Annotated in this window: 53 protein-coding genes and 2 tRNA genes (1 of these 55 running past the window's edge); 26 read left to right on the plus strand and 29 right to left on the minus strand. The window is 37.8% G+C overall.

Annotation, left to right across the window (positions count from 1 at the left end; translation table 11 throughout):
• Window positions 1–183: 183 nt before the first annotated feature.
• The 5 genes from PX700_RS09010 to PX700_RS09030 form a co-directional block, all read right to left on the minus strand.
• On the minus strand, window positions 184–585 hold the full coding sequence (locus tag PX700_RS09010; protein ID WP_024599672.1) for a hypothetical protein: 402 nt from the start codon (window positions 583–585) through the stop codon (window positions 184–186).
• Between the two features lie 10 nt (window positions 586–595).
• Complete coding sequence (locus PX700_RS09015; protein WP_479520523.1) at window positions 596–1129, minus strand: hypothetical protein; 534 nt, start codon at window positions 1127–1129, stop codon at window positions 596–598.
• A gap of 109 nt (window positions 1130–1238) precedes the next feature.
• Window positions 1239–2615 (minus strand): class II fumarate hydratase, encoded by a 1377-nt coding sequence (locus PX700_RS09020; RefSeq protein WP_479520524.1) that lies wholly within the window; start codon window positions 2613–2615, stop codon window positions 1239–1241.
• A gap of 11 nt (window positions 2616–2626) precedes the next feature.
• Window positions 2627–2992 carry a hypothetical protein gene (locus tag PX700_RS09025; RefSeq protein WP_231609258.1) on the minus strand — a complete coding sequence of 122 codons (366 nt, stop codon included), beginning with the start codon at window positions 2990–2992 and terminating at the stop codon, window positions 2627–2629.
• A 101-nt stretch (window positions 2993–3093) separates the two neighbouring features.
• A complete protein-coding gene (locus tag PX700_RS09030) occupies window positions 3094–3279 on the minus strand; it encodes a hypothetical protein (protein ID WP_010554833.1) in 186 nt (61 codons plus the stop codon).
• Window positions 3280–3479: 200 nt separating this feature from the next.
• Here PX700_RS09030 and PX700_RS09035 point away from each other — a divergent pair, with 200 nt between their 5' ends.
• Complete coding sequence (locus tag PX700_RS09035) at window positions 3480–4070, plus strand: DUF938 domain-containing protein (protein ID WP_024599676.1); 591 nt, start codon at window positions 3480–3482, stop codon at window positions 4068–4070.
• On the opposite strand, the gene PX700_RS09040 is transcribed toward PX700_RS09035, so the two are convergent.
• The 4 genes from PX700_RS09040 to PX700_RS09055 all read right to left on the minus strand — a co-directional run bounded on the left by PX700_RS09040 (window position 4047) and on the right by PX700_RS09055 (window position 9831).
• The gene (locus PX700_RS09040; protein ID WP_479520525.1) at window positions 4047–5186 is read right to left on the minus strand and encodes a GNAT family N-acetyltransferase; all 1140 of its coding nucleotides are present in this window, start codon (window positions 5184–5186) and stop codon (window positions 4047–4049) included. The two genes, PX700_RS09035 and PX700_RS09040, sit on opposite strands and share 24 nt — an antisense overlap.
• A gap of 6 nt (window positions 5187–5192) precedes the next feature.
• The gene (locus PX700_RS09045) at window positions 5193–6593 is read right to left on the minus strand and encodes an alpha/beta hydrolase (protein ID WP_479520526.1); all 1401 of its coding nucleotides are present in this window, start codon (window positions 6591–6593) and stop codon (window positions 5193–5195) included.
• Window positions 6586–9303, minus strand: coding sequence for an ATP-binding protein (locus tag PX700_RS09050; RefSeq protein WP_479520527.1), 2718 nt, complete (start codon window positions 9301–9303; stop codon window positions 6586–6588). The genes PX700_RS09045 and PX700_RS09050 overlap by 8 nt, the downstream gene beginning before the upstream one ends.
• A gap of 72 nt (window positions 9304–9375) precedes the next feature.
• The gene (locus PX700_RS09055; RefSeq protein ID WP_479520528.1) at window positions 9376–9831 is read right to left on the minus strand and encodes an Lrp/AsnC family transcriptional regulator; all 456 of its coding nucleotides are present in this window, start codon (window positions 9829–9831) and stop codon (window positions 9376–9378) included.
• Between the two features lie 136 nt (window positions 9832–9967).
• Between PX700_RS09055 and PX700_RS09060 the strand changes: the two genes are divergently transcribed.
• Both PX700_RS09060 and PX700_RS09065 read left to right on the plus strand, forming a co-directional pair.
• On the plus strand, window positions 9968–11137 hold the full coding sequence (locus tag PX700_RS09060) for a PrnB family protein (RefSeq protein ID WP_479520529.1): 1170 nt from the start codon (window positions 9968–9970) through the stop codon (window positions 11135–11137).
• A 1-nt stretch (window position 11138) separates the two neighbouring features.
• Window positions 11139–12263 carry an aminotransferase class V-fold PLP-dependent enzyme gene (locus PX700_RS09065; protein ID WP_479520530.1) on the plus strand — a complete coding sequence of 375 codons (1125 nt, stop codon included), beginning with the start codon at window positions 11139–11141 and terminating at the stop codon, window positions 12261–12263.
• Here the strand turns inward: PX700_RS09065 and PX700_RS09070 are convergent.
• The 4 genes from PX700_RS09070 to PX700_RS09085 form a co-directional block, all read right to left on the minus strand.
• On the minus strand, window positions 12247–12735 hold the full coding sequence (locus tag PX700_RS09070) for an RNA-binding protein (protein ID WP_415638446.1): 489 nt from the start codon (window positions 12733–12735) through the stop codon (window positions 12247–12249). The genes PX700_RS09065 and PX700_RS09070 overlap by 17 nt on opposite strands.
• Window positions 12736–13369: 634 nt before the next feature.
• A tRNA-Ser gene (locus tag PX700_RS09075) sits at window positions 13370–13462 on the minus strand.
• Window positions 13463–13514: 52 nt separating this feature from the next.
• A tRNA-Ser gene (locus PX700_RS09080) sits at window positions 13515–13605 on the minus strand.
• A 220-nt stretch (window positions 13606–13825) separates the two neighbouring features.
• Window positions 13826–13966 (minus strand): hypothetical protein, encoded by a 141-nt coding sequence (locus tag PX700_RS09085; RefSeq protein ID WP_004335040.1) that lies wholly within the window; start codon window positions 13964–13966, stop codon window positions 13826–13828.
• 326 nt (window positions 13967–14292) lie between these two features.
• Here PX700_RS09085 and PX700_RS09090 point away from each other — a divergent pair, with 326 nt between their 5' ends.
• A complete protein-coding gene (locus PX700_RS09090) occupies window positions 14293–15162 on the plus strand; it encodes a diacylglycerol/lipid kinase family protein (RefSeq protein ID WP_479520531.1) in 870 nt (289 codons plus the stop codon).
• 36 nt (window positions 15163–15198) lie between these two features.
• Here PX700_RS09090 and PX700_RS09095 read toward each other — a convergent pair whose 3' ends face one another.
• Complete coding sequence (locus PX700_RS09095; RefSeq protein ID WP_479520532.1) at window positions 15199–16128, minus strand: DMT family transporter; 930 nt, start codon at window positions 16126–16128, stop codon at window positions 15199–15201.
• Window positions 16129–16230: 102 nt separating this feature from the next.
• Here PX700_RS09095 and PX700_RS09100 point away from each other — a divergent pair, with 102 nt between their 5' ends.
• The gene (locus tag PX700_RS09100; protein ID WP_479520533.1) at window positions 16231–17673 is read left to right on the plus strand and encodes an aminotransferase-like domain-containing protein; all 1443 of its coding nucleotides are present in this window, start codon (window positions 16231–16233) and stop codon (window positions 17671–17673) included.
• A gap of 76 nt (window positions 17674–17749) precedes the next feature.
• Here the strand turns inward: PX700_RS09100 and PX700_RS09105 are convergent, their stop codons facing one another.
• Complete coding sequence (locus PX700_RS09105) at window positions 17750–18544, minus strand: YggN family protein (RefSeq protein WP_479520534.1); 795 nt, start codon at window positions 18542–18544, stop codon at window positions 17750–17752.
• A gap of 388 nt (window positions 18545–18932) precedes the next feature.
• Here PX700_RS09105 and PX700_RS09110 point away from each other — a divergent pair, with 388 nt between their 5' ends.
• Window positions 18933–19118: a PA3496 family putative envelope integrity protein gene (locus PX700_RS09110; protein WP_007579801.1), complete on the plus strand. Its 186-nt coding sequence runs from the start codon at window positions 18933–18935 to the stop codon at window positions 19116–19118.
• 117 nt (window positions 19119–19235) lie between these two features.
• Here the strand turns inward: PX700_RS09110 and PX700_RS09115 are convergent, their stop codons facing one another.
• The 3 genes from PX700_RS09115 to PX700_RS09125 form a co-directional block, all read right to left on the minus strand.
• Window positions 19236–19733 carry a glutathione peroxidase gene (locus tag PX700_RS09115; RefSeq protein ID WP_415638450.1) on the minus strand — a complete coding sequence of 166 codons (498 nt, stop codon included), beginning with the start codon at window positions 19731–19733 and terminating at the stop codon, window positions 19236–19238.
• A 72-nt stretch (window positions 19734–19805) separates the two neighbouring features.
• Window positions 19806–20105, minus strand: coding sequence for an AzlD domain-containing protein (locus PX700_RS09120; protein ID WP_004335020.1), 300 nt, complete (start codon window positions 20103–20105; stop codon window positions 19806–19808).
• Window positions 20102–20806, minus strand: a complete 705-nt coding sequence (locus PX700_RS09125; RefSeq protein ID WP_479520535.1) for an AzlC family ABC transporter permease — start codon at window positions 20804–20806, stop codon at window positions 20102–20104. The genes PX700_RS09120 and PX700_RS09125 overlap by 4 nt, the downstream gene beginning before the upstream one ends.
• Window positions 20807–20913: 107 nt before the next feature.
• On the opposite strand from PX700_RS09125, the gene PX700_RS09130 reads away from it, so the two are divergent.
• The 4 genes from PX700_RS09130 to PX700_RS09145 all read left to right on the plus strand — a co-directional run bounded on the left by PX700_RS09130 (window position 20914) and on the right by PX700_RS09145 (window position 25020).
• Window positions 20914–21570, plus strand: a complete 657-nt coding sequence (locus tag PX700_RS09130; RefSeq protein ID WP_479520536.1) for a cytochrome b/b6 domain-containing protein — start codon at window positions 20914–20916, stop codon at window positions 21568–21570.
• Window positions 21571–21780: 210 nt separating this feature from the next.
• A complete protein-coding gene (locus PX700_RS09135; RefSeq protein WP_479520537.1) occupies window positions 21781–22344 on the plus strand; it encodes a chitin-binding protein in 564 nt (187 codons plus the stop codon).
• A 141-nt stretch (window positions 22345–22485) separates the two neighbouring features.
• Window positions 22486–24561: a S9 family peptidase gene (locus tag PX700_RS09140; RefSeq protein ID WP_479520538.1), complete on the plus strand. Its 2076-nt coding sequence runs from the start codon at window positions 22486–22488 to the stop codon at window positions 24559–24561.
• Window positions 24562–24621: 60 nt separating this feature from the next.
• Entirely contained in the window at window positions 24622–25020 is a 399-nt protein-coding gene (locus PX700_RS09145) for a hypothetical protein (RefSeq protein WP_415638455.1), read from the plus strand.
• A gap of 22 nt (window positions 25021–25042) precedes the next feature.
• On the opposite strand, the gene PX700_RS09150 is transcribed toward PX700_RS09145, so the two are convergent.
• Window positions 25043–25795, minus strand: a complete 753-nt coding sequence (locus PX700_RS09150; protein WP_479520539.1) for a LytR/AlgR family response regulator transcription factor — start codon at window positions 25793–25795, stop codon at window positions 25043–25045.
• A gap of 238 nt (window positions 25796–26033) precedes the next feature.
• On the opposite strand from PX700_RS09150, the gene PX700_RS09155 reads away from it, so the two are divergent.
• On the plus strand, window positions 26034–28976 hold the full coding sequence (locus PX700_RS09155) for a TonB-dependent receptor domain-containing protein (protein ID WP_479520540.1): 2943 nt from the start codon (window positions 26034–26036) through the stop codon (window positions 28974–28976).
• Between the two features lie 296 nt (window positions 28977–29272).
• Here PX700_RS09155 and PX700_RS09160 read toward each other — a convergent pair whose 3' ends face one another.
• Window positions 29273–29746, minus strand: a complete 474-nt coding sequence (locus PX700_RS09160; RefSeq protein ID WP_479520541.1) for a Dps family protein — start codon at window positions 29744–29746, stop codon at window positions 29273–29275.
• Window positions 29747–30080: 334 nt separating this feature from the next.
• On the opposite strand from PX700_RS09160, the gene PX700_RS09165 reads away from it, so the two are divergent.
• The gene (locus PX700_RS09165; protein WP_166421115.1) at window positions 30081–30290 is read left to right on the plus strand and encodes a hypothetical protein; all 210 of its coding nucleotides are present in this window, start codon (window positions 30081–30083) and stop codon (window positions 30288–30290) included.
• On the opposite strand, the gene PX700_RS09170 is transcribed toward PX700_RS09165, so the two are convergent.
• On the minus strand, window positions 30287–30892 hold the full coding sequence (locus PX700_RS09170; RefSeq protein ID WP_479520542.1) for an alpha/beta fold hydrolase: 606 nt from the start codon (window positions 30890–30892) through the stop codon (window positions 30287–30289). The genes PX700_RS09165 and PX700_RS09170 overlap by 4 nt on opposite strands.
• A 183-nt stretch (window positions 30893–31075) precedes the next feature.
• Complete coding sequence (locus PX700_RS09175) at window positions 31076–31612, minus strand: YaeQ family protein (RefSeq protein WP_166421113.1); 537 nt, start codon at window positions 31610–31612, stop codon at window positions 31076–31078.
• A gap of 311 nt (window positions 31613–31923) precedes the next feature.
• On the opposite strand from PX700_RS09175, the gene PX700_RS09180 reads away from it, so the two are divergent.
• The gene (locus tag PX700_RS09180; protein WP_479520543.1) at window positions 31924–33102 is read left to right on the plus strand and encodes a tyrosine-type recombinase/integrase; all 1179 of its coding nucleotides are present in this window, start codon (window positions 31924–31926) and stop codon (window positions 33100–33102) included.
• Between the two features lies 1 nt (window position 33103).
• Here the strand turns inward: PX700_RS09180 and PX700_RS09185 are convergent, their stop codons facing one another.
• On the minus strand, window positions 33104–33544 hold the full coding sequence (locus PX700_RS09185) for a hypothetical protein (RefSeq protein ID WP_197108509.1): 441 nt from the start codon (window positions 33542–33544) through the stop codon (window positions 33104–33106).
• Window positions 33545–33764: 220 nt separating this feature from the next.
• Here PX700_RS09185 and PX700_RS09190 point away from each other — a divergent pair, with 220 nt between their 5' ends.
• The gene (locus tag PX700_RS09190) at window positions 33765–35078 is read left to right on the plus strand and encodes a hypothetical protein (RefSeq protein WP_479520544.1); all 1314 of its coding nucleotides are present in this window, start codon (window positions 33765–33767) and stop codon (window positions 35076–35078) included.
• A gap of 214 nt (window positions 35079–35292) precedes the next feature.
• The gene (locus PX700_RS09195; RefSeq protein ID WP_479520545.1) at window positions 35293–35913 is read left to right on the plus strand and encodes an inovirus Gp2 family protein; all 621 of its coding nucleotides are present in this window, start codon (window positions 35293–35295) and stop codon (window positions 35911–35913) included.
• Between the two features lie 142 nt (window positions 35914–36055).
• Here PX700_RS09195 and radC read toward each other — a convergent pair whose 3' ends face one another.
• Entirely contained in the window at window positions 36056–36550 is a 495-nt protein-coding gene (radC, locus tag PX700_RS09200; protein ID WP_479520546.1) for a RadC family protein, read from the minus strand.
• A gap of 135 nt (window positions 36551–36685) precedes the next feature.
• Between radC and PX700_RS09205 the strand changes: the two genes are divergently transcribed.
• The 8 genes from PX700_RS09205 to PX700_RS09240 all read left to right on the plus strand — a co-directional run bounded on the left by PX700_RS09205 (window position 36686) and on the right by PX700_RS09240 (window position 46008).
• On the plus strand, window positions 36686–36865 hold the full coding sequence (locus PX700_RS09205) for an AlpA family transcriptional regulator (protein WP_479520547.1): 180 nt from the start codon (window positions 36686–36688) through the stop codon (window positions 36863–36865).
• Entirely contained in the window at window positions 36865–38127 is a 1263-nt protein-coding gene (locus tag PX700_RS09210) for a class I SAM-dependent methyltransferase (RefSeq protein ID WP_479520548.1), read from the plus strand. The genes PX700_RS09205 and PX700_RS09210 overlap by 1 nt, the downstream gene beginning before the upstream one ends.
• Window positions 38128–38323: 196 nt before the next feature.
• Entirely contained in the window at window positions 38324–39307 is a 984-nt protein-coding gene (locus PX700_RS09215; protein WP_479520549.1) for a response regulator transcription factor, read from the plus strand.
• Window positions 39308–39396: 89 nt separating this feature from the next.
• Window positions 39397–40296, plus strand: a complete 900-nt coding sequence (locus PX700_RS09220) for a helix-turn-helix domain-containing protein (RefSeq protein WP_479520550.1) — start codon at window positions 39397–39399, stop codon at window positions 40294–40296.
• A gap of 68 nt (window positions 40297–40364) precedes the next feature.
• The gene (locus PX700_RS09225; RefSeq protein WP_479520551.1) at window positions 40365–41867 is read left to right on the plus strand and encodes a hypothetical protein; all 1503 of its coding nucleotides are present in this window, start codon (window positions 40365–40367) and stop codon (window positions 41865–41867) included.
• 219 nt (window positions 41868–42086) lie between these two features.
• The gene (locus PX700_RS09230) at window positions 42087–43049 is read left to right on the plus strand and encodes a hypothetical protein (RefSeq protein WP_479520552.1); all 963 of its coding nucleotides are present in this window, start codon (window positions 42087–42089) and stop codon (window positions 43047–43049) included.
• A gap of 91 nt (window positions 43050–43140) precedes the next feature.
• Window positions 43141–44739, plus strand: a complete 1599-nt coding sequence (locus tag PX700_RS09235; protein WP_479520553.1) for a DNA cytosine methyltransferase — start codon at window positions 43141–43143, stop codon at window positions 44737–44739.
• A 117-nt stretch (window positions 44740–44856) separates the two neighbouring features.
• Entirely contained in the window at window positions 44857–46008 is a 1152-nt protein-coding gene (locus tag PX700_RS09240) for a DNA cytosine methyltransferase (RefSeq protein WP_479520641.1), read from the plus strand.
• Here PX700_RS09240 and PX700_RS09245 read toward each other — a convergent pair.
• The 5 genes from PX700_RS09245 to PX700_RS09265 form a co-directional block, all read right to left on the minus strand.
• The gene (locus PX700_RS09245; protein ID WP_479520554.1) at window positions 46001–47884 is read right to left on the minus strand and encodes a response regulator receiver domain; all 1884 of its coding nucleotides are present in this window, start codon (window positions 47882–47884) and stop codon (window positions 46001–46003) included. The genes PX700_RS09240 and PX700_RS09245 overlap by 8 nt on opposite strands.
• Window positions 47881–50907, minus strand: coding sequence for an ATP-binding protein (locus PX700_RS09250; RefSeq protein ID WP_479520555.1), 3027 nt, complete (start codon window positions 50905–50907; stop codon window positions 47881–47883). The genes PX700_RS09245 and PX700_RS09250 overlap by 4 nt, the downstream gene beginning before the upstream one ends.
• 113 nt (window positions 50908–51020) lie before the next feature.
• On the minus strand, window positions 51021–51359 hold the full coding sequence (locus PX700_RS09255) for a hypothetical protein (protein ID WP_479520556.1): 339 nt from the start codon (window positions 51357–51359) through the stop codon (window positions 51021–51023).
• 65 nt (window positions 51360–51424) lie between these two features.
• Window positions 51425–51907: a PIN domain-containing protein gene (locus PX700_RS09260; protein WP_008127170.1), complete on the minus strand. Its 483-nt coding sequence runs from the start codon at window positions 51905–51907 to the stop codon at window positions 51425–51427.
• On the minus strand, window positions 51888–52961 hold the full coding sequence (locus PX700_RS09265; RefSeq protein WP_479520557.1) for a helix-turn-helix domain-containing protein: 1074 nt from the start codon (window positions 52959–52961) through the stop codon (window positions 51888–51890). The genes PX700_RS09260 and PX700_RS09265 overlap by 20 nt, the downstream gene beginning before the upstream one ends.
• A 254-nt stretch (window positions 52962–53215) precedes the next feature.
• Between PX700_RS09265 and ylqF the strand changes: the two genes are divergently transcribed.
• The 3 genes from ylqF to fusA form a co-directional block, all read left to right on the plus strand.
• Window positions 53216–54169 carry a ribosome biogenesis GTPase YlqF gene (gene ylqF, locus PX700_RS09270; protein WP_415638467.1) on the plus strand — a complete coding sequence of 318 codons (954 nt, stop codon included), beginning with the start codon at window positions 53216–53218 and terminating at the stop codon, window positions 54167–54169.
• A 777-nt stretch (window positions 54170–54946) separates the two neighbouring features.
• Window positions 54947–55672 (plus strand): response regulator, encoded by a 726-nt coding sequence (locus tag PX700_RS09275; protein ID WP_479520558.1) that lies wholly within the window; start codon window positions 54947–54949, stop codon window positions 55670–55672.
• A 205-nt stretch (window positions 55673–55877) separates the two neighbouring features.
• Window positions 55878–57671: the 5' portion of an elongation factor G gene (fusA, locus tag PX700_RS09280; protein WP_479520559.1), read on the plus strand. Its footprint extends 291 nt past the window's final position; 1794 of the gene's 2085 nt are visible here — the first part of the coding sequence; the start codon lies at window positions 55878–55880; the stop codon falls past the right edge of the window.

The following is a 57671-nucleotide window of genomic DNA, read 5'->3' on the forward strand; positions in this document are numbered from 1 at the left end:
AATTATTTTTGCGTTGTTTGGTACTGCGGCGAGTTATTTTGTACGCTTTATTTATGCGTATTGGGTACTTAAAACAATGCCCATGAAATACATTATTAAAGCGGGTATTTGCGTGGTATTGGTGGTAGTAATTTCAGCGTTAATTCCATATTTAAGTTAACGCTGAAGTTAAGGTGGCCGTTTTTATTTTATATCAAACGACTGGCACTGCTGATTAATACACAGCGATTGCACTTCAAGTACAGGAGAACAATCAGTTAAGCCTTGTGCTTTATTTTGTATGCTTTCTTGTTTTGTTATTTGTTGAGCAAGCTGTTCTGCTTCTTCTTGAGAGGTGTTTAGCGTTGAATAAACAGCATATTTACTCGGTCCGCCACAAGCACGTGCGCCGACTTCAAGGACTTTGCACTGAAAGCTAGCGGTGCAGCTATTATTACTCACCATGTTATTCAGATCATAGTTCAAGTCAGACAAGTTTTTACTTTGCTCATTTGACGTCACAGTGCTAGCACAACCACTTAGTAATAAAATGCTGCTAGCAATGCTTATAATTGACAGTTTAACTGTTGATGGTAAACAACTCATAACGTTATCCTTAAAATGCACTTACCGCTGAGCCTTCAAGTTTAACACATTTATTTTCAACACACTGCGTGCTTGGCGTTGTTAAATGCTGACAAATGCTCATCATTCCTTTTTGTGAATTATAACTACTTTCAAGCTTAGTAATTTTGTCGCTAAGGGCTGTTACTTGATCTTCAGACGCAGTGTTTGTTGAATATACGACAAAGCTGCTTGGCCCACCACATGCGCGACTGCCTACTGCACTTATTCTGCATTGGGTGCTGGTATCACATTGCTTATCTGTAATTAGTGTATTTAATTCGGTTTTAGCTGCTTTTATATCGTCTATTGAAACGTTTTTTAAATCAGCTTTTGGTATTTTTTCAGCAACTACGTTCTTTTTAGTATTTTCTTGTAATTGAGTGTTTTCTTTTAGCTTTTGTAGCTCTTGCTTTGGTGCTTCAGCTTCTGAGGTGATTGTTACTTGCTGCGTTTCAGTGGGTGCTTTATCTAAGCATGCAGTTAAACACAGTGGTAAAAGTATGGCTAACAATGGGGTACGCATAACAAACCTTGATAGTGATGAAATATTCATCACTATCATACACGGTGCATTTTTTACGGCAATAAAAACTATATTATCAAGTAATTAAAGGCACTAAAAAATTATTCTGTTAAAGTCCGCCCTGCGTTAGTTTGGTAGGGTTGAGTAATTTTTCGAGTTCTTCGCGCGGTAGATCAGTTTCTTGTTCGGCTACATCAATAATAGGGCGGGCTTCTTTATAAGCCTGCTTTGCTATTTTTGCTGCTTTTTCATAACCGATCACCGGATTAAGCGCCGTTACCAAAATTGGATTTTTAGCGAGCGCTTTATCTATATTAGGCTGATTTACCTTAAAGCTGGCAATGGCTTTATCGCCCAATGCCTGCGCGCTATTGGCAAGTAATTCTATGCTTTGTAAAATATTATACGCAATGACTGGCAGCATAACGTTTAGCTCAAAATTACCCGCCTGGCCGGCTACCGTAATAGTGGCGTCGTTACCTATTACTTGTGCACTTACCATTGCGGCTGCTTCAGGTATAACAGGATTTACTTTGCCAGGCATAATAGATGAACCTGGTTGAAGCGCTTCAAGCTCTATTTCACCTAAACCTGCAAGTGGGCCTGAGTTCATCCAGCGTAAGTCGTTTGCTATTTTCATTTGTGCGACAGCGAGTACTTTTAATTGCCCTGAAAGCGCGACGATGGCGTCTTGTGAGCCTATGTTATAAAAAAAGTTACTACTAGGCGTAAATCTAATGCCTACATTGGCACTCAGGTTTTCTGTAAATTTTGCTGCAAATTTAGGGTCTGCATTTATTCCTGTTCCAACGGCTGTACCGCCTTGTGCGAGCTCGCATACACGCTCTAAGCTATGTCTAATTCCTGTAGCGGCATGGTTAACTTGTGACTGCCATGCACTTAGAGTTTGATCAAAAGTTACAGGCATTGCATCCATTAAATGCGTACGGCCCGTTTTAACTATATGGCCTACTTCAGCTTTTTTCTTTTCCAGGCTTTGCGATAAGTTTTCAAGCGAAGGAAGTAATTCATACACTACGTTTATTGCACTACTGAGTGCGATAGCAGTAGGAACTACATCGTTAGAACTTTGTCCCATGTTTACATCATCATTAGGGTGAATGCTTTCACTGCCTATCCGGCTAGCAAGCGTTGCAATAACTTCATTGGCATTCATATTTGAGCTTGTGCCCGAACCGGTTTGAAAAATATCAACGGGGAAATGCTCAATGTGCTCGCCATCAATAATACTTTGGCAAGCTTGCTCAATAGCATTGGCTTTAGCTTTGCTTAAATGCCCAAGCTCATAGTTACTTTGTGCTGCGGCTTGTTTTATATAAGCCAGTGCAGTTATAAATTGCTTCGGCATAGGTAAGCCACTAATGGCAAAATTATTAACCGCTCGCTGTGTTTGCGCTTGATAGAGTGCATCAGTAGGTACTTTTAGCTCGCCCATGCTGTCTGATTCTGTTCTAGAGTTGCTCATAAGTGTGCTCCTTAAAAAGGGTTGAATTCGTGACTAAGAATACGAGCTTCACGCTCAAGTATTAAAAATTGTGCAGTATTGTTATGCACTTTATAAAACCGTTTTAGTGCTAATAAAGGTTTGTATAACTGCTCTAAACATTGTTTACGAATAGCATTATGTATAAGAGGGTCGCACATTTTGTTCATAATTTCATGGTGTGTGCGTCGAAGGTAAAACTCTTGAAGCAAGGGATTACGTTGTTGCTCAAATTTTTTGGCGACGTTAAGGGCGGTTTCTATGTAATCGGCAACGAGCATGGGTGCATGTAGGCCTGGTCTTAAGCAATGGCAAGAGAGTTCTTGATGGTAACGATGCTGGGCATAATTTGAAGACATAAAAAAACCGACTCAAGTTAACGATAATGGTTATCATTACATTTAATCGGTTTCAGTGTAAACAGTTATTATAAAAATTATTTGCGATACTAATTTGAGTTTTAATTGTAGCCAAGAATAAATATCTGATCTGTTTCATGTTTGGTCATCGCCTGTTGATTGTGTTTAGGGTGCGAAAGTAAATCGATTACTGTAGCTCTCATATCAACGGCGTAACTATGATCGTCGGTGGTTTTTTCGGTTATAGCAATAGCTGCGTCTACAGCTGTATAAGGGGGTATATGCATAATTTTATCCTTTGAAATTTAATATAAGTTAAACCCTTTAGTGGGTTAGCTATATAAAAGCATATTACGTACCAATCATAATGAACCAGTTCAACCGTATGATAGTTATAGTGTTTAAAAATTATATTTTTTTCATCACGACAAAATAAGCTAAATTTGCTTTACTGTTGTGCATTAATCTACAATTTTGGTGCACAGTAATGACAAAGCCATTTTCACAAGCCTGTGAAAACAATAAAACCCCTATTTTAGAGCAATTAAGAGTTGTATTAAAAAACACTAAAACAGTACTCGAAGTTGGCTCAGGAACCGGCCAGCATAGTGTTTTTTTTGCAGAGCAATTACCACATTTACAGTGGCATACAAGTGATCGCGCTATAAACCACGAAGGGATTAACTTATGGCACCGCGAAGCTAATTTAACTAATTTACATGCACCACTTGAGCTTGATTTAAATAATGAATGGCCAGTAGATAAGGTTGACGCTATTTATACTGCAAACACATTTCATATTGTAAGTTGGCAATTAGTTGAACGTTTTTTTGACGGTGTTAAACGTCACTTAAATAGCGACGGTATGTTGTGTATTTATGGGCCATTCAAATACAAAGGTGAATTTACCAGCCCAAGTAATGATGACTTTAGTGCTTTTTTAACAGAGCGCGATCCGTTAAGTGGAATAAGAGATTTTGAAGCAGTTGAACAACTAGCTAAGCAAGCAAGGCTTACGCTTATTAGCGATACAGCCATGCCTGCAAATAATCAGTTACTCGTTTTTAAACGGCAGTAATGAGCTACATTGCTCTTTATATATATCAATATGGCCGCGTTCACGCTTTAAGTAGTCGCTTATTGCATTACTAAAGTCGCCATCAACAATATGGTGAGCAGAGTAGGTAAGTACGGGTTCAAATCCGCGTGCTATTTTGTGCTCACCTTGTGCACCCGAATGAAAACAGTTGAGTTTATGCTTTATTGCAAACTCAATACCTTGGTAATAACACAATTCAAAGTGCAGCGAATCTACTTCTTCACTTGCTCCCCAGTAGCGCCCATAAAGCGTATTTTTACCTACTAAACTAAGTGTTGCAGCAATCACGTTATCGTCTCTTTTGGCCAGCATAATAACTAGAGTATTAGCCATTAAGGCGTGTAAAAGCGTAAAAAACTCCATATTTAAATAGCCCAAATGACCAGATCGCTTTAAGTAGGTACGCTGATAAAACTCACAAAACAATTGCATTATCTCGGGCGTAATTTGCGTTCCTTGCAGCCATTCAATATCAATGTTCTGTTGCGCTATTTTAGCTCGCTCTTTTTTAAGTGACTTACGTTTTCGTGAGCTAAGCACCTGCAAAAAGTCGTCAAAGGATTCATAACCTTTATTAAACCACTGAAATTGCACACCTACTCTTAACATGGCGTGTTGCTCAGTTAATGAGGTGGCTTGGGCTTGGTCGCAAAAATTAACATGCCACCCCGACCACCTTTGCTCAGCACTGTGTAAGCTAAGTTGCTCTGTAATGTACTGATACACCGTATTTGGGTTAGCGTGCTCGATAGCAATACGCTTGCCTTCAATAGGGCTAAAGGGAATGCCAGATAGCCATTTTGGGTAGTACTCTAAACCATGTTTTTCGTATGCCTCAGCCCATGCCCAGTCAAATACATACTCGCCGTATGAATGACTTTTTAAATACCCGGGTGCAAGTGCAACGAGCGTATCATCTTCAAAAATAGCGAGGTGATGGGGCTGCCAACCGCTTTTTTGTGTTACGCATTGGCTTTGTTCAAGGGCATATAAAAAAGTATGTTGAGTAAATGGTTCATCACCAAATAAACGTTGCCACTGCGCCTGATCAATCTCATTAATACTGCTAAACCATTGGTGCGAAAACGTTCCCATGACTACTTACCTTGTAGTTGTTCTAAGCTGTTCTACGTTTTTAATAAACGTACTAATTTGCATTTTAAGCTCGGTAAAATGAGGATTATAAGTTAAGCGCTGTAAAGCCGGATAGTGTTTTAAGTTGGCGCTTGTACGCTCTCCTAGTTGTGGTTTTTTAGTTGTTTTACATGTTTCATACAGGGACTCATCGTTAATAAAGCTGCCACAATTGCGATAAGTGGCGTTAATTCCATAATGTGGATTTTGCGGTGAGTTAACAACAGCAATATGCGACATACCATGAACCTTTTTACATTGAGGTGTTGTGCATTGCGGATTATTTACTGTGTAGTCACTCGCAAAGTCTGGCGGTAAAATATTGGTGCTTCCATAAAGTACTAAAGTATCGAGTGGCTTATATTTTACTGAATTATCTTTGTGTAATGTACTCAATAACTTTAGCGTGGCACGCGTGTCTATCGTGGTATCAATATCACTAAGTACACTAAAAATAGGTAATTTAAGTGCAGGGCGTTTGTTTAAGCTACTTACACTTGCAAGTGACATTGCATCGTACGAAGCGGCAGCTGCGTTTAGAGGAAATGATTCATACTTAGCAAAGTCTACATCGGCATCTTTATCAATCCAATTAACAAAGGGTATGGCATCAATCCACTTTGCTATCCAGCCGTACTTATTATGTGGCTCAGAGCCGGGCGAATAAAGCATAAGCGCTTTAATTTTAGAGGATACAGTGTGTTTGGTTGCGTAATCAATAAGTAACGCTGCACCGGTAGAGTAACCTGCGAGTATCACCTCATCAAAGTCTTGTACGGAGCGTTCAATACCGTATTTTATTGCTTGTTGCCATTGGCTAACGTCTACATTGAGTAACGCACTTGCGGCGCTTCCATGTCCTGGTAATAAAATAGTACGCACAGTATAGCCTTGCTGATAATACACTTGTGCTAAATCGTGATACGTAAAGGGGGAGTCAGTTAGTCCGTGGATTAATAGCGCAACTTTATTGCTGTTTGGATGCGTAAGCTCAAAAGGGGCAATAATATCTGCAATAGTAGGGTCAGGTTTTCGCGTACCTTGTGTTACTAATTGCTGATACGTTTGTGTAATAACAGGGCATGGCATATTTGCACGTGGATTGGCTTTATTTATATGTTTATATGCAAAATCTAAGTAATCGTTAAATGGCAAAAGGGCGTGGTAATTAAAGCGCTGGTGGTTGTGCTCATTTTCAAAGCGTAATAAGCCTTGTTGCTTACTTTTTGTTATAAATTTAAAGTCGCTCGCCTGCGATATACAGTTTTGAGCGACGGTAATATGCGAAAAAATACTTAAAACAAAACCAAAAGCTACTCTTAAAACTATTCTTAAAACTATTCTTAAAATTAAATCACTATTATTCATTAACTACTGCATATTGGGCAAGACACTCAGTTAGCTTAATGAGTTCAAGCGGTTTTGCAAGATGTTGGTTAAATCCAACGGCTTGTGCATGTGCTTTATCCTCTGGCATAACGTCGGCAGTTAAAGCAATAATCGGGAGTTCTTGTTCGGTTTTAAACTGGCGGATTAGGGCCGTTGCCCTATAGCCATCCATTACAGGCATTTGGCAATCCATAAGCACTAAGTCAAAATGCTGCTTTTTAACTATATCAACGGCCAGTTCGCCATTTTCTACTATATACGGCACAATCCCCAGCGAGCCAAGCATCGCTTTAATAACCATTTGATTCACTGGGTTGTCTTCTGCGACCAAAATGTCTAGCGAAGTAATATTAGTATTATCAAATGTAATAACATGTTCTTTTTTAGGCTCTGTTGTTTCTAATTGCATTGAAAATGTAAACGTAGAGCCTTTATCTATTTCACTTTCAAGTGCTATTTCTCCCCCCATTAATTGGCTTAGCTCTTTTGCTATTGTTAAGCCCAGCCCTGTACCACCAAATTGCCTAGAGGTAGAGCTATCAGCTTGGGTAAATGCATTAAATAATTTTTTATGTTGGCTTGGCTTTATACCTATTCCGGTATCCCTAATGGTTATAACAAGCTGTACTTTATTGGCGGCAGTAAACTCTGTTTCTATGTTTAAAGTAACGCTGCCTTGGCTTGTAAATTTAATCGCGTTACTACATAAATTAAGTAATATCTGCTCAATTCGCATCGGATCACCAATAAACCAGGTATCTAAAGGTAGCTTTGAGTTAACTTGCCATTTAATACCTTTGTTAACAGCACTTTGTTCAAACATATTGTTTATGCGTGTTATTAAGGCACCTAGGTCGAATGCAATAGATTCAATAACTAACTTTTGGGATTCTATTTTTGATATATCAAGAATGTCATTAATTAAGTTTAATAAACTTTTAGATGATGAGTTTATTTTATCTAAATAGCCAATGAGTGTACTTGCAGTGTCTGTTTCGCGAGCAAGTGAAGAAAAACCAATAACGGCATTGAGCGGTGTTCGTATTTCGTGGCTCATATTAGCTAAAAATTGGCTTTTAGCTTGATTAGCTAAATCGGACTGCTGTTTTGCTTGTGCGAGTGAGTGTGTACGCTCTGCAACTTGACGTGTAAGCGCTATTTGTTGCTGATTAAACAGTAGTAAAACCATTAAAATTAAAGAACATACGGCAACTTGAAGTATGAGTAATAATAAAGTTAGCTGACTGTTATGTTGTGTTAAAAAGCTTTCTTTAAGGGATAGTTTTACAATCCATTTTTGCCCTGCAAAGTCCACGTCAAACGACATTAAACGGCTGCCTTTGGCTTGCTGAACATCTTGAGAGTAATTACTATAAAACGGCGGTGTGTTTGTATCTTCATATATACCAATCGAAAACATATCAGACTGCTGTTTAGTAATAGCTTGTTCAATAATACTTCGTACTAAAAATACACCTGTGGCATAGCCTTTAATTGTTTCTTTATCGTTACTTTGAGAATACACAGGAGCAAATAATAAATAAGCTGGCTTAGGCTGTTTGGTCTGTACTAGTTGAATTATCTTAGTCCCTACGGGCATATATTTTATAGCAGGGTTAAGCAGGGAATTTTTTCGATCAGGGTTTGAAAATACATTAAAGCCAATAGCTTTTTGATTACCATTAAAAGGAGCTATGTATTTTACTATAACAAGGGGATCGCTAATTTCAAGAGGCTCACCTACTACATCAACATCTAAATGGTAAATGTTTGATATCTCTTGAGCAAAGACGTCTCGTTGATCTTGAGGTATTTTTGCATTCCACGATAAAGCGTGAATAAACGCATGCTGGGTTAGTAATTGGCTAGCATAAGAATAAAAATCTTGTTGGCTTAATGTTGAAGATGATTGAACCTGACTTGCTAGGCTCTGCACTGCAATAATACTGCGATTTGTATATCTATAAAGGCTATTTTCTATAACGTGTACTTCACGTTCGGCGATTTTAATTGTGCTTATACGGTTTTCTTGATCGTATAGCTGTGTTGTAACCGCAACCGACACAAATAAAATAGAACATACTGCAATTGTTGGAAACGCCGATATATTATGTTGGTTAGACTTTTGTGGTAATAAAGAAAGTAAAAACGGAGTTGCAATTATTACTCCTAATGTATCGCCAAGCCACCAGTAAATAACATTCTTCCAATGATTATCAATACTGTAAACTGAGTTAAATTGACTAAGAGCGAACACGCCAAAGTTAGCCGAAATTAAACTGACTAATATGGCTATGACGAGAATAAAGTAAATTATGTTTTTACGCTTTTTAAAGCGTAGTGGGTGGCCAAGCCAAAATTTTAGTAAAGCAGCGCCCACCATTGCCTGTATAACCACACCAAAGGCGATATACATTGCCTCGTTAAATGAGTTACCGACAAGGACTAGCTCATGAGCTGAACTATCAAAAATATTTAAATTAAATGCAATTGCAGCTACAAATAAAGGCGGGATAAAGCGCCACCACCAAATATAACAACCGACCAGAGCAATACCAGCAGGTAACCAAACTGGAATTATTTGTGAATTAAAAGCAAGTTTAGTGAGTGCTATACCCATTAAAAAATATGCTAAAGCAAACATGATGTAAAAAATAATGGAATGATTTTTAGAGTTAAAATTTTTCACATAAGGTCCAAGCAATTATTATTATCGTTTTGAAATATCATTATAGCTAACAGTAAGTTATTTTGGTTATTTTTATAATGGTAACTGTTTTTTGCTAAATGACTGCTTTAACACGACTGTTGATTCTATATTTGCAATACAACTTAAACTACCTAGTTGATGTTTTACAAATGTTTCGTAGCTCTCAAGATCATGTGCAATGATTTTTAATAAATAATCATAGCTTCCTGATATTACACAACACTCTAATACATGTGGTAATTTTTCTACATGTTGCTCAAATTGCTCTGCAGCACTTACCGAGTTTTGGCTTAATCGCACAAACGCATATACCAACACATTAAGGTTAAGTGTTTTAGGATTTATGGCGGCGTGGTAGCCGGTAATAATGTTTTCTTGCTCTAACTTTTTTATACGTCTTAGGCAGGGGGTATCTGACAGGTTAATGCTGCTGGCTAAATCTGAAACCGACATACGAGCTTGGCTTTGTAGTGCGATAAGTAATTGCTGATCTTTTTTATCTAACATAGTTGTCGGCTTTTATTAATTATTTTTATATTTGTAGTGATTATTGCTAAGTATTACAGTTTTTACTAATTTTTTTGGCGTTTTACCCTCATTGAACTCTGTTAGCATTTAACTATAAAAATAATAGAGCACAACAATGAACACACATACCGCTATTTTTGATCACTGGATTCGAACCGAGTTTGTCACTTTAAACAGTGAATTAGAGCAGCTTTATTGGCAGCAAACAGATAAAGCAAATGTAGAAGGAATAGGCGAGGCCTTAAAGCAACAATTAGAAAAAGAAGGCAACGTATTAATTAGCAATTTATTAGCCGAGGGAAACACAGATCAAGGCTTTGATAGCGCTTTTGACTTACTCGGTAACGTAGGATTGTTTATGGCAGCATGCCGTCGCCATGAAATTACCGAACCAAGCAGAGAAACCACCTCCCCACTAATAGAAGCCTCAGCGCTTGCTATGCATATAGGCGCATCTATTGGCGTAACCCCTCGTTTTGCTACCGCCCACTTAACTACTCATAACAAAGCACTTAACGGTACCTATAAGCGCTTTACTAATTTACCTGATGAAAAGCTATTTATAGATTACAACACCCAAGGTATTTTGGCCTATAAACGCGCAAGTGATGCTTTACTAAAAATATTGCCGTTAGGTATTTCACATCCTTTATGCGGTGAGTTACTAAAAGTAGCTAAACAGGCGCTTATAGATGTTATTGATTCAAATAATGCACTTTATACTGAGCTCGATACAGATCGCTTTTTTAACTGTGTTCGCCCTTACTATAAGCCGTATCGTGTAGGTAAAGAGGTTTACAGAGGCGCCAATGCTGGTGACTTTGCAGGTATTAACGTGATTGATATGTTACTAGGGCTTTGTAGTGCAAATGAGCCTAGTTACTCGCAAATGCTGGTGGATAAGTTTTTATATATGATGCCAGAGGATCAACAAATCCTGCGAGAAGCCATGCGTATGCAAAGCTTTATGGATGACTTTTTACAAGCAGAGCAATATAAAAATACAAATTGGTTTAAAAGCCACGCAAAGCTATTTATCCAAGTGTGCAAATTACATGGCGACACCGCAGTCGGTCATCATAATCAACTAGTCGAAAAGTTTATTGCACAGCCCTCAAAAAATATGCAACAGCAGCATATGAGCAAGGTAACAGCAAGTGGTCCGCCGCTTCATGTATTACTTGATTCGCTCGAAAAATTAAGAGATAGGCGAGCCAGTGCAAAACGCGACGATATAAAAACACGTTTTGATGATCTAAATACACTTAAAGAATGGGTTAAATAGCATGCTTCAAAATGATTTTTGTATGGCCGATGGCTGTTATTTATTAAACCACTCGGTAGGGCGTCCTCTTAAAAATACGCAGCAATATTTAGCCCAGCATTACTTCCTTCCATGGGAGAGATCAAATAAAGAGCCTTGGCAGCAATGGCTGCCCGCAGTTGAGCAGTTTACTACTGTACTTGGTAAGTTATTTAATGCGCCTAGTTCGCAGTTTTGTCCTCAAGCTAATTTATCAAGTGGCTTAACAAAGTTGCTTATGTCGCACCCTCGGTTACAACAAAAAAATTGTAAAGTGCTTATGGCGCAAAGTGATTTTCCGAGCATGGGCTTTGCAATGCAAAAAGCATTACCAAAGTGCGCGCAAATCATGTTTATACCTGAGCACGAAGATTTAAGTGATATTAGTGTTTGGCAGCGTTATATAACCGCCGATATCGATTTAGTTTTTATAAGCCACGTATATTCAAATACAGGAGTGCAGGCACCTGTATACGATATTGTAGCTATAAGTAAATTAACCAAGAGTTTATCGATAGTTGACGTTGCTCAGTCTGCGGGTGTTATACCGCTTGATTTAAGCGTACTCGATGCTGACTTTATGATTGGCTCGAGCGTTAAATGGTTATGTGGTGGTCCAGGCGCAGCATATTTGTGGGTTAACAAACACCAAATAGCATATTGTGAACCTAAAGATGTGGGTTGGTTTTCGCATCAAAACCCATTTGAGTTCGATATTAATCATTTTGAATATAACGCCAGTGCGCTCAAATTTTGGGGGGGCACTCCTTCTGTAGCGCCTTATATTATTGCCGCCAATAGCATTGCTTACTTTGCAGAGCTAACTGCTCACAAGGTAAGGGAGCATAATTTAGCTATGCTTACGCTTATTCATGAGCAACTAAGCGAATATGTTGTATCACCTATGAGTAGTGATAAATGCAGCGGGACTGTTATTTTGTTTTTTGCCGGGCTGCAAGAATATGTACTTACAGGGCTTGATAAAGCGAAAGTTAGTGTAGATGCTCGTAAATTTGGAATACGAGTATCGCCACATATTTATAATACCCGAGAAGACGTTGAGCAGTTTATATCGATAGTAAAACAAGCGCTTAAGGATTTTGGCTAAGCTGCTGCTTTCTTTGTTTTAATGACTCTATTTTTTGCTGCGTTTGATTAATTGATGCGTCGTAAGCTTGCTTTAACGAATTTGTTTTAGTTGCGATAGCATCAGCAATAGACGAAGCGCCTAAACGATTGGCTTTATCTTGAGTCATGTAATCTATCTGTTGTTTTTTAGCTGCATATTCTTTTTGGCTTTGTTCAATAGATAGCTCAAGGCGCTTTATTTCACGCTCTATTTGTTGAACTTCTAAGTAATCATCCACAGAGGAGTCGGTAATACCTTTACCGGGTGTAGAGCTTTTGTATGCTTCAATTACGTTTATATCTTTTAAAGTAATAATTTGTGCATCTTTAGCGCAAGGCGTTTGGCTAAAGGTAGGAACGCCCTTAATGACACATTTATACACAGTTGTACTTTGTGCCAAGGTAAAAAATGGTGTTGCCGCGCAAACTGATAGCAATATGAACCGGATCATAGCTAAACCTAAAGTGGCTAAAGTTGTGTTAATAATGCCCTAAGTTATTACTAGGCACAATTTGTTTAGTTGTTATAAAGTTTAGGCACAAAAAAACCACAATTAAGTGGTTTATTATATATGGGGTCTATTTAACGTTAAGAAAATTATGCTAGAACTAGGCAAAAATTTTTGTATCTAGTTGTTCTAAATAAAAAATTTTTAACGACGTTATAGTGAAATTTAATTCGTTAAATTGATCAAAGATTTATGCAGGTTGGTATAAGTATGGTCCAGAGGGGGATAGACTTGCTTACATCCATGTAATCAATCGCTGCGCGACGCTTGCAGCGGCCCAAAATGTTCCAGACATTTTGTCGAACCCTGTCGAGGGTTCTCACCCTCCCAATTTAGTATCGGTGTTAAAATTTAGGCACAAAAAAACCACAATTAAGTGGTTTAAATTAAGTATGGTGGAGAGGGAGGGATAGACTTGCTTACATCCATGTAATCAATCGCTGCGCGACGCTTGCAGCGGCCCAAAATGTTCCAGACATTTTGTCGAACCCTGTCGAGGGTTCTCACCCTCCCAATTTAGTATCGGTGTTAAATTTTAGGTACAAAAAAACCACAATTAAGTGGTTTAAATTAAGTATGGTGGAGAGGGAGGGATTCGAACCCTCGATAGAGCTACAAACTCTATACTCCCTTAGCAGGGGAGCTCCTTCGGCCACTCGGACACCTCTCCAACGCATAACCGTTTGTATTGATGGAAGTAAAAAAAGCCACCAATTAAAATATGGTGGAGAGATAGGGATTTGAACCCTAGATGGGCTATAAACCCATGCCGGTTTTCAAGACCGGTGCATTCGACCACTCTGCCATCTCTCCGTGACGCAGAATAATACTTAGGTGATACCGCTGTGTAAATAGCAAAATGACTGTTTGCCTAAAAAATGTACGTAAATGAGGTTTTTTTTGTAAATAAGGGGAAATTAAGGCAATTTTTAATAAAATAAATAGGTTGCAGCAAACAAAGGGGAGCTAAATAAGTGACTTCATTTAGTGGTTAGGTGTTTGCTGCACCGCAAAAATAATCATGGTCGAGTGATTATTTATATTGAGCTGCGCCGCTAAGTGCTAGTCTTTTACCAATTGTGTTAAGTTTAGCTAACATTCTTGCTTTACGGTTAGTTGGTTTAACGGCTACTTGAGCTGCTGCAGTTTGATTTAATGTGTTAATTGGTTTCATTATTTTGCTCCGGGTTGTATATGTTGAAATCGCGTGCATTTTGCACGTTGTTTGATTAAAAATACAACGATAAAAATTGAGTCTGAGGGATTAGATAAACTAATCCGATTTCATTTTGTTAACGTGCGATTCAGTAAGCTGTATTATTGTTTTTGCATATGTATTTACGTGTAAATAGGCTTTTCCTGCTTTAATACTGGGGTTCTTTGTTTTTATATTTAGTTGTATGCATTTTGCATGGTATTTTTTGAATAGTTATTCAGATTAAAAAAATTCAATTAAACGCCTATTGTTTTGTCCTTAAACAGATTCATGGATACAAAAGCTTGTCACTACTGATAATTATTAAACCAAGCATTAAAAAACAGAGTAAAAAATCACTAATGTGGCTTAAAAACACCTGTAAAAAACGTAGTTTCTCTTATTGTATATTTACTACAACAGGAAACTTTGAGAATGACTGTGCTCAAATAAGCTTATTACTGAGTAAATTTACCAAAGCAATCGTACTAGGTGGAGACGGCACATTAAACTTAGCGGTTAATGCATTAATAGGGAGCAATTGTTCGTTAGCGTTGTTGCCCTGCGGCACAGGTAACGATTTCTCTAGGGGATTTGGCTGCAAAGAATATGATTGGCGAAAAGCATTATTTAATACACCGACAGCAATTGATGTAGGAAAAATTAATAGCCGCTATTTTATTAATATTGCAGGAGTAGGGCTTGATGCCCATGTAGTTAAAGTAATTGAGGCTAAAGCTAGTTTTTCATCTTTTGATTACAGTTGGATGAGCGTAAAAGAGCTATTTTACTATCAAGCTCAGCAGTTACACGGCACGTTTAATAATGATGCTAGGCAGTATCAAAATTTAATTACCGTATTTGCTAATCATAAATTTTTTGGTGGTGGTTTAGAAATAGCGCCAAATGCTGATTTAACAGATGGAAAGCTTGAGTGTTATCAAATGCGATCGGGTGGGCTTTTTTATAATGTAATAAGTTTTATTAAATTATTTTTTAAGCGCCATCAGCATATAAAAAATCTTACCTATAGCCGTTTAAGTAAAGCTTTCATAAATACTGAAGGGTTATTGATTGAAGCAGATGGTGAGTTGGTAGGCAAAACACCTGCGGTTATTAGTGTGCATGGACACGCTTTATTGTTTCATATGCCAATAAAAAAGCGCCTACAGTAAAGTAGGCGCTTTGTGTTAGTTGCGTTAATAACGCGTCTAACTGGGGATGGAGCCACTTTTAGCTATTGCTCTATTTGCTAAAAAGGCATTAATTCGTTTTGTTGGGGTAAGCACAATGGCATTACCTAATAGCACTAGGCTAAATCCTGCAAAGGTATTTGCGTGCCATTCAAACCCTTCAAAAAAGCTACTTAGCGTTACTGCCACTAATGGAAATAAAACAATAACGTAGCTGGCTTTTTCGGGGCCAATATTTTTTAGTAGTGCAAAGTAGCAACCAAAAGCGATTACGGTGCCAAATATTGATAAGTAAAGTAATGACAACCAGTAACTCGGTGGTGCGTTTACACTAAATTGCACGTCATTCATTAATACATATAGCGCTAAGCCCACGGCGCTATATAACATGCCCCATGCATTGCCTTGTAATACACCAATTTGTTTACGAGAATTTCGAACGCTTACCATATTTCCTAATGAAGCCACAAAGGTACCGCCAAGAGCAAGTAGTAACCCGACCAACGCACCATTACTTAAGTCGAACTGCTGTAACTGTGGCCAAAATAGGCATGTTATACCTAATACAGAGAGAACAGCACCTGTATAAACTCGCTTTGAGATTGGCTTACCAAAAAATAATCGGGTGTTAACTATGTTCATAACCAGCAGCATCGAAAAGGCAATGGAGCTCATGGCTGAGGTTAGGTAATTTTGTGCCCAGTAAAGCATTAAGTAATTTAAACCAAAGTTAAACAGAGCTAATAAAGCAAAAAAGCCATGATCGACTAATGAGAAACGCATGTCGGGTTTTTTGTACGCTACATACAACCACATTAAAAGCGCTGCAATAGCAAAGCGATAAAATAACGATAACTCGACTGCAATATCGCCTAATTGAAATTCTATGGCTAACCAAGTAGAACCCCAAATTAAAACGGTTGTAATGTATAACGCTGCACTTTTCATGGTTAGTCCTCAAAGCCCGATTGAATGGCTATTTTAAGACCTATCTGTATACTTACCATATACAGAAAAGTAAAAATGTAACCTATACAGATTTGGTGTGTGATGATAAGACAAAAAAATAGCCAAGGGCACGATTTTTTATATCAACAAGTTATTCAGTTAATTAGAGATATGAGCGCTCAACAAGTTTTACTCCCCGGCGAAAAACTTCCATCACTGCGTAAAATGGCAGATAACTTAAATATAAGTATTCCCACTGTAAAACAAGCGTATCAAGCACTTGAGGATCAAGGACTAGTAGAGGCACGCGAAAAATCAGGCTACTTTTTAAAAGCGGTTAACGCCGCGCATAACTTACCTAAGCGAGTTAAGTTAAGTCGAGAGCCTGTTGTGGTAAATAAACAAGCCTTAATAGAGCAGGTATACAGCGCGATTCATCAAGCTAACGTAGTCCCTTTTGGTATCGCTAACCCTATAGCCGCTGCACCTACCGATAAAGCACTTGCCAGAAATATGCGCCGCGTAATGACAATTGCCGGCAGTAAAGCCATTAACTATGGGCCAACAGATGGATTTGTACCGCTGAAAAAGCAACTAGTGCATCGCTATCTAGATTTTGGCATTGGTATTGATATGGACGAGCTTGTGATCACCAATGGTGCACAGGAAGCCATGGCTATTGCGCTTAAATGTGTAACAAAGCCAGGCGATATAGTGGCCATAGAAACGCCCTGTTATCACGGTATTATAGAGCTAATAGAGAGCTTAGGCCTTAAAGCGCTCGAAATACCACTGTGCCCAGATAACGGCATTTGGCTAAACGATTTAGAACGTGCTTTAAACGAGCATGATATAAAAGCCTGTTTATTCTCAACCGCTATTAGTAACCCCGTGGGCAGTTTTATGCCAGATACAAACAGACAGCAGCTGGTGGAGCTACTTGAAAGCCATGACGTAGTGCTTATTGAAGATGACGTATACGGCGATTTATATTTTACAGCAAAACGAGGCACTCCTGCTTTAGCGTATTCTAAAAAAGGGTTAGTGATCAGTTGCTCATCTTTTTCTAAAACGGCAGCGCCGAGCTATCGTATAGGTTGGTTAGTTGCCGGTAAATTTGCAACACAAGCAAGGCGATATAAAAGAGCACTAAGTTGCTCTGCGTCGTTAATAAATCAATGGGCGTTATCAGAATTTATTGCCTGCGGCGAGTACGACCGAAACTTAAAAGTACTCAGGCAGCGCCTACGTGATAACAAAGAGCGTATGCGATGGTGCTTACAACAAGCTATGCCAAAAAACACACGTATAAGCGACCCTAAGGGAGGCTGCGTAATGTGGCTTGATTTAGGAGGCGAATACGATAGCCAAAAGTTATTTTTACTTGCGCTTGAAGTGGGTATTAGCATAACCCCGGGGCTTATTTTTTCAGCCTCTAATAAATATAAAAGCTGTGTAAGGTTAAGTTATGGTGTGCAGTGGAGCGAGCAGATAGAGCAAGCAATTATTACTCTGGGTAAGCTCACTTTATTAGCTAAAAAGTAAGTTTTTGTAGCACAAAAAAGCAGCATTTAAGTAAACTTAAGTGCTGCCAAAGGGATGTTAAATAACGTTTGCTGTATTAATTGAGTTTAAAGCTAAATAACTGGTAACCTTTAAGTTCTGGCACTTGCATTACTAATTGCTCTTCTTGTTTTGCAATATCAGCAAAGTTTCCACATAAAGAGTTAGCACGTTCTTCAAGTGCGCTTGCATGAAGCTCCACTTTTTCTTCTATTTGAGCACCCATATTTTCCATGCGTTGCTCAAAGGCATCCATATCGCCACCTGAACCAAGTAATTCAGAGCCTAAAGCTACTAAAATACTGCCCATAGATTGCATTACGGCAGACTCAACAGCTGTTTCTATTTGCTCTTCAAATTGTTGCTCAAAGTTTTCACCAAATTGGTTAAAGCTTTGTTGACCCATTACAAATGTACCTTGTTGGTAAAATGTGTTTTCTACCTCAATTTTAATGTCGTCCATAAGCTCAGACATATTATCGAGGCCGTCAATATTAAATGCATTACCTACTTCTTCTAATGCCACACCGGCAATTTTAACACCTTCTAGCGCTATATTAGCTACTTCAGGTAATTGTGTGCGTAAACTATCAGAGTATTTAGTGAGCGCTTCGCGCTGCGAATTATTCAGCGCTACAAATTCGCCATTTACGGTTAAGTCACCACGGGTATTAAATTGCATGGTTTTATTGTTAGCGGTAAAAATTTCTAATTCGTTTGGCTTAATGCGTACGTCATTTTTAAATTCGACGTTACATTCATCATTACTAAATGAAATTGCAGAATCGTTGTCGTTGTGAGCCATTGCAGCAGGTGTACAAATTAATGCGCTAACTAATAGTATTTTTTTCATGTTTATTCTCTACTTTTTGTTGATGACACTTAACTAATAACAAGTTTGGTGCCAGTTTTTATTTTACATAATAAACAATGAGTTAAAATTTATAGAACACGTTCCATTTATTCTTTCAGTTAATAAATAGCTATTTTTTAGTCAAATTGGCTAATAAATAAAAAGCAATAAATTTTATTTATCGATACGATAAAAAACTCTCACTTTCCTCAATTCAAATTTAGCGCTATTTATTCACATTACTGACATGAAGACTATTTACAGTAGTCACGTGGCTTTATTTTGATGTTAATTTGCAGAGCACTTTAGCGTTGAACATTTTTTAATTTTACCGACTATTGCGATAATAAAATCCTTGGTTGGTCTCAAACACTTTATGGAGTGGGTTGTGGGTAAGACATTTAGTTACGATGCGCTAGATGACGATTTTGTTGAAGACGAGTACGAAATGCTCGGACGTAATCAACACGATAAGAACAAGCAAAAGGTTAAGAAGAAGTTGGAAGACTACCTTGAGCAAAAACGCTTGCGTAAAAATCTAGGCGAAGACGATTTAAGCGATTACACCGATTAAATTTCGCTAGTATAAATAGATACCAATTAATATTGAGAGTTTAAATGTACAGCTATACGTATGTTTTAGTTTTAATAGTATTGGCAATAAAGAGGCCTTGCGCCTCTTTATTACTTTTTAAAGCGTATTTTTAGCCTGCGTTAATGCTTTTTGAATTGTAAGCTCTAGCTTTTCGGGTTTAGTGAAAGGTGCATAGCGCTTAATTGGCGTACCATCTGCGGCAATTAAAAATTTAGTAAAATTCCATTTTATTTTACGTGTTAAAAAACCAGGTAAGGCTGATTTTAAGTGACGAAATACCGGATGTGCATGCTGACCGTTTACATCTACTTTAGCTGCCATTAAAAAACTAACTCCGTAGTTAATTAAACATTCTTGCTCAATTTGTTCTGCACTCCCAGGTTCCTGTTGACCAAATTGGTTACACGGGAATCCCAAAATAACTAAACCTTGGCTGGCATACTTATCGTGCAAAGCTTGCAGAGACTCGTATTGATAGGTAAATCCACATTTGCTTGCGGTATTAACAATAAGCACAACCTTCCCTTCAAAATCATTAAAGTTGATGGGTTGACCCTGTAAGCTTGTTGCGCTTAATTGATGAAATTTGTGCATATTGACGTCTTTTTATTGTTGTTAGCCGCATTTTAACCTGAGTGAACTCTTTCATAAAGTATAAAGAACGCACTAATTTAATATTAAAAATAGTCCCATGCCGGCAAGCGTTGTGTAATAAATATTATGTGTTTTGTAGGCAACAATAATGGCAACTATCGCTGCGCTTAAATAAGGGTTTTGCCAGTTTAAATTAATGCCATCTTCATTTAAAAACACAATAGGCACCCAAATAGCGGTAAGCACTGCGGGGGCGCTAAAGCTTAAAAACTGCTGCATTTTAGGTCCCACTTTAAACGGTAAAGCACGATGCAAAAATAAATAACGTGTAAAAAATGTAATACACGCCATAAGTAAAATAGTCGTCATCATGGCGTCACTCCCTTTTTAGCGGTTAGCCTGGCTGTAGTGTAACCTGCGCTCATTGCCAGTAGTGCAGAGCAAACAAGCCATAACTCAAATCCTGTGCTTTTTAAAAGCGTTGCGCTAATACCTGCCACAATTACCGTAACGAGTGAGGCCAAATTTTTAATCCCCGGAATAACCAAAGCTATAAACGTCGCAGCAATCGCAAAGTCGAGCCCTAAATTAGTTAAATCAGGCAGCATTGTGCCCGCTACAATGCCAATTAATGTCCAAATATTCCATGCAATATAAAAGCTAAACCCTGCGCTTAATGCGTATATTAAACGTGTTTTTGTTCTGTATGCTTTTCGGTGATGAGAAAATGCAAATAGCTCATCGGTTAAAACAAAGCTCACCGGTAAGCGCCAACGCATAGGTTGATCAATCACCTTATGACGCACGGCTAATCCGTATAAAAAATGCCGAGAGCTAATAATAAATGTTGTGAATAGAATGGTTAGCAAGGGGGTATTGCCCGCCATAAGTTCAATCGCCACAAGCTGTGCAGAGCCTGCAAAAACTAATAACGACATTGCTTGGGTTTCAAAGGCGCTAAAGCCATTTTGTATGGCTAAAGAGCCACATAAAATACCCCAAGGAACAACGGCTAAACACAGTGGTAGCATATCTAAAAAGCCTTTTAAAATAGCTTTTTTAACTGGTTGCATGATTTTTACTCTGTTGGTGAGTAGAATAGCGCATAAGGATACCTTAATATTATGATGTTAAAGTAGTTAACGAATTAGATAATACTGTTTTTTTAAGGATAGGCGCAATGACGACGTTAAAAGTGTGGGATGGGTTTATTAGATGCTTTCATTGGTTTTTGGTTGTAAGTATTGCGGTGCTTTATTTTAGTATTGAAGAAGGCATGATTGAGCTTCATTTTGTTGCTGGATTTTTTACTTTGGCACTTATCGTAACACGTTTAATATGGGGCGTTATTGGTAGTAAAACCGCAAGGTTAAGTGCGTTACTACATTCTCCTCGAGCTATTTTTAAGGCATTAAAATCACCAAGCGACTCGCTAGGCCATTCAGCGCCCGGTAGTTGTATGGTGATAGTGTTTTTTATATTAATTATAACGCAACTCGTTAGCGGCCTAATGAGTAGCGATGGCATTTTAACTGATGGCCCGCTGGCTCAATATGTGTCGAGCGATGTGATTGATTTTTCAAACTGGTTACATGAGCTGAATTTTGACATTTTACTTTATGCTATTGGCTTACATGTATTAGCTATTATTGTTTATAGAATAAAAGGTAAGCCGTTAGTTAAAGCGATGATCACAGGCTCAAAAGAATTAAAAGGGAGTGATTCTGAGGCTAAAGTAACAAAAGCGTCTTGGCCTGCGTGGCTAATATTTATATCTTTACTGGTGTTGCTGATATTTACGTGGGCGAAAGAGCCTTTAACTTATTTGTTTAGTTAAAACATAAAACCAATCTTAAAGGGTTGGTTTTTATTCTTGGTTACATTCTTTTGTTTGATTATTGTGCGAGGCCGAATTATAATCGCTGCATTACTGGCAAACCAACTGCATAAAGACTAAAGAGTTATGTATCGCTTGCCGTCAGTGTATTTTTTGTGTATCCATAGTATATGGATAAGATTTTGTAACTCTTAAGGTGTTGCTGTGTTTATGCATACGTCGTTGGCCTGTGGAAAGTGGTCAACAATAGGTTGCTTAAATCATCATACCCAATTATTTATTGGTGATGTGGTGAGTGTAACCTTTTACGACATGCAAGGAGTGCTAGTTAGTTTATCATTTGATTACAAAATCACCGCGCTTGAACAAGGTGAACCTCACGCATGGCCACGATTAGTTGCCGAGCACATTAATGTGCATGTACCTCTTGTTAGCGCAGGTAAAATGACCGAACAAGGTTTAATTATAGCCTATCGAAATAATGAAATTTTTGCTTTGCAAAGCAGTGGTATATGTAAAGCGCATGTCGACTTTCATTGTATTGCAAAATGCGATGAGCGTGTTATTAATAACGCCGATGCATATGACTATGTGTACCCTGAAAATTGTGAAAACTATAACGCGGGTACAAAAGTACTGCAGCCAAAAACAGGGCACGTTTATCAATGCAGGCCTTGGCCTTTTAATGAGTTTTGCCGCGCGAGCGACGATAATAAATCGATGTTTGAACCCGGTGTAGGGCAAAGCTGGGCTATGGCTTGGCAGCAAGTATAAAGCTTAAGTGAATTATCTTCCCAAAGGTATAGCGGTTTTAATAATGAAGCGTTTACCGTTTTAGCCCATCCAACTATTGGATGGGCTTTTTTATTTTTATGATAAACTGCAAATCACGTTATTTTTTTAATTGGTTTTGTTGTGTCTCGTCCTGACTATTCTTTAAGTTTATTGCCTAATTTCCCTATTGCTAAACAGCAAGCTCATACATTAAGTACTCATAATAAAATACGTACTGATAATTACTATTGGATGCGTGACGACGATCGCCAAGATGAGCAAGTACTCGCACATTTACATGCTGAAAATGCGTATTGCGATGAACAGTTAGCTGCAATGAAACCACTCCAAAATACACTTTTTGAAGAGCTAAAAGCACGCATTGTAAAAGATGATAACTCGGTCCCTGTTAAAGACGGAAAATACTGGTACCACTCAGAAGTACGTGGTGATGATGAATACTCGCGCCACTATAGAAGCACGAGCATAAAAGCTGATAATAAAGAGCTTTTACTCGATGTGAATGTATTAGCTGAGGGATTTGAGTTTTATGAGCTAGGAGAAGTTGCACTAAGCCCATGCGAGCAGCTTATGGCTTACTCAGAAGATACTGAAGGCCGTCGTATTTATAATGTTCGCTTTAAAAGCTTAGCGACCGGTGAAATGCTACCCGACGTACTTGAAAATACAGAAGGACAAGTTGTTTGGGCGAACGACAATAAAACAGTTTTTTATGTAAAAAAAGATTTAAAAACGCTACTAGGATACCAAGTATTTAGGCATGAGCTTGGCAGCGAGCAAAGTCAAGATGTAATGGTTTACGAAGAGCAAGACAGCAGCTTTTTTATGGGGCTTGGTAAAAGTCGCGACGAAGGCTTAATTATTATTGATTTAGCATCGACAGAGACCAACGATACATGGGTGCTTGATGCTAATAAGCCCACTGACGAATTTAAAGTATTAATGCCGCGTGAAGATGGCCACGAGTTTGACGTAGATAAGCTAGGCGACACTTTTTATATTGTGACCAACTGGCAAGCTAAAAACTTTAGACTAATGACGGCAACAAGCGAAACCATTGCTGATAAAACACAATGGTTTGAGCATACAGCCCACAGAGAAAATGTTCTGCTTGAAGGTATTGAGTTATTTAATGACTTTTTAGTATTGAGTGAACGCGAGCAAGGGCAAGCTCGATTTGTAGTTGTTAATAAACAAGGGATTCGTATGGCACTTGAGTTTGCCGATCCTTGTTATTATGCAGCAATAGCGATGAACCCCGAGCCAGACACACGCACTGCGCGTATTTATTATTCCAGCTTAACAACACCAGGGTCTTTATATGATGTTGATTTAGCAACAGGCGAAAAAACACTACTTAAACAGCAAAAAGTCCTCGGTAGTTTTAATGCCGATGACTATCAGTCAGAGCGATTAATGATCACTGCTCGCGACGGAGTTAAAGTACCTGTATCAGTTGTTTATCGAAAAGACAGCTTTAAAAAAGATGGCACAAATCCGTTATTTCAATACGGCTATGGCGCCTATGGTTATACCATCGATCCTAGTTTTTCTAGCTCATCACTGAGCTTGCTCGATCGTGGCTTTGTTTATGTAATAGCGCATGTTCGAGGCTCTGAAATGCTAGGGCGTCAGTGGTATGAGCAAGGTAAAAAAGAGCATAAACAAAATAGCTTTAGTGACTTTATTGATGTGACAAAAGCGCTTGTTGAGCAACGTTATTGTGATGATAATAAGGTATTTGCCTCAGGCGGCAGTGCCGGTGGCTTATTAATGGGCGCGGTTGTAAACCAAGCACCAGAGTTATATTGCGGTGTTGGCTGCCATGTACCATTTTTAGACGTATTAACCACTATGCTTGATGAGAGTATTCCGCTCACAACAAATGAATACGATGAATGGGGTAACCCAAATGATCCACAGTTTTATAATGTGATAGAAGCTTACTCGCCTTATGACAATATTAGCGCACAAAACTACCCGAACATACTCGTTACTACCGGTCTTCATGACTCGCAGGTACAGTATTGGGAGCCTATGAAATGGGTTGCAAAAATGCGTGAACTTAAAACAGACAGTAATATTTTAGTATTTAAAACCGATATGGATGCGGGGCATGGCGGTGCATCAGGTCGCTTTAAAAGCTTAGAAGAAAAAGCCCTCGAAATGGCCTTTTTTATTGCACTGTTAAATTAACTGCAAAATTGTAAAGTTGTATTACTCTATATATAGAAGTTGATATATATAGGGTAATTTATGTTTGGAGCACATGGCGAATTTCAAATTTTTTCACAGCCACCTACTATGTATTTAAAGCTAAATGGAAGCTTTAACAACGAAGGTATTGCGTTGTTAACGAGTGGTGTTATGCAGGAGCTGGGTAGCCACCCTAAAAATACCATTAAGTTTGTGGTTGTTAATTTAAAAGAGTTTGAGCTGTTAACTTTGGATGGCCTTGATTCATTAGAAGCCTATTTTGCCGGTGTAAAAGAACGAGGCTATCAACGAGTTGACTATATAAACATTAATATCATAGCTAAAAATATGTTTGAAAAAGTATGGAAAAATAGCGATGTAGAAGTTAATTTTTATAAAGATACCGAAAGCTATTTATTAGTGCACTCAAATGACAGTTATATAAAACAGAACTGGTAATTAATATGAGTATTATAAACCGCTACTGAAGAGGGCTTATAATACTCTCTAAACACCTTTTATAGCGCCTTGAAAGGTTTAAGCACATATCGTTTTTAAGCCTTACTTTATAATCGCCACTGTCAGTAGGCATTAGTTCGCAGATAGCTTGTTTTCTTACCAGCGTTGAGCGATGAATACGAATAAACCCTTCTGGCTCTAGCTGCTGTTCAATATTTTTCATGGTTTCGCGGTGTAATACCGGTGTACTACCTTGTGTAAAATGTAGCTCTACATAATTGCCCGCACCATTAATCCAAATAATATCATTGATATCAATTAATCTTACCTTACCTACATCCTTAACTACGATATGTGATGATGGTTTTTCGGTTTGTGTGCTTTGTTGATATTTACGCTCGGCCGCGCTTGCAATCGGGCAAAGATGAATAAGTTTATCAAAGCATTTATCAATACGTGGTGCAGTTGAATCTACTATTAAAAAATCAACAGCGCCCACTTCAAAAGCAAAACTCGCAAAATGACCCGACTGGGCAATAATGACTAACTTAAGCTTTTTAGCGAGCTCCGTTAAATGCACTATTTGCATAGGATCAGCTAGATTAGTTAGTTCGTAAAAAAGTACGTTGTATTGATCTGTATCTATCTGATCTAATCTGTTTGCCTGAATAAAAGATTGAGATTCAAAGTGTCGGTGCTCTTGCACGCGCTTTGTTAAAAATGTTGCAAACTTAGTGTTACTAACAAAAGTTAATGCATGAAAAGAAGCGACCATTATTTTATATCTCTTGCTGTATATAATAATAAAGACCGTGCTTAGCGGAAAAACTGTTATGAAAAATACAATATATTTATAAAATCATTGTGACGTACTAATTCATCCCATCAAACTAGCTATTCATACCAAAGACTACGCCTTATAAATAATGCCCGTAGAGTGTTTAAAAAAATCCCCTTACTGTAATCCGCGAAGTAACTATTTAGTTACAAAAATAACAATTCAGGGGAATTATATGACATTAACTAACAAAGGTAGCGCGCGATTATTTAAAAAATCGTCGTTAACAGTTGCGCTAAGTAGCGCAATACTTGCAAGCTTTTCATTTCAAGGTGTTGCTGCAGAAGATGACGAAATAACTAAAATAGAACGTGTACAGGTTACGGGTTCTCGTATTCGCTCAGCTGAGGCGATGTCATCAGCGCCTATTCAAGTTGTAGATAGCACAGCAATCGATGCATCTGGTTCATTAAATATTCAAGATTTACTGCTAGATAATCCCGCATTTGGTTCACCGGCAATCAGTCGTACTAACTCAAACTTTAGTACAGCTAGTGCAGGTGTTGCGACTGTGGATTTACGTAATTTAGGTTCTAACCGTACATTGGTATTAGTTAACGGTCGTCGTTATGTATCGGGTGTACCTGGTAGCTCTGCTGTCGATTTAAATACTATTCCGAGTCAATTTATTGAACGTGTTGAAATTATGACAGGTGGCGCTTCATCTGTTTATGGCTCTGACGCTGTTGCTGGTGTAGTTAACTTTGTACTAAAAGATGACTTTGAAGGCGTTGAGTTTGATGGTCAGTACGGTGAATCAAGTGAAGGTGATGATGAGTCACGCCAATTTAACTTTACCTCAGGCTTATCAAGCTCAGATGGTAAAGGGCACGCAATGTTTCACCTTGGTTACTCTGATCAAGGCGCTGTTTTCTCACGTGATCGTGACCGCTCAGCGGTAGACCAATTTTCAGGTATTTTCTTTGAAGATGATCCAGTAGCAAACCCAAATTCTGTATTTGATGCAGTAAGCCCGTTTTTATCTTCATTTCCACCACAAGGTCGTTTTAGCGCTGGGGATGAAACATTTACGTTTAATGATGCAAACAACCTACAAAACTCATTTAGTGCTAATGGCGGCGACGGCGTAGCTGCAGATGGCTTTAACCGAAGCGGTGTGCGTACAATAGCAATACCTACAGAGCGGTACTTATTTGCCTCAAATGGTAGCTATGAGTTAAGCGACAAGCACAGCTTTTTTTATGAAGGTACTTACGCTGCAACAACAACCGTTTCTGAATTAGAGCCATTTCCTTTTGCCTCTGACGACATTTATGCCAATGGCCGTGTTCCAATAGAATTTAATGTAAACGGTGAGCTTTTACGTAACGCGTTTGTTCCAGACGATATATATAACGCAGCAACCGATACCGACGGTGATGGCGCACGAGATATCTTTTTTGCAAAACGCTTGAGTGACATTGGTAACCGTGGCGCACGAGCAGAGCGTGATACATTCCGTTTAGCACTTGGTTTTCAAGGTGAAATAGCCGATGGTTGGTTTTACGATACTTACTATGTATACGGTAAAACAAAAGAGCAACAAGTTTCAGGCGGTTTAGTTAATGTGCAAAGTTTCCGCCAAGGCTTAGAAGCTGTTATTGATACTCAAGATTTAGATGATGATGGTATTACTGATGAAGCTATTTGTATCGATGCGACAGCACGTGGCTTTAACTGTGCGCCGGTAGACATTTACGGTTTTAATTCGTTATCGCAAGGTGCTATTGATTTTGTAAGTGCACCTAGCTCACTTGCAACGTCGGTTGAGCAAGAAATCATTGGTGGTAATATTTCAGGTGATTTATTTGATTTACCAGCAGGTACGGTAGGTATTGCAGCTGGTTTTGAATACCGTGAAGAGTTCTCACGCAGTGAATTTGATGCTCTACAGCAAGCTGGCCTTAATGCGGGTAATGCAATTCCAGCAACAGAAGGCTCGTTTGATGTAACTGAATATTATGTTGAAGCATACATCCCCGTGCTTGATTCTGTAACAATGAATGCAGCAGTTCGTTTATCTGACTACTCAACAGTAGGAAATACTGAAAGTTGGAACGTGGGTGTTGATTGGGAAGTAATGGATAGCTTACGTTTACGTGCCACTCGTGCACGTTCAACACGTGCTCCAAATATCGATGAACTATTTTCTCCACCTTCACAAACGTTCCCAAGTGGTTTAAACGATCCATGTTTAGGTGTAACTAATAGTGGTGGGGGTGCTTTAGGTGACGCTTGTCGTGCGGATGGTGGTGTTATAGCTAATATTGCATCAAATGGTGAGTTCGCACTTAACCAATCTGATTTACAAGGTATTAGTGGTTTTAACCGTGGCAACCAAGATTTAAAAGAAGAAGTTGGTGACTCGGTGACTGTCGGTGTTGTATTTACACCAGAAAACCTAATATCAGGCCTAGACATTACGCTTGATTACTTTGATATCGAAATTACAGATGCAATCGTATCAACACCTCGTCAGTTTATTCTTGACCAATGTTATGGCGGCGGCGATACAAGCTTTTGTGACTTTGTAACTCGTCGTAGTGCGCCATCAGGTAATAATAGTGCTGGTTCACTAGAATTTATCGACAGTGGTGTATCTAACAGTGGTGGCCTAGGTACAGAAGGTGTTGATTTAACACTAACGTACTCTACTGATATTGGTCCAGGTGCGTTTAGAACTCGCCTTGCTTATACTTACCTAATCGATGGTTATAGCATTCCACTTCCAGGCGCTGATAAAGATGAGTTTGCTGGAGAAATTGGTGCATCAGAGCATAAAGCAAACTGGAACTTTGGTTATAAACTTAACGATTTTGATTTTAACTGGAGCTTAACTTACATTGGCGCTGCAGACTTTGATGACCAATTCTTAAGTGGTTTTGGTATTGCGCCAGGTGGAGTAGGGATTGGTTCAGTAACGTATCATGATGTTCAAGCAAGTTACCATATCAGCGATTCAACAGAGCTTTACGCTGGTGCGAGTAACTTATTTGATAAAGAGCCACCACGCATTTTATCGGGTGTGAGCGGTTCAAGTACTGGTACTGAAACTGATGCAGGTACGTACGACCCAATTGGTCAATCATTCTACATAGGTTTTAGAAGTAAGTTCTAACCAATAGTAGCGATATTAATATCGTTACTTAATTACTTACTCAATCAGTTACGTTCACAAAGCCTCAGTATTACTGAGGCTTTTTTATTGGGAAAAATAATGGAGTAGTAATATTTATACATTGGTTATCCCAATATATAAGCATTGTACCCACTTAAACCAAAAACAACGCCACTGGTAACAGGGGCGTTGTTTAGTATTGGGAGGAGGCTAATATAGTAACCGAATCGCTTGATTATTTAACGATTTATCCCTATTTGTGGCCCTCTTCATTGAGGGCTTTTTTTTGCTTAATTTTAGTCTAAGTAAGCTTTTAACATCCAAACAAGTTTTTCTTGCTCTGAGATGTAATCGCTCATTAGTGAGGCTGTACCTTCATCGTCTGCATCACCCGCTTGGCTTAATATCTCACGCTGCATGTGAATTAATGTACTGTAACCAGCAAGTAGGTTCTCTACGGCTGTAACACCATCACTAATACCTTTAGCTTCTTTAATTTTACTTACTTCAAGGTAATCAGAAAATGCATGTAGTGGTGCGCCATCTAACGTTAAAATACGTTCTGCAACTTCATCTACTTTTAGAAGTAGTAAGTTATAAATTTCTTCAAACTTAACATGTAGTTCAAAAAAGTTACGGCCTTTAATATTCCAGTGAAAACCACGCGCGTTCATGTATTGAATCTGGTAGCTACTCAATAATGTATTGAGTGACTTTATGATGTCTTCGCTTTTTGCACTGTTTAGACCAATTGCGTTTACATGTGACATAACTTGCTCCTGAATAACCGTTTGTTTGTGAACTTGTAATAAGTATCGCGGATTTTTATTGTTTAGTGAAATCGTTTAAATATATCTAGTTAATAGTTTTAATCTATTAACTGTTTTTGATACCAATACACACCTTTAACTATTAATAGAAATGGGTCTGATTAATAAAAATACCACCCCTTAAAAGTAAATAAACCCTAAATAAGTATAAATTATGATCTAAAACAAACTTTATACAAGGCGATAATCTAGCTGTTTTTTTATTGATGTAGGTCAAAAAACATCCACCCTAACGGCGCATAATAAAGTTGTCGAAATAATTAGGAGAGATAACATGCATGCAAAAACAGCAAAACAAAATAAAGCAGAGTTAATAGTGGTCGGTATTGCAGTCATCGCATTTGTATTAGGATTAGTAGCTCACTTAGCGGGTGCGAGCTTTGCGAACTCAGATTTTTTTGGCTACATTGCAGCACCCATTCCGCTTATATTGGGAGTAGTATTTTTAATTAGCTATAAAATAGCAGCCAATGCAGAGGACTAATCGCCCTCACTTAGGCATTTTAAAATGTAGTCGAGTACTTGGCGCGAGTAAATCATACTGGTATGGCTTAAATGAAACACTTTGTGTTCTGCCATACCTTTTAGTTTGGTTTCATCTAGTAATACGGTGCCATCTGACTGGCTACCCTTAACTATTAAAGGCATAAGCCCGATAGGTAAATCGCCCGCAATACTGTAAAGCTTAGCTTTAAAAGGCCAGTTACCATTTTTAGTAAGCAAAAACTCAACACTATTTTTTAAAAATGATTCAAACCCTTTTTGCTTCATTTTTTGCGCTATGTGGCTGCCTTTATGTGGAGTGCCTAAGGTAATAACTTTAGTTACATGCTGGCTAGCAGGGGAGTTCGCTTCTAAATAAGCGCGAGCAATTAGCCCGCCCATAGAGTGGCATACAAGCGCTGCAGGTTCGTTAGAAATACATTCATCAATTTGTGCAAATATAGTGTCGCGATGAGGGTCGAGCGTATTATAGGTAATGTTTAATACCGTCATCCCCGATTCTTCAAGTCGTGAACAAAGTGGGCGCATAACAAAGCCAGACATATACAAGCCATGTAAAACAATAACGTGTTTAACTTTCATATGCTCCCTAATACCAATTTTATTAAAAACATGATCATTCTAGCGTATTAAATAACCCGCTACCTGCGTTAAAAATTATTTATATAGAACAACTATATGTCATAATTTTCGCCTTGCTATCGACTTATTTCCTTGTCGCTATAATAGATAGCTAATTTAATGCAATTGGTATACCTATCTTAGTTACATTAATTGCTGTGGTTTTATTTCGATATTTGTTGTATCGGTATTTACCCATACTTCACCATCTTGAATGGTAATGGCAAGCTTAATCCCACGATCGACCAAAGCAGCAAGTGCTTGTGTGGCTGCGTAATCAAGGCTAAAAATACTTAGATTTTTAAATTCATACAATTTAGGCTGATGCTTTTGCCACCAAATTGCTTGATTGTTTTCACCATAAGTATAAAGCACTACTTTTTTAGATTTATTACAGGCTTTTTTAAGACGCTTTTCGTCAGGTAAACCCAGTTCAACCCACAGCTCTATTTCTTCGCTATAGCTTACATGCCAGAGCTCAGGCTCATCATCAGCACTTAGCCCTTTAGTAAATTCTAAACCATCACAGCTATTTAGCGCAAAAGCGAGTAAGCGAATCATCAACCGTTGGTCGGTTTCTGATGGGTGTTGAGCCAAGGTTAAACTAAAATCTTGATAAACGTGGCGGTCCATATCGCTAAGCGATAACTGCACTTTCATAATGGTGGATTTAAGAGCCATAACAACTAATCTGAAAAAATTTGCGTCAGTATAGCGCAATTAAATGAATTGCCAGTTAAAATAGCGGTTAATTATACGTTAGGAGTTAAAAATGGCTATCCAGTGGTTCCCTGGGCGCTTGAATTAACTTCCGCTGATATACGTTGTAAGTATTTTGTTTAAATTTAATCAATGATTTAACGTGACTTTATTCCGTCACCTTCCGTAGTTTGATTGCTAAATCCGAATCTCTCAGTACCCCAGCCAGTACCCCAACTTATAAAGTTACTATATACTCATGTTATTAGCTGAATATATGGGATATGCGTAATATGCGCTTAACTGATCGCAAAATAAAATCAATTATAGCTACAGGCAAAGAGCAAACCCTCTCTGATGGTAACTGTTTAGTGTTGCGTGTTAGAGCAAACGGGACTAAATCTTGGCGGTTTAAATATACAGTTAATAAAAAAGTTACCAAGCTTTCTTTAGGTGCTTACCCTGCTGTTACTCTTGCTGAGGCCCGAAGTGTGGCAGTAAACTATATGCAGCTTTTAGCTAAAGGGATTGACCCTAAAGAATACGAAAGTACTAAAAAGGTTGAAGCGAGCAGAAAGCTAGCTAACACATTCTTAGCTGCCGCAGAGCTTTGGTTTGAACGCAAACAGCCAACTGTGACGCCTCATCATGCAGCTAGGAAATGGCGTACGCTTGAGATGTATATTTTCCCCAAGTTGCAAGATACGCCTTTAGAAAGCATTACAGCGATTGATACTATTGAAATTCTCAGGCCACTTGAGAGTGATGGTAAACACTCCACAATTAAGCGTATTTGCCAAAGCTTAAATCAGATCATGGATTACTCGGTAAATCATGGGTTTATCAATGCCAATCCACTAGCAAAAATTATAAAAGTATTTACTAAAAATACAGTTGAGCACATGGCTACTATTAGGCCTGAAGAACTACCTGATTTTTTAACCGCTCTGAATGGCGCACAAACCATTCAAAACAAAACAAAGCTTTTAATTTTGTGGCAACTGCACACTATGACTCGCTCAAAGGAAGCCGCAGGCACTAAGTGGGCCGATATTAATATTGAAGGTGCTGTATGGGTTATACCTGCTGAAGAAATGAAGCGCAGAAGGACTCATAGAGTGCCTTTAACGCCTGCTACCTTAGCAATACTTGAGCAAATGAAGCCCTTAAGTGGCCATCATGAGTATGTTTTCCCAAGTGAACGTAATGAAGATAGCCATGCAAGCACCTACACGGTCAATGCAGCTATAAAGCGAAGCTTAGGCTACAAAGATAAGCTGGTAGCCCATGGACTGCGTTCTGTGGCCTCTACAGCACTTCATGAGAAGGGATACGATAGCCTGTTAGTTGAAGCCTGTTTAGCCCATGCAGATGAAAATGAAACCCGAGCAGCGTATAACCGCTCGGACTATTTAGAGCAACGCAGGCCAATAATGGAGTGGTGGAGTGAGTTTATAAATAAAAGTATCTAATTTATTTTAATTTATCTTCAATTTCCTTAAGCATTTCAAAATTAATTAGATTTCTATTTTTCATTTCTAGGTAGGTGTTTATTATAATTTCTAGCTCTAAGTTTAAAGGGCGTTCTTCTTTTTCTGCAGAAAGTCTTAGAGCATCAATCGTTTTTTTTGAAAGCATGTAGTTAGCTTGCTTCTTAGATGTGTTTTTATTCCTAGATTTGTATAGTCTCCAGGCCGCAGCAGCGTCTCTTTTTTTTAGTACTATAGAGGGGCTAGGCGATGAGAAAAGTGTATGGATGCATTTAACATCTTGCTCATGAGAATTTTTTGTACCGTAATTATTAAACTCTCTTTTCTTTATTAAATAATTATAAAACCACGTTGCTTTACCTTTTGTTTCGTCGTTACACCAAGAGCAACCAGCCCCCTCAGAGCACTTTGTTAATTTCATCATAGAGTACACCTGTTTAAATAAAATAAATAAATATAGCGCATGTTGTTTTTAGTTGCTAGATGCATGTCAATATTTGAACCTAGCATTGAACAAGATTATATTACTATACATGATTCTAGATTATGTTCTAGACTATGCTCTAGGCTGTGTTCTAGACTTCGCTATAGACTATGTTTTAGATTCGTTTATAGTATTGGATTTGGTTTTGTGTGGTGTTTTGGTGGATATTATAAAGAATCTTGGTTATAAACAGTTTTTGGCATTAGCTTACTTTTTTAGTGAGAATGAAAAGTTTTTCTTAAATCATTCATCAATAAAAAGTATTGCCAATTCATTCGGTATTGATAGTTACTCATGTAAAGCGGCTTTAAAAAAATTAGAAGCAGAATCACTACTTAATATCAACACTATTTATACTCAATCTCAAGGTGGTATACGGAAGGAATTTATAAAAAATGAAACTCTAGTTCAAAGCTTCTTGCGTGGTATTTTTTCAGGTGGAGAATCGTTTTTTATAAAAGATATCTTAGGTGTTAGACGGGATAAAACGTTAAGTAATTTACAGCGTGCTCTTATTTTGATTATGAAATATTCAGAGCATACAAAATACCATACACGAATCATTACAGTGAAAGAACTGGCACGAACTTTAAGCATAACAGAAAGTAGGGTTGTAGCTGGTATTCAAAAATTAAATGGCGAAATGTTAAGCTCCACTTGGGGAGGGAGCAGAGTAATAAGATCTTATAAAGCAATTTATATGAGCTCGAAATTAACGTGGCACTTTAAGTTAGATGAACAAAAGGCAAAAGGTGCTGCAACTATTGACCTAAAGACTTTGCTATATAACAGTAATATCCTTATATATTTGTATGGAGAACTAGGAGCAATTTTTAAAAGCTTAAAAATAAAAAGAACAGAACTATTAAATGAGGACTTTACGCTTACAGATGAACAGCAAGTAACTTTTGGTCAGAAGGTTGATTATAGATTTTACGGGAGGATAGGCGGAGCTGATTTAATTAGTTTTTTAACCTTTAAAAATACTAAGTTGATATTCAAGGTATTAGAGGCGATAAAAGGAAATAATGATAGTAGTCATTATATTAATGAAGGGCTTGGGAAGTGTATTAGCGGTGTGTTGGTGGAGAATAAATCATTGCTTGAGGCTTACTCTAAAGAGATGGTAAAAGGCATGCGATTAGACTCCACTCAACGCGTTGGAGAAAGAGGAACTGTATTATTTATTGAAATGTTAGATCATATATTTTCCGACATTATCAAATCTATTAAGAATGCCCTTATGTATTTGTTACATGAAAAATATAAAACGGAAGAAATTTATTTTTCGTCTAACAACCCTTTACACATGAAAGGTGAGCCAAATGTTTTTATTGCTTACGGCACAGTGCAAGCAAAAAATATTCTTTTAAAGAATAAGCCACTTTCAACATCTAATTTACTAGGTTTTAATCTGTGGAAAGATAAAAACAGATCTCAACTACTAGGTACATTATTGATAAAGTTTTATTAATTACTCATATGTAACTCCAGAATGATGTCTCGGTAATACACAGTGCTGTGTATGCAAATTTTGTAAAAAGCTGAATCAAACATTAGCTTTTCTAAGTTGAAGCATGTCGGATAGGTAAGATATACCTATTTAACTTAGTCATTTATAAGCACTGATGATGTAATAAAATACATAAGTGCCTCTTTGTATACTTACAAAACAAAGAGTACTAAAAATGATCAAACAACCAACATATAACCCTTCATACCAACAACGTATCGAATCTACATTAGATTATGCTATTGAGCAGAACCCTAGATTGAATGTAGTAAGATTTGACTTATACCTTCCAGATTATTACCAGTGCCTTGATACACCTAAAGCAGTAGCAAATAATTTAATATCTAGGTTCTTTGCTTCATTAAAGGCAAAGCTTAGCAGTGATGCTATACAGCGCAGACGTTTAGAGCACAGAGTCCATGACACAGAGTTGTACTATGTCTGGGCGAGAGAGTTTGGAGAGCTTGCTGGTAAAGAGCACTATCATATTGCTATTTTTATTAATAAAGACAGGTTCCACTCTTTAGGTAGCTATGACTGTAATTCTGGTAGCCTTTCCTCACTAATTATACAGGCCTGGGCTAGCGCACTCGCTATCCCCGTGGATGAAGCGCAACCCCTCGTTAACTTCCCTGACAATGCATGTAATTGGATTAACTCTAAATCTAAAGGTTATTTAGCACAAAGGAAAATTTCTGAAGTTAGACTAGAATATTTAGCAAAAAATGAAACGAAGATTGTTGGTACTGGTAAGAGAAATTTTGGAGCGAGCCAAACTCCGAAGCCTAAATACTAATATTGATTGAACGTAAGTGCCCTTACTAAGGGCACTTAATTTATTTAATATCATCTTCATAGATTTTCTGAATTATTTTCAATATAGCAATCGTATGAATAATGATTTTTACCGTATTAGTATTTAGCAATATACCCTCCTCTTAGTTATTACTGTCTAAACTCAATAGCTGCCTTTCTGCAAAAGAAACACATGTTTCACCTACGATAATGTGATCAAGCACTGTCACCTCTATTAGCGCTAAAGCACTTTCCAGCTTCTTTGTAATGAGTTTGTCTGCCTGTGAAGGCGTGGGATCGCCTGACGGATGGTTATGGGCAAAAATAACGCTGGTGGCGTTTTTATTTAGTACAGATTTAACAACCTCCCTTGGATAAACCGAAGCTGCATTAATAGTTCCAAAGAAAAGCTCTTGATAATCAATAATCCGATTCTGGCTATCCAAATACAACGCTGCGAATACCTCACGCTCATATACACCTAGTTTTGCCTTTAAAAAGTCTATAGCCGTAGACGGGCTATTAAGCGCCCCTAGGCGAGCATATCTTTGCTGCATTATTTCAGCTGCTCTTTCTAAGATTTGATCCTCTAAACATTTAAATTTTGATTCGTATTGCTTGGTTTTAATTAAAGCCATTATTAGGTCCTCAGGTGGATGATTGATACCCCTAAGTGATATATGCCTTCAATATTTTGGATTTAGCCACCAGCTCGAAAAAGTAACTTTCTACGCAACTGACATATCTCTTGAACCTATAACGGAGATAGAAAAATGCGGTTAATCAAATTAAAAGAAGTTATACAAAAAACATCACTTGGCCATTCAAGTATTTATAAATTTATTGCTGAAGGGTCTTTTCCAAAACAATTATCGCTTGGTGCAAAATCAGTAGCGTGGGTTGAATCTGAAGTAGATGAGTGGATTGAAGAAAAAGTTAGAGGGAGAGGCTAATGAATCTTCCATTAAATAAAGGTAACGCATTGTTGATATTAGATAAAGTGTTAAACAAAAATGCAGGAATTAAAGTCGTTACTGCAGCAAATGATAAATTAAGAGTATGCAATTTCTTAAAAAATGTATATCAACCACTCTTCCCCACAATCCATGTTAATGAGGCAGTTATCAACACTGATACTTCCGTCTGTTTATACACTGAGGACACAGTAGGTGTGATTACGAGTACTGTGTCAATATCATGGCTGAATGGAGAGATAGTGCCTGAAGTATGGATGAGAGAGGCTGCTTTGATTAACAAAAATAAACACATCACATTACAGGTTGGGCGGTTTTATATTGGAGGTGTGAAAGGGCAGTCATTACTTAAATTGTATTTTAAATGTTTTGTGGAACTTGCTAATACTTTAGGGATACCGACAATTACAGGTCTGGTTAAGAGTAAAGATTTACGTCTTCATGAAGCAAGATTTCAGGCTAATGTATTGGTAAGGAATACTGAGCTTAAATTTGGCAGTGAGCACGATTTTGCTTTGGTTCAGTGGCGTTTAAATAGCTTAAGCAGCTGTTTTTATGGCTGGCTTGGGGTTGTTCAATATACGAACTCTGCAACGTTTACAGCTCAAGACTGGAATGATTATGCGAGGATGTTTGCTTCAGTGCAAACACAGGTTCAACGCGAACTCCAGCAAGAAGCTGTGAAGTATTTAAAGGGTAAGGTTGGTGATTTTGGCTGCGGTTGTGCAAAAGTAGGGTGGTTATTATCTGATAATGAAATGATTGAGTCTTACATTGGTATTGATGCATCAATAGGGATGATTGATATTGCTCGAGAATCAATTAAAGAAATAGAGCCTATAAATGAGCAAAGCGTTCATCACGGGTTTATTGAAGATTATAATGGCTCATCTTTCGATACAGGGGTTAGCTTAAATAGCTATTATTCATGGCTAAACCCACTTGCTACATTAAAGCACATTTACAATTTAATTGAGGTCGGTGGTATTTTTGTTTTAGCCACACCAAATAAAAGTTTAGACTTGATTTTATTGGATAAACAAGCAAAAAAGGAGTTAGTAGGGCACCCTGATTATAAGAAATTTAGAGAGTATAATCTGAAACTAATAAACGACAAAGATGCAAATTTAGTCGACATGACAGAGCTGATTGAGCAAGTGGAAAGTGTTGGCTTTACAATTGAATCTTATCATCAAAAACTTTATTGCGGAGGCTTAAACTTCTTAGTTTTATCTAAGTGAATCTATAGCTGAGAAGGATCTCAGCAACTTACACTGTTATATAGTTTTAACCGTAGCCATGCATGCTAGTAAATAATTGATTAAAGCGATTGAATGCATACAGCTATGCTGTTTGACGTAAAATTAGTACCTTGCTTCAATAAAGCTGTTATTCTTCAGTTGGTTAAATGTTGTAATTTCATAAAAGGAATTCGCTTTGAGTGAACATGAAGTAAGTTTGTGGCTTAAGTCGCTTTTTGCGGCTTCTCAGGATAAAGATATCGGGGAGTTTAAGAAATACTGTTTTGAGCACTTGCAGAGTGTAATTCAATTCGATAGCGGACTTTGGACCACGCGTTCAGATATGTTCAATAAAATCAATGTTCACTGGGTTGATGATTCTTTCTTATTTAATCAGCCAGATGCATTTATGGAAAATTACTTCAGTATCGCAAGTACTGCCGACACACCTGATTTATTGAATGAATATTTAATTAACCATCCAAATCAATTCATCGACTTGTGGCAAGTTGTTTCAGTGGACGAGTGGCAGCGTTCTGTTTATTACTCTGAGCACTGTAAGCTATATGCTGTTGAAAATGCATTAGCTGCTTTAGTTTGTAAAAGTGAAAATACATCAGTTAGTCATGCAATTAGTATCTACCGAAGTGATTTTGCTCTTAAGTTTACCGCACAAGAGCGGGAGCAGATAACCTTCTTATTACCATTTTTACTGCAAGCTTTTAGACTCAATTTATTGTATTCATTTATGCCAAACAGTTCTGCAAGGTTAGTGCGAGGGGTTGTTGATCGATTTGGTACTATTATTGAAGCTCAGGAGCAGTTCATAAACATAATGACTCAATGCGATGTATTAGATAATGGCGTTCTCAAATTAGAACCCCATGGAGGTGTTACTACATCATCAAGCTTCTGGTTGAATCGATATTTAATACAGATACAACATGAACAAGGTTTGTTTTTTATTAAGATCACTCTTCCTCTAGTTGAAGAGCTACTAAGTCCAAAAGAAATTGAGGTAAGTAAATTATTACTCAATGGATTGAGCAATAAAGATATCGCAAATTATTTGTGCCGAAGCCCTAACACGGTAAAAAACCAAGTTAATAGCGTATTACAAAAGCTGAATGTAAATACCCGAGAATCTGCTGTAATAGCACTAATGGAATGGATAGTTTGAGTGTGCAGAACATATCAAAATCCACGCCATCTAGTTATCAGAATACATTAAGTAAAATGTATGAAGTGGCTCTCATTCATGGGCCAAGTTTGTTCCAACAGAAACTTAGTGAGCAGCTAAATGGAATGATGAATTCATCTAGTCAAATTTGGGTCTATGGAAATAAGCATGGCCCTGTGGGTCACTTTAGTCGATATTACTTTCATGAAGCGAAAAGTAAAATGCGAACATCAACCGCTGTAAAATTTTTACAGCGGGTTGCATCCTTTAGTGATTCGTCGGTAACACTGTTGTCCAACGATGAGTGGTCCAAAGTGTTATGCGATCATCCTGACTATCAACAATATAGAACCCCGATAATTATAACGCTTAGCAGTAGCGATGAATTGCAAAGCATAATTCTTTTGCGTTTGAGTAGTGAAAAAGAGTTTTGTAAAACTGATATTGAGGTTCTTGATTTTTTAGCACCTCATTTAGATGGTGCAGTTGAGATGAATATTAAGGAGTTTATTCGGTTTGGTTGGAAGGTAACGAGAAACCAAAGAGCAGTCTTTGATAGTCATGATGAGCTAATTGGAAAAACAGATCAATTTGATAGCTTTTATAATAAGTTATGCACACTAGATAGCCGTTTTCCGCCCCTCTCCAATATGTTAGCAAAGTCAGCTATATACAACATTGATTGTAAATTGAAAGTATCCATATCTAGCTTATCAGTTTACAAAACGATCAGTATTATTGAATATGACTTTGGTATTGAGTCACTCTCAACGATGGAGTGGTCAGTATGTAAGCTTTTATTACTGACCTATTCTAACCAAGAAATAAAAAACACATTGGGTATTAATGTTAAAACAGTGGAGGCACATATAAAACAGGTAATGAATAAGCTAGGTGTTTCCTCCCGCGCCGAGGTTATTAGTTATCTGTATTACTCAGGTTATGATCTAATTGAAAGTAACACTAATGAAGAGCAAATTAAATTTTAGTCCAAAACCCTTATTCTATTAATTCCACTTCTCCCTTATACTAAAATAAATTCATAAGGGATAGAATCATGGAAGTTAATATGAATAAGAGAAACCTTCTTTTATCTACGCTAGTAATTTTTTCTTTAACTGGTTGCGGGCAATCAGATATAGAAGCCCCGCCACTTAAAACTGAATCTCCATACTCATGCTCTACAATAAATGAGTTCAGAGTAGTTAATAAAATATCAGAGGCTAGAAAAGTTACTGAGATGAGCCTATCTATTATGGATATGGAGTACACAGGAGATTCCTTAATAGAAGGGTTTTATAAACAACAACTCAAAAATAGTGTTTATAGGTATGCTCTTCATGAAAGGGTCTTCGATTTATGTCAATTGAACTCTTCAATGGAAGTCAATGAGGCTGCTCAATCAAGCTTAACTAGTTTATATAGTTATATTTCTGATAAACCCGGAGTAGCAATGTGCCGCTCTCTTAATGATGGTATTTTGAGCTATAAGGATATTCAAGGAGAAGCAAGTAACCCCACTGTAATACTTGCAAATATTTATGTTCCAAGTTTTAAAAGGGTGCAAAAAGATGAGAAGTATGGTGATGAATTTATAAAAAATAGTTTGTTAGAAAACTGCCAAGAGCAACCTGCTATTCGTATTTGGGATATGTTAGGACAAGTAACAAAACCTCTCGCAAGAAAGCTTTGGGATCAAGATGCAGAAGTGTTAAGAAGAAAAGAAGAAGAAAAGAGAAAGGCTTTGATAATTCAAGAAGAGGAAAAACGTAAAGAAAAGATAATTCATTTTTCTAAAAGCCTTTTTGACACAGATGGAGCTACTTGTGGTCAGTTTATCCAGCAATACCAATCCTTATTATGGACTGAAGGGGATGAGGAGTTTGAGTCTGTATTTAAGGGAATCGAGTTAACTTTAGTCGGAGTGGCTGAAAACCTTTTTCCCTATCAAAAAATAATTTTTGATAGGTTGCTAAATAATGATTCTAAGTCTTTAGCGGAAGAAGTATTTAAAGGATGTAATTTGTTACGCTATCATTTGCTTGGCAGTTTGATGAGAGTAGAAGAAATTTATAGTCAGAAAGGCCCTATAGAAAAAGCGATAGAGAAAATAAATGAAGAAAAGCAAGATACTGCATCTAAAGAAGCCTTAGAGCAATTTAGGTTTTGTAAGTCAAGGAGCTTCAGGAAAGTACTTTGCTTCAGAGATGCAAGCTCTTATTACTTATATTTTATGTCTAAGTTAGAGATCAAAAAGAACACCGTCCTGCAAAATAGATTGATCACTCAAATTAAATCTGGGGTAAGAAAGTATCATATTTCAGAAGAGATAAACCAATGTAAAAAGAAAGCTTCACTAGAAAAAAAATTAGATTGGGCGGGGTTAAATGAATATGTCGGAGAGGTCTGTATTCCAGAAGAGATTAGGAAGAGAGAATTAATTAATGAAGCTAAGTTACAATCTTTAAAAGAAGAAATACTAGAAGCAAAAAAATTAATGCTTAAACTTGAAGATACTGCAATAAGTACAAATGAGTTCGCATACCCTCGTAGCTTATGAGTTTTATAAGTTACTGTTTAAAATTTAATTTTTATTCATAGGCAGCAATATATATTTAATTTCTGCCTATGAATCATAGTGCCCAGCAGTACTTAATTGGATTAAACTATTAGATGTCTTAATACAATATTCGAATTAAAGTATAGGGAGCCTACAAAGTTATAGTAAAAAGGATTTAATTTGATAGGATGATCTATAAAACGTAAGGATTACAAGTATATGAATTATAATATCGAAAACATTCTACTAGCATTACTTGCTGGTGAGCCGGTATCAAATGCTGAGCATGTAGTTTTGAAGGATGCTTTAAAGCCAGTATTTTTTGGTAAAGGTTTTATGACATGGGCCCGAAATGAGAAAAGGGATGAAATTAAAGAAAATATAATAAGTGAAGGTAATAGCTTAGTTTATAGCGTGAAGAATGACGCGAATGCTTTAATTGATTCATTTGCAAGTATGGCGAGTGAGTTAAATCAAGGCGGTCAATTAAACTTATTCTACGATCTCTACAAAATCTTTCCTAAATTTCAGGGAGATGCTCTTAAAGCTAAAGACGCTAAGCTCTTGACCATAATCAAAGATGCACTTCAATCAGAAGATAAAGATGCGAAAGCAAGAGCTACTATGCTAATTGCTTTGTATGCTGAATCCAGTAACTCTCAATCTAGAAAGTCTTCTGCAGGCAACGCAGCTGAGCAAGCTATAGAGTTACTAATGCGTTCAATAGGCTTAGTTAAAGGTGTAACGTACGGAACACAGTTTATTTATCAAGGCTCTAATACCGATTTCGTAATTCCTTATGCGGAAAGTGGCGATATCAATAGTGTTTCAGCATTTATTGCTGTCCAAGTTAGCACTAATGATAGAGCCAGATTAAGCTCAAGTGAATTGCACCGAGGTGCAAAGAGATACTTGTGTTCACTCAATGGTTGTAATGCATCAAGTAAAAGCACTAAAGACATTGGTGATGATTTAGCCGCAGGTTATTTAGATACTGAAACACACTATGTTGTCATTGAGCGTGAGCGATTAGCTGCAATAGAAGATGCTGAAAGAAGGCTGGAGAAAGCCGAAGGCACTCCAAGAGCTGTAAATGCCAAAAGACGTTTGAAATGGCTTAAAACTTATGCAATTAACTATGAAGAATTTGCTCGTCAAATTAAACAGTTAGCAAGTGAATAACTCCCTCTTCTTAATTATTAAATCAGTTATATAAACAATTAGCTCTTAGCTTGTATTTATACCCTGGACTTAGCTTCAGGGTTGCGTTAAAATGTTAGCCATTAAAGTTTCGGAGTATTTATTTGTGCGGCATATTGAGCTGTTTGCTGGCTGTGGCGGCCTTTCATTAGGTTTAGAAAGTGTGGGTTTTGAGTTTGTCTTAGGCAATGAATTATCACCTATGGCAGCAGAGACGTTTGCTTATAATTTCTTTAATGAAAATTTAAGTGACTTAGCTAAAGCCCAAACAAAGCCGGAACGAGTGAAGTGGATTAATAGTCGCAACGATGATTTGAATGCAAGATTACGAGAAAACCCTTTTGAGTTTCCTACTATTGATGAGAGTGGTTACAGCGATTTACCTGCTGATATTCGTGAATACGAAGGCAAGTTATTGGTTGGTAGTGTCAGGGAGTTAAACACCCTTTTATCACAACGACCGGAGCTTGCTGATGCGTTACATAATAGTTTCGGGAAAGGTGAATTAACACTTGTTTCAGGCGGCCCACCTTGTCAGAGCTTTAGTATGGCAGGTGCACGAAAAAAAGATTGTGAAAAAAACACCTTACCTTTGGAATTTGTTTCTTTTGTAAATAGTATTCGGCCGCGTTTTGCTTTGCTTGAGAACGTAACAGGTATTTTAAGAGCATTTCAAGACGATGATGGCAATAAGTACCATGCATGGTATGAAGTCGCGAAAGCTTTCGCTTCTATCGGGTACGTGCCGCTTTGCCTTCACGTTAATGCTCGTTACGTAGGCATTGCACAAAACAGACCTCGCTTTATTCTTATAGCTATTCGACAAGATGTTCATGAAGCTATTTCTGAAGCACAGCACTTGAATGAGCAAAGCCTTAGTCTACTCGCTTCATCCTTGCCGTTTTTTAATATGGTGCAAGAAAAAGGAGCTGAATTAGAATTTGGTCATTTAGATTACTTTGATGTTGATAAACAACCAAAGGTATTCGAAGAAAGCTTTTTATCCGAACTTATCAATGGGACTCAGGTTTCTGTTAGTGAGGCAATTGATGATCTTCGAGGTGAAGGTATAGAGCCATCTAACTTTGTTACTCAACTTAACAGTACCTTTAAATTACCATATAGAAGCGCTATCCCTAATCATGATAAGCGTGCCAATGGTGAACTTGTGCAAAGGCGCTTTAGGCTTTATCAAGTACTGCAACAAGTAGGTAGTAAAGCTATAAGTAAAGAAGTATTCGCTATTTTAAAAAGCGAATCTACAACCCTTAGTAATGACGCATGGGCTGTATTATCAAAGTATGAGTATTTAAATTTAGATGGTGAATTAGAGCTTATTAAAAGCCTTCAAGAGTTTATTAGTTATTTGAAACGTCACCCAACTAAAAAGCAAACACAGAAAGCTTTGACTCCAAACTCACCTGCACCAGCAGCTTTATCTATCCCTGATGATGCATGCCATTATCATGAAGATGAACTTCGTACACTTACTGTAAGAGAAATGGCGCGCATACAATCTTTTCCTGATAACTTCGAATTTCGCTCTAAGGTAACCACTGGCGGTAAAATGAGGCGATATGAAGTACCTCAATATACGCAGGTTGGTAACGCCGTTCCTCCATTGCTGGGAAGAAAGTTAGGTCAGATTATTTTGACGCTAGATAATTTATAAATGGATATTATTTAAATCGCAGTTGTTTGGATATAACTACTCATGTAAGAGTAACTTCAGTATAATTGCCGTCGTTTTTGTTATTAAGAGTATAAAATGATACGGAATTTGACTGCAGTGGATTTGTTTTCTGGGGCTGGTGGTTTTTCACTCGCCGCCCACAATGCAGGGGTCGATGTCCTTGCAGCTATAGAGTTTGATCTAAATGCAGCTGAAACCTATCAAAATAATTTGGTAGACCGCCTTGATGCACCTACACAAGTTTTTGCTCAAGATATTACAAAAAATCTAGATATAGACTCTATGATGCGATATCAAGGAATAAAGAAAGGTGAGCTAGATATTCTGCTAGGCGGGCCTCCTTGTCAGGGGTTTTCTTCCCATCGAATAAAAGGTTCTGGCAAAGACGATCCTAGAAATGCCTTGCTCATTCGTTATTTCGATTTTGTTCGTCATTTAAAACCAAAAACGTTTTTAGTTGAGAATGTCCCTGGGCTTTTGTGGGAGCGCCATAAAGACTATCTAAATAAGTTTATAGATCTTGCTGCTGAGCATGGTTACCAGATAGTAACTGGTGCACCTATGATATTAAATGCAAGAGACTATGGAGTTCCACAAAACCGACGAAGAGCTTTTATATTTGCAGTCCGCACTGATATCGCCAAAGGCGATATCGAGTGGCCACCAAAGCCAACGCATTTTAAATCTGGGGATTCTAAATGGCTGACATCTTCAACGGTATTTGAAAAACCGCCGTCATCTATTTTAGATGGATTTAAAAGCAGGCTCGAAACTAAATTTAACTTATCAAGTGATGATTCAAACAAAATTGTGGATGAACTACAGTGGGGCAAGGTGCTAAATGAAACTGATCCTTGTAATTTGAATATGTGTCACTCTGAGGTTATGAAAAACCTGTTTAAGAATACTCCGTTACTAGGTGATAGGGATGAGTCAGGGCGGGAGTTAGATTGTCATAAAGGCTATTCTGGGCATAAAGACGTATATGGCAGGATTTATCCTCATATACCATCAAATACCATGACCACAGGGTGCAACAACCCTTCAAAAGGCCGGTTTGTTCACCCATGGTTAAATCATGGGATCTCTCTTCGTCATGCTGCTCGTTTACAAACCTTTCCTGATGATTATATTTTTTCAGGTAAGATAATGTCTATGGCAAAGCAAATTGGTAATGCAGTACCTGTTGCGATGGCACAGGTACTGATAGAGCATATTAAATTTATATTAGAAAGTAACTCTAAGTAATCGTTGCGCTCATAAAGTCCACACCAATTCTAGCTTCATATTGTAGTTGAGTGTTTTGATAACGAGATGCAAAACCGGCTCTCAATTTAGCTATTGGTAAAAACTCTTTTTCAGTAATTTCTAGTTCTTTGTTGTCATTTGTAATTACGAATTGTATTTTCTTAGTATTTCCAATTTTTATCGGCTCATTATCGTGTTTAACAACAACTCCCTGAACTATAGCTGGGACACCATCTTTTTCATATATTTTTAGAGCTAACCTCTTATTACTATGACTTACAAAAATAATGTCTGATTGGTGAGCGTTTTTTAGGGCCTTTTTTAAATTTTCTTCTATTGTTAGCTTGATAAATCTCATTGCTCGATGAGGTGTCATTGCTGCAACCAAGCTGCTTCCTGTAGTTTGATTTGGCACTGTATTACAGCTAGGTGCAATACATAAATAATAATCATCATGAGTAATGTCTTTGATTACTACACCAGTAGAAATATGACTTACATCTTCTTTTACAGTGCATAATTGTTCGTTAAAAGCATGAACGATATTACATCGATAGTCTGTATTCATATCTTCAGCTGAAACAGCTTCGTAATTTTCAGCTGATATATCTAGCATTTTATTTATAAAATTGTGATGCTTACCAGGGTTATCTTTTTGACCTGAAAACTCAGGTAACTTATCAGCAGTATTATTTGCAGATTCAACGACAAAATCAATTAAGTGTAAGTCATTTCTAATATTATCTGAAACGTCATTCAATAGATTAGCAAGCATATCTTTGGCTGCAATGTGGCGGCTGTCATCAGCAACTCTTAATACTCCCCAAAGCATTGAAATTTGTTCTATTTTTCCTTTCGATAACACTTTTTCCATTGAAAGGTTGGCGTCTTCAATCTGGTTCTGAAGCTGTGATGTTATTACTCTATAAAAACTAGGTCTCCAATCGTGCAGACACGTTTCAATACAATCCCATATATCTTTGGGGTCATCTTTATCATCCCTTTTAGACTTTAGAGCAATAAATACATGGCCTGCTTGAAGCCATTGACCCTCAGTACCATGTATTGCAAAGCTCGTTGAGTCGGCTTTTATTAGGTTTAATGTTTGGATTGAGTCTTCAAGTAGTCTCTTTATATGGGATATACTTAGTTCATCTGCTGCATCTTCATCTAATAATGCCTTTAGCTCTGCGAGCAGAGGGGCGAAATTTAATTCGCTGAGCAAGTGTTCTCGAATCATTGATTTCTTAAACACAGATTTTTCCCACTCATCTTTCCATTCTACTTGGTTTTGCTCCCATGCATCTAACTCATCACCCTGAAGTTCAATCAATTGAGTTCTATCCCCGTATAAAACGGCAGCTATTTGTCGCCAAACATCTACTAACACTTCGTTCGTATAGATCACAACAATATTCATATGCTTATTGTTCGATAGATCAGATATAAGCTTTAAAGAAGACAGTGCTTCATTACCTTTATTTTCAGGATTAAGGTGATAGTCTAAAACTACGAGATCGCTCTTTCTTATTTTTTCGACTTCCAGCTTTTCGACGTTACTTTCAACAGTACATATTTTCTTTTTTTCATGAAAAAACTCTGTAAATTTCTTTGCTATATCACTTCGTCTTAAAAATTCGTCGGTTTTTTCATTGGCTTGGATTTTATCTTCTTCTAGGATTTTCGAGAGGTTCTTTTTGTATTCAGCTAGATCAGTGATACTAGAACTTTCTAACTCCACTAACTTTTTATTTATAGTGGCTTTGTTTTCAACAAGTGCCTCATATGACTGGTATTCATCATCAATGAGCAGAACTGATTTGATAGAGTTGTCACGAAAAGCTTCAACAATTTTACTCTTATAAGCATTTGTCATTTTTTGATTTCCATACCACGAAATTGAATTACAAAGTTTGCGCCATCTTTGATGAGCTTTTCTTCTTCCTTTTCTGCGTACCAAATTTTATGGTGCGCGACGGAGAGGTTTTGCTTAGATAAGTAAAGGCCTACCCCGTTACCGTTTGAACGCCGGCTATAGAAAAGCTCAAACAGCCTATCGATGTCCTCCGCGTCTACCGCTGGTCCGCTATTTGCGATTACAACTAAGTCACCAATAATATCTATTCTTATTGTTCTATGCTCTGCAAGGCTAACCCAATATAGGGCATTATTTAAAACGTTTATAAATACAGGGATTATTCGAGATTTCACATCTACTACAACCATCTTTTCAAAGGTGGGGCTGATTATTAGCTCAACATTTTGTCGTTCAAACCGATCTATAAAAAAAGTATTAATGTTTTTTATAATCTCGACACCAGTAATATCATCACGAGCTTGGTAACCTGATAACTTTAAAGGAGATAGAAAGCGAAGGTAGTCAGTAAATTGTTTGTGTGCAGCCATGGCATTTTTAAAGCCTATTTGACTTTGCGCGTCACTACTCATTGATTTAAGAGCGCGGGTAACAGCCTTATCTTGAGCATTTAGCTCGTGAGCAATAACTTCAAAACTGATTCCGAGTTGCGCAAGGCTTCGTATTTGATTTATTTCTTTCTCTGCATTTACGCGCTCTTCCTCTGCTATTACAAAAGCAGAGTCAAGGTCTATACCATTTTCAAGCTTATCTAAAGCTTGTAAAAATGCATCGTATTTATAAGAAAATTCATCAGCGAGAGTTATGTAAATAGCATCTAAACTATTGAGCGTAAATGCTACATCGCTAGATTCAGTAACAGCATCTAAAATAGGAAGAGCTTCTTTCTCATAAGCTTTTTTATCTTCTCTGGATTCGCTTATCCAGAAATTTTTAAGCCGTTCAAAAGTACTTTCAATATTAGAGGTGTAACGATTTAGCTGTTTATTGAGCGATGAATCACAATTTTTGTACTTTTTCTCAGCACTCTGTATGGGTGAAAAGTACTGTCCTTTAGCTTCAATTTTATTTAGCCTTTCTCTACATGTCTGCAATAACTCTGTTAGTTCGGCAAACATATCTCGGTAAGATCGATATTGCTCTTCTAATGGTTCAGTTACCTTTGCGGGCTTATTTGGCACTTTAAGATCTGTTCTTAGTGATTCAATTCGATCAATTTTTTTAATTAAGCTATCTAGCTGGTTAAGGGATATGGAAATGTCACTCCCTAACTCAGTATGTAAGTATTTAGCTTCTTCAACTTGAGTAGTTAATATGTCTTCATTTCTTTTCAAAGTTGAAGTAAAAGTTTTTACATTTACCCTAGCTGATGCTTTTTGTGCTTTTTTCTGTTTTTGTTTGGCTTTTGAAAGCGCTTCAAGAACAACTTGACGGTTATCTGATTTTGCACCGAAAAACTTATCAGCTAAATTTATCAATAGATTAATAACAAGAGATTTTAATTCTCTTGCTGCTTGATTAATAATAAAGCCTTCTCTACCTGCTTTATCTTTTAGACGATAATTATCTTGTTGATGAAGTGCTATGTGACCAAATAGTCGACGGTTTGACCAGTAGTATCGGCCAGCACTATTAGATCTTCTCTCCTCTATCTCAAAATAATCATTATCTACACGTCCGTAAGGTAGCACTCTTAGTCCATCTCGAGAGATCATAAATCCCGAATACTTTGCCGCTTGTTCTTTAATAGCAGCTAACTCTTCTGGAGTATGAGTTGATTTGGATTGATCAAATTCGAAAGCACCTAATTGTAGATTGAATTGTCCAGTTTGAGTGTATGCTGACATTCCTGAAGAGCGGCATGGGATTTCTACATTGTCGTATTCTACACCAAAAGCTCTAACAGCTCCTCTGAACCAGCCTTTTTCATCTATAACACCTTCAATTTTATGCTCTAAATTTGAGAAGTCGTTATAACCAAACACATCCCGATAATCTAAAATAGTGCTATAACTACCGGTGTTCCAAAACTCTCGGTCAAACTTTATTATTTCATAACGAAAGTTAATATTTTGATCATCTTCCTCTCTATCATAAGGGTTTACAAAAGCCCTTAATGTATCAACCAAATTTTCTTCAATTGCTATAAACTCATCTGAATCCCGCCCTAATTGACCCCTATTGGTTAAGAGCTCTAGATCACGATTTAAATCTAATAGAAAAAGTGCAGTACCATGCGTTTGACCATCTAAGTTTTCAGCACTCTCTAAGATTTTACTCCATTGTTCTAGATAATGTTCATTAAAAGAAAATGATTCACTCAGGCGCTTTATTTTATCCTCAGTTGAGATAAATACACTGTTATTTGAATCACTTTGATGCGCTGCATAAGCTTCTTTTTCATCATCCGTGAAGCGCTCCCAAGCTCGCCTTAATATTAAGTCGTCAGGATTACTTTCTGAAGGTTCCAGGGCTAGATTGGATAACATATCTTTTTGTAATTCACTACAAAGTGCTGGTAACTGCTCTAATGAATCGAATTCACTCATCGGCACTTTAATATCATGTAGGCTGAGATAGGTATTTTCAAAAAGACGCCAGTCAATAAGCGCAGCGGAAAAGCGAGAATCTATTTTCTTAGTAACTATAAGAGTTACGGGAGCCAAGAAAGCTGTAGAAAGCCGGCCAATCCCTTTTTCACCCTGTGTAAAGCGGTCAGGTAAACCAAAGCGATCATTTTCTGGAAGCAGCTTTTTAGTTGTTTTTGATGCTGTACCAATTGTTAGCCAGCTGTCGCTTAGTTGCTCATATGTCATGCCGCAGCCGTTATCAATAATAGCGCCACACTTAATATCAGCGTCATACAAGTGAAGGGCTACATCTCTAGCATAAGCATCGTAGGAATTTTTCCATAATTCACTGACAGCTGTAGGCGCATCGGCTATTTGGCCTTTTCCTAGGTGATCAATTGTCCTAGCCTGAGCTTTGAAGGAGACTGACTTTCTATTTGATTGTGAAATCATATCAAATGCTTACATCCATGGTTAATAAAATCATTCTATAAATTTTTACAGTTTTAGGCTAGCATACTTTCAATGCATTTAGGCTTTAGATATATTCTGAATAATCCTATTTATTAATGAGGTGATTTATTGTCTAGCAGAGCATCTAAAAAGAGTTTTAAATCAGCATAATCTTCAGACTCAAATAATACTTCTCCGTTACCAGCATAAACCTCCGGTTCTTCGTTAGTTCCTTCATTATTTGCCTCAATAATTACATATCTAGGCGTATCTTCCTCTCTTTGTTCTATGTCAGCATGATCAACCCATAATACATAAAACAGCTCACCTACCTTGAAATAAAAGCTTGGGCAAAGATCATTGTGCCAGCTTTTATCTATTAGATAAGGGTGATCATTTAAGTCAAAGCCGAGGTCAAAGCTTTGCCCAAATTCTTGTTTATAAAGTGACATATTGTTTCCTTCTTAAAAACTAATTTAGCCAGTGCTACACGCACTGGCTCTATGCCGTACTTACGTTATAAGGCGTTTAAATGCTCTATAGCCACCTTCCAAGGAAGTCTTCGGCCTGATAGCTTCATTTTCTCGTAGGCCTTTAATGCAGTTTCTTTCGTTACTATTTGTTGCCTAACAAGCTGCGTTATTAATGAAATAGTGCCTTGGACAACAATGCCTTCTTTTTCAGCAGCTTTTCTTAAAGCCATATCGCCAGTTACAAGAGGGCAGTTTTTTTGCTTAGCTAAACACAAAGCAAATATATCGTTACGGCTGGCATTTAAATACAGCGGAATTAATTCCATTGCATGCATCATTGAATCAGGTGATAGCTCTTCTAAAGTTAAGCCCATAGCAGGTAAATGTGCGTGCTCTTCCTCAAGCTCTTCAACGAATAAGATATCAGGTATGGCGAATTGGTAAGGTAGCTGAAAAAGTTGGGTTAGTAGCTCACCTTCTTCCATATCTATTAATATATTGGCATCACTAATTAGTAGCTGCTGCATTAAGCACCTCTAACTTTCGTTCTTTGTGAAAGCTTGAAAGTGATACCCCTAATAGTTCTGCTGCTTTAGATATACCAATGTAGTCTTCACTTAGCGCACGATATACTAGCTGCTTATAGAGGTAAGTAATCTCATGCGGATAAGGTTTGCCAGGTTCCTGAGTACGCCAGCCCTGCTTACCAAACCAAATAAACATATTCTTTTGGGTTTGATATGAAATTACACCAGACTGTGAAGCACGGTACAAAGAGGCAAGCATGCTTATGCCGTACTCATGCTTGAGCATGTATAGCTCTTGTGCTTCTAATTGAGTTCGGCTTTTACCTAAGTGTTGTATTAAGCTAGTGCTTGGTAATAAAAAAGCCCCTGCGAAGTGATTACATGCCTTTTCTTCATCAAGCTCTTCAGACAGTCGGCTGTGCAATACTAAGTGACCCAATTCATGAGCGAGTGTAAACCGTTGACGATCACCACTTTGTGCCGTAGAGATAACAACAACAGGTAGTCCATTAATGTTACCCGCGAGGCCATCAAACTTTTTACTTGTTTCTACATCAGTGCAAATTATCATTACACCTTTCGATTCCAGCGTATCAATCATGTCATGAATAGGATTTAAGCCTAAGCCCCATTCATTGCGCATAGTGGTGGCTACACCTTCTAGCTGCTCATATGAATCAATCACATCAGGTAATGTACTTGGTAGTGAAAATGGCGTAATAGGTTTAATTGAGTCTGGATAAAAGTTTAAAAGTTCTTGCCAGCGCTCAGCCTGATCTAAAACATCACCATTTATACGATCTAAAATTTTCTGTGGTGTGCTTGCACGCTTACGATATTCCACACCTTCTAACTTTACTTTTATAGGACGGAAAAAGTATTCAGTGCGCACTTCAAGTGCGCTTGCAAGTTTTAATAAATTAGAAGAAGACGGCATAGCAGTACCATGCTCATATTTTTTTATAGCATTGGCGGATACACCAACTGCGGTAGCTAGTGCTTGCATTGATAGGCCTGAGGCTTTTCGGGCACGAGTAAATCGTTCAGCAAACATGTGTATGTACCTCGTGGTTTATAAAATTCATATATTTGTCGCAAATATAAACCATTGGTGTATTTTTGTCCATAAACATCAATAGTACTTATGTAGCTGAGATATACTACTGGTTTTATTTATACGAGAAGTTTAAAGGGATTATGTAGTAAACTAGGAGCCATTAGTTGAGGTGATAAATCGAAGTTATTCACCCAGTACCCCACGCAGTACCCCATGGTGTTATGGGTTGAAATAAAAGGTTTATAAATCAAATGAGTAGAGCAGGAATACAGTGGTTCCCTGGGCACATGAATAAAGCCCGCAATGAAATTAAAGAAATAATGCCACAAATGGATGTGATCATTGAAGTGCTTGATGCGCGCATTCCCTACAGTAGCGAAAATCCAATGGTGGCTACCTTGCGTGAAGGCAAGCCGGTCATCAAAATTATGAACAAAGCTGATTTAGCTGATCCTAAAATGACTCAAATCTGGAAAGATTATTTTGAGCAAGAAAATGGTGTTAAAGCTATTTCTTTTGGACATGATAAAGCGGCTGAAGTACATCGTATTAATGAACTTTGTAAAAAGTTAGTGCCGCATAAAGTAGGTGCTGATAAGCAAATTAAAGCCATGATAATGGGTATTCCTAACGTGGGTAAATCTACGTTAATTAATGTATTAGCTGGGCGTATAGTTGCAAAAACAGGTAATGAGCCTGCGGTAACGAAAGCACAACAACGCATTAAGCTTGAAGACGGTATTATGCTTTACGATACGCCAGGTATGCTTTGGCCAAAAGTAGAGAATGAAAACTCAGGTTATCGCTTAGGCGCTACCGGTGCCATTCGTGATACGGCGCTTGAGTATGAAGAAGTAGCAAGTTACACCGCTGAGTACTTATTGCGTGCATACCCTGAGCTTTTAAAAGCACGTTATAAAATTGCCGAACTTCCTGAAAGTGATTGGGAGTTTGTTGAGATGGCGGGTAAAAAACGTGGTTGTATTCGTGGTGGTAACCAAATAGACACATACAAAATGTCTGAAATACTAATCAACGAATTACGCGACGGTATTATTGGCCGTATTACGATGGAAACCCCGCAGATGCGTGAGGAAGAAGAAGTAATGGTTGCTGGTTTACGCGCTGCAGCAGAAGCTAAAAAAGCAGCTAAAGAAGAAGAAAAGCTGCAACGCCGGGCACGTGCTCGTAAAAATCGTCGTTAATATTTAACCTGAGCTCAGGTTATTTAATTAAAGTAATTTAGTTTTACTAGGGTCTGTTGAACTTTGCGGATTAAAATTTGTTCAAACTAGGGGCTATTTAATCGCGGCGCGAGATTTGTAACCTAGTGGGCTAAGTCAAAACCGAGCAACAAAGAGTAAATAGCCCCTAGGAAGAACCCTTTGGGCAGCGCCTGTTTGGCATTAATGCTACGTTATCGCCCATTTATGTGGAATAACCACACTGCATAGGCCTTGCCTAAATACCAAACAAACTGCTGCAAATTTAACCTTGAAAGATCAACAGACCCTAAATTACAGACATAAAAAAAGCCCGTAAGGGCTTTTTTAGTTTCATATCTACCGTCACCGATATGAGCAATGTAGCAAGTAAAATAGTAGGGCGGTTACTCATCATCAACATCAAGGGGCGTTGCGGTTCATAACAAGTAACCATAGCTGTTTACGTGCGCCACACGTTGTTCCAGGGTCAGAAACAATAAATCAATTCATTCCTTAACAAGTGGTATGCAATCCGTCTTGTTGATATTGATTATCAGTTAGATCTAACTATCTGTCAACACCTAAATACAAATAATTCTTATTATTGCTCTGTTTGTTTTTTATTCATATATAAATCATCTAGTTTGCACTAAAGTGAGCGCTCTTATTTCAGCCAAGCAATTTAGACTCACGCGGTAGCACGTTAGAAATTGGTGAGTCAGACCTGCTTGGTACAAGGCTAAGTGTTTACATTCCAAAATAATAAGAGCATTAAACATGACGTATTCAGTAGTTATAGTTGAAGACGAAGTAGAAGTAGCACAACTATTAGCACAATATTTGTTGCTACCCAATGGGGTAGCCGGTAATCAAACGCCCAAGCAAAGTTTAAGACAGGCACAGTATCAAGTTGTAGGCATTGCAGGTAATTTAAGTACAGCAACAGCTTTATTGCATGCAATCGAACCCGATTTAATTTTACTTGATATACATTTACCTGATGGTAATGGCTTAGACTTGTTGAGTGATTTACGACGACGAACACTTAAAAGTGAAGTGATGTTGTTAACCGCAGCTAAAGAGATTGAAACGCTAGAAAAGGCAATGCAGTTAGGTGCATGCGACTTTTTAGTAAAGCCTTTAATGTTAAATCGACTTGATCAAGCCCTTGCACGGTTTGAATCACGTCAGCAATGCTTTTCTGATGCCAGTGAAGTAACGCAATCGATGGTTGACACATTATTTGGCTCAAAGCAGCAAACTAAGACATCTGTTCGTTTACCAAAAGGGGTTGATCAACTTACCTTACAAAAAATACATGATGCGTTTGTAGAGCACGCAACTTCTGCATTTACCGCTCAGCAAATGGGCGATTTGGTTGGCGTTAGCCGCTCTACAGCACGCCGGTACTTGGAGTATTTACTGGAGTCAGGCAAGTTAACAGCTGACCAAAATTATGGTGGTATTGGACGTCCGGAGCGATGTTATAAAATAAGGAAGTAACTTTGTGTAATTAAAGTTAGTTATGTAAACTTAATTATTTCAGCGACTTAGGTTTTATTCTTTATCTTTAATTATCCATGAATTCTAATTGTAAAAAAAATATATTGAATTGATTGCATTTTAAGCGGCTTGTATGGTGATGTTCGCTTTAAGTGATGTTATACTCCTGCCGAATAATTTATCGACTTTATTAAGAGTAAAATTAATGGCAGATTTATCGAAGTACAGAAACATTGGTATTTTCGCGCACGTTGATGCGGGTAAAACCACGACTACTGAGCGTATCCTAAAGCTTACTGGTCAAATCCATAAAACAGGTGAGGTTCATGATGGTGAATCTACTACTGACTTCATGGAACAAGAAGCTGAGCGCGGTATTACTATTCAGTCTGCGGCTGTAAGCTGTTTCTGGAAAGATCACCGTTTTAACGTTATCGATACTCCTGGACACGTTGACTTCACAGTTGAAGTTTACCGTTCACTTAAAGTATTAGATGGCGGTGTTGGTGTGTTCTGTGGTTCTGGTGGTGTTGAACCACAATCAGAAACTAACTGGCGTTATGCTAATGATTCAGAAGTTGCACGTATTATCTTCGTTAACAAATTAGACCGTATGGGTGCTGATTTTTACCGTGTAACTGAGCAAGTACGTAAAGTACTTGGCGCAACTCCACTAATCATGACTCTACCAATTGGTATTGAAGATGAGTTTGTTGGTGTTGTAGATGTTTTAACTAAAAAAGCATACGTTTGGGATGACACTGGTCTTCCTGAAAACTACGAAATCACAGATGTTCCTGCTGACATGGTAGAGCAAACAGACGAGTATTATGAAATGCTTGTTGAAACTGCCCTTGAGCAAGACGATGCACTACTTGAAGCTTACATGGAAGGTGAAGCACCTTCTTTAGAAGACATCAAGCGTTGTATCCGTAAAGGTACTCGTGACCTTGCTTTCTTCCCTACATACTGTGGTTCTGCGTTTAAGAACAAAGGTATGCAGCTTATTCTTGACGCTGTTGTTGACTACTTACCATGTCCTACAGAAGTTGATCCTCAACCTCTTATGGATGAAGAAGGTAATGAAAATGGCGAGTTTGCAGTAGTATCTACTGACGAACCTTTCAAAGCGCTTGCATTCAAAATAATGGATGACCGTTTTGGTGCATTAACATTCGTACGTATTTACTCAGGTAAACTAAACAAGGGTGACACTATCCTTAACTCGTTTACTGGTAAAACTGAGCGTGTTGGCCGTATGGTTGAGATGCAAGCAGATGACCGTAACGAATTAACTAGCGCACAAGCTGGTGACATCATTGCTATCGTAGGCATGAAAAACGTGCAAACTGGTCACACTCTATGTGATCCTAAGCACCCAGTAACACTTGAGCCAATGGTATTCCCAACTCCAGTAATCTCGATTGCTGTACAGCCTAAAGATAAAGGCGGTAATGAGAAAATGGGTGTTGCTATCGGTAAAATGGTTGCAGAAGATCCATCTTTCCAAGTTGAGACTGATGAAGATTCAGGCGAGACTATCCTTAAAGGTATGGGTGAGCTTCACTTAGATATCAAAGTAGATATCCTTAAGCGTACTTACGGCGTAGACCTTATTGTTGGTCAACCACAAGTTGCTTACCGTGAAACTATCACTAAAGAAATTGAAGATAGCTACACGCATAAGAAACAATCTGGTGGTTCTGGTCAGTTCGGTAAAATTGATTACCGTATCAAACCAGGCGAAGTTGCTTCAGGCTTCACGTTTAAATCATCAGTAGTTGGTGGTAACGTACCTAAAGAATTCTGGCCAGCAGTAGAGAAAGGCTTTAAATCAATGATGGGTACTGGTGTTCTAGCTGGTTTCCCTGTACTTGACGTTGAAATTGAACTTTTCGACGGTGGTTTCCATGCCGTGGATTCATCTGCAATCGCATTCGAAATCGCTGCTAAAGGCGCTTTCCGTCAATCGATCCCTAAAGCGGGCGCACAACTTCTT

This window comes from Pseudoalteromonas sp. TP27 (assembly GCF_056470645.1).

Coding starts and splice junctions, on each gene's coding strand:
- PX700_RS09095 (WP_479520532.1), bottom strand. CDS start 16,128: ATGAAAAGTGCAGCGTTATACATTACAACCGTTTTAATTTGGGGTTCT.
- PX700_RS09205 (WP_479520547.1), top strand. CDS start 36,686: ATGCGGTTAATCAAATTAAAAGAAGTTATACAAAAAACATCACTTGGC.
- PX700_RS09120 (WP_004335020.1), bottom strand. CDS start 20,105: ATGATGACGACTATTTTACTTATGGCGTGTATTACATTTTTTACACGT.
- PX700_RS09060 (WP_479520529.1), top strand. CDS start 9,968: ATGAACACACATACCGCTATTTTTGATCACTGGATTCGAACCGAGTTT.
- PX700_RS09250 (WP_479520555.1), bottom strand. CDS start 50,907: ATGATTTCACAATCAAATAGAAAGTCAGTCTCCTTCAAAGCTCAGGCT.
- PX700_RS09170 (WP_479520542.1), bottom strand. CDS start 30,892: ATGAAAGTTAAACACGTTATTGTTTTACATGGCTTGTATATGTCTGGC.
- PX700_RS09210 (WP_479520548.1), top strand. CDS start 36,865: ATGAATCTTCCATTAAATAAAGGTAACGCATTGTTGATATTAGATAAA.
- PX700_RS09235 (WP_479520553.1), top strand. CDS start 43,141: ATGTTAGCCATTAAAGTTTCGGAGTATTTATTTGTGCGGCATATTGAG.
- PX700_RS09150 (WP_479520539.1), bottom strand. CDS start 25,795: ATGGTCGCTTCTTTTCATGCATTAACTTTTGTTAGTAACACTAAGTTT.
- PX700_RS09010 (WP_024599672.1), bottom strand. CDS start 585: ATGAGTTGTTTACCATCAACAGTTAAACTGTCAATTATAAGCATTGCT.
- PX700_RS09225 (WP_479520551.1), top strand. CDS start 40,365: ATGGAAGTTAATATGAATAAGAGAAACCTTCTTTTATCTACGCTAGTA.
- PX700_RS09100 (WP_479520533.1), top strand. CDS start 16,231: ATGATAAGACAAAAAAATAGCCAAGGGCACGATTTTTTATATCAACAA.
- PX700_RS09015 (WP_479520523.1), bottom strand. CDS start 1,129: ATGCGTACCCCATTGTTAGCCATACTTTTACCACTGTGTTTAACTGCA.
- PX700_RS09020 (WP_479520524.1), bottom strand. CDS start 2,615: ATGAGCAACTCTAGAACAGAATCAGACAGCATGGGCGAGCTAAAAGTA.
- PX700_RS09185 (WP_197108509.1), bottom strand. CDS start 33,544: ATGATGAAATTAACAAAGTGCTCTGAGGGGGCTGGTTGCTCTTGGTGT.
- PX700_RS09255 (WP_479520556.1), bottom strand. CDS start 51,359: ATGTCACTTTATAAACAAGAATTTGGGCAAAGCTTTGACCTCGGCTTT.
- PX700_RS09145 (WP_415638455.1), top strand. CDS start 24,622: ATGTTTGGAGCACATGGCGAATTTCAAATTTTTTCACAGCCACCTACT.
- ylqF (WP_415638467.1), top strand. CDS start 53,216: ATGAGTAGAGCAGGAATACAGTGGTTCCCTGGGCACATGAATAAAGCC.
- PX700_RS09045 (WP_479520526.1), bottom strand. CDS start 6,593: ATGAATAATAGTGATTTAATTTTAAGAATAGTTTTAAGAATAGTTTTA.
- PX700_RS09070 (WP_415638446.1), bottom strand. CDS start 12,735: ATGATCCGGTTCATATTGCTATCAGTTTGCGCGGCAACACCATTTTTT.
- PX700_RS09025 (WP_231609258.1), bottom strand. CDS start 2,992: ATGTCTTCAAATTATGCCCAGCATCGTTACCATCAAGAACTCTCTTGC.
- PX700_RS09245 (WP_479520554.1), bottom strand. CDS start 47,884: ATGACAAATGCTTATAAGAGTAAAATTGTTGAAGCTTTTCGTGACAAC.
- PX700_RS09180 (WP_479520543.1), top strand. CDS start 31,924: ATGCGCTTAACTGATCGCAAAATAAAATCAATTATAGCTACAGGCAAA.
- PX700_RS09035 (WP_024599676.1), top strand. CDS start 3,480: ATGACAAAGCCATTTTCACAAGCCTGTGAAAACAATAAAACCCCTATT.
- PX700_RS09115 (WP_415638450.1), bottom strand. CDS start 19,733: ATGCACAAATTTCATCAATTAAGCGCAACAAGCTTACAGGGTCAACCC.
- PX700_RS09275 (WP_479520558.1), top strand. CDS start 54,947: ATGACGTATTCAGTAGTTATAGTTGAAGACGAAGTAGAAGTAGCACAA.
- PX700_RS09130 (WP_479520536.1), top strand. CDS start 20,914: ATGACGACGTTAAAAGTGTGGGATGGGTTTATTAGATGCTTTCATTGG.
- PX700_RS09195 (WP_479520545.1), top strand. CDS start 35,293: ATGATCAAACAACCAACATATAACCCTTCATACCAACAACGTATCGAA.
- radC (WP_479520546.1), bottom strand. CDS start 36,550: ATGGCTTTAATTAAAACCAAGCAATACGAATCAAAATTTAAATGTTTA.
- PX700_RS09260 (WP_008127170.1), bottom strand. CDS start 51,907: ATGCAGCAGCTACTAATTAGTGATGCCAATATATTAATAGATATGGAA.
- PX700_RS09040 (WP_479520525.1), bottom strand. CDS start 5,186: ATGGGAACGTTTTCGCACCAATGGTTTAGCAGTATTAATGAGATTGAT.
- PX700_RS09030 (WP_010554833.1), bottom strand. CDS start 3,279: ATGCATATACCCCCTTATACAGCTGTAGACGCAGCTATTGCTATAACC.
- PX700_RS09065 (WP_479520530.1), top strand. CDS start 11,139: ATGCTTCAAAATGATTTTTGTATGGCCGATGGCTGTTATTTATTAAAC.
- PX700_RS09230 (WP_479520552.1), top strand. CDS start 42,087: ATGAATTATAATATCGAAAACATTCTACTAGCATTACTTGCTGGTGAG.
- PX700_RS09125 (WP_479520535.1), bottom strand. CDS start 20,806: ATGCAACCAGTTAAAAAAGCTATTTTAAAAGGCTTTTTAGATATGCTA.
- PX700_RS09135 (WP_479520537.1), top strand. CDS start 21,781: ATGCATACGTCGTTGGCCTGTGGAAAGTGGTCAACAATAGGTTGCTTA.
- PX700_RS09055 (WP_479520528.1), bottom strand. CDS start 9,831: ATGTTAGATAAAAAAGATCAGCAATTACTTATCGCACTACAAAGCCAA.
- PX700_RS09265 (WP_479520557.1), bottom strand. CDS start 52,961: ATGTTTGCTGAACGATTTACTCGTGCCCGAAAAGCCTCAGGCCTATCA.
- PX700_RS09160 (WP_479520541.1), bottom strand. CDS start 29,746: ATGTCACATGTAAACGCAATTGGTCTAAACAGTGCAAAAAGCGAAGAC.
- PX700_RS09155 (WP_479520540.1), top strand. CDS start 26,034: ATGACATTAACTAACAAAGGTAGCGCGCGATTATTTAAAAAATCGTCG.
- PX700_RS09085 (WP_004335040.1), bottom strand. CDS start 13,966: ATGAAACCAATTAACACATTAAATCAAACTGCAGCAGCTCAAGTAGCC.
- PX700_RS09105 (WP_479520534.1), bottom strand. CDS start 18,544: ATGAAAAAAATACTATTAGTTAGCGCATTAATTTGTACACCTGCTGCA.
- PX700_RS09165 (WP_166421115.1), top strand. CDS start 30,081: ATGCATGCAAAAACAGCAAAACAAAATAAAGCAGAGTTAATAGTGGTC.
- PX700_RS09175 (WP_166421113.1), bottom strand. CDS start 31,612: ATGGCTCTTAAATCCACCATTATGAAAGTGCAGTTATCGCTTAGCGAT.